50 protein-coding genes and 1 pseudogene are annotated in these 57,046 nt (G+C 71.8%); 36 read left to right on the top strand and 15 right to left on the bottom strand.

Annotation, left to right across the window (positions count from 1 at the left end; all coding sequences use genetic code 11):
* The first annotated feature begins 85 nt into the window (after positions 1-85).
* The 9 genes from ACLJQF_RS45740 (at position 86) to ACLJQF_RS45700 (ending at position 14,159) form a co-directional block, all read left to right on the top strand.
* On the top strand, positions 86-2,434 hold the full coding sequence (locus ACLJQF_RS45740) for a ricin-type beta-trefoil lectin domain protein (protein WP_410616685.1): 2,349 nt from the start codon (positions 86-88) through the stop codon (positions 2,432-2,434).
* 118 nt (positions 2,435-2,552) lie between these two features.
* Positions 2,553-4,028 carry an arabinofuranosidase catalytic domain-containing protein gene (locus ACLJQF_RS45735; protein ID WP_410616683.1) on the top strand — a complete coding sequence of 492 codons (1,476 nt, stop codon included), beginning with the start codon at positions 2,553-2,555 and terminating at the stop codon, positions 4,026-4,028.
* An 11-nt stretch (positions 4,029-4,039) separates the two neighbouring features.
* Positions 4,040-6,013 (top strand): alpha-L-fucosidase, encoded by a 1,974-nt coding sequence (locus ACLJQF_RS45730; RefSeq protein WP_410616682.1) that lies wholly within the window; start codon positions 4,040-4,042, stop codon positions 6,011-6,013.
* A 23-nt stretch (positions 6,014-6,036) separates the two neighbouring features.
* Positions 6,037-7,122, top strand: a complete 1,086-nt coding sequence (locus ACLJQF_RS45725; protein ID WP_410616681.1) for a ricin-type beta-trefoil lectin domain protein — start codon at positions 6,037-6,039, stop codon at positions 7,120-7,122.
* A 154-nt stretch (positions 7,123-7,276) separates the two neighbouring features.
* Complete coding sequence (locus ACLJQF_RS45720; RefSeq protein ID WP_410616679.1) at positions 7,277-8,026, top strand: GH12 family glycosyl hydrolase domain-containing protein; 750 nt, start codon at positions 7,277-7,279, stop codon at positions 8,024-8,026.
* A 159-nt stretch (positions 8,027-8,185) separates the two neighbouring features.
* Positions 8,186-9,193, top strand: coding sequence for a GDSL-type esterase/lipase family protein (locus tag ACLJQF_RS45715; protein ID WP_410616678.1), 1,008 nt, complete (start codon positions 8,186-8,188; stop codon positions 9,191-9,193).
* 37 nt (positions 9,194-9,230) lie between these two features.
* The gene (locus ACLJQF_RS45710) at positions 9,231-10,646 is read left to right on the top strand and encodes an endo-1,4-beta-xylanase (RefSeq protein WP_410616676.1); all 1,416 of its coding nucleotides are present in this window, start codon (positions 9,231-9,233) and stop codon (positions 10,644-10,646) included.
* 56 nt (positions 10,647-10,702) lie between these two features.
* Positions 10,703-12,034 carry a glycoside hydrolase family 43 protein gene (locus tag ACLJQF_RS45705; RefSeq protein WP_410616702.1) on the top strand — a complete coding sequence of 444 codons (1,332 nt, stop codon included), beginning with the start codon at positions 10,703-10,705 and terminating at the stop codon, positions 12,032-12,034.
* Between the two features lie 121 nt (positions 12,035-12,155).
* Positions 12,156-14,159, top strand: a complete 2,004-nt coding sequence (locus tag ACLJQF_RS45700; protein WP_410616675.1) for a family 43 glycosylhydrolase — start codon at positions 12,156-12,158, stop codon at positions 14,157-14,159.
* Here ACLJQF_RS45700 and ACLJQF_RS45695 read toward each other — a convergent pair.
* Positions 14,125-18,270 (bottom strand): amino acid adenylation domain-containing protein, encoded by a 4,146-nt coding sequence (locus tag ACLJQF_RS45695; RefSeq protein ID WP_410616674.1) that lies wholly within the window; start codon positions 18,268-18,270, stop codon positions 14,125-14,127. The two genes, ACLJQF_RS45700 and ACLJQF_RS45695, sit on opposite strands and share 35 nt — an antisense overlap.
* Before the next feature lie 2 nt (positions 18,271-18,272).
* On the bottom strand, positions 18,273-18,779 hold the full coding sequence (locus ACLJQF_RS45690) for an SET domain-containing protein-lysine N-methyltransferase (protein ID WP_410616672.1): 507 nt from the start codon (positions 18,777-18,779) through the stop codon (positions 18,273-18,275).
* Between the two features lie 189 nt (positions 18,780-18,968).
* Here ACLJQF_RS45690 and ACLJQF_RS45685 point away from each other — a divergent pair, with 189 nt between their 5' ends.
* Positions 18,969-19,859, top strand: a complete 891-nt coding sequence (locus ACLJQF_RS45685) for a S1 family peptidase (RefSeq protein ID WP_410616671.1) — start codon at positions 18,969-18,971, stop codon at positions 19,857-19,859.
* Between the two features lie 212 nt (positions 19,860-20,071).
* Here the strand turns inward: ACLJQF_RS45685 and ACLJQF_RS45680 are convergent, their stop codons facing one another.
* On the bottom strand, positions 20,072-20,896 hold the full coding sequence (locus tag ACLJQF_RS45680) for an alpha/beta hydrolase (RefSeq protein ID WP_410616669.1): 825 nt from the start codon (positions 20,894-20,896) through the stop codon (positions 20,072-20,074).
* Between the two features lie 513 nt (positions 20,897-21,409).
* Between ACLJQF_RS45680 and ACLJQF_RS45675 the strand changes: the two genes are divergently transcribed.
* The 4 genes from ACLJQF_RS45675 to ACLJQF_RS45660 are packed head-to-tail and all read left to right on the top strand — an operon-like array spanning position 21,410 to position 24,935.
* On the top strand, positions 21,410-22,069 hold the full coding sequence (locus ACLJQF_RS45675) for a response regulator (RefSeq protein WP_410616668.1): 660 nt from the start codon (positions 21,410-21,412) through the stop codon (positions 22,067-22,069).
* The gene (locus ACLJQF_RS45670) at positions 22,066-23,157 is read left to right on the top strand and encodes a sensor histidine kinase (RefSeq protein ID WP_410616666.1); all 1,092 of its coding nucleotides are present in this window, start codon (positions 22,066-22,068) and stop codon (positions 23,155-23,157) included. Before ACLJQF_RS45675 ends, ACLJQF_RS45670 begins: the two co-directional genes overlap by 4 nt.
* Before the next feature lie 48 nt (positions 23,158-23,205).
* Positions 23,206-24,498 (top strand): cation:proton antiporter, encoded by a 1,293-nt coding sequence (locus ACLJQF_RS45665; protein WP_410616665.1) that lies wholly within the window; start codon positions 23,206-23,208, stop codon positions 24,496-24,498.
* Positions 24,495-24,935, top strand: coding sequence for a hypothetical protein (locus tag ACLJQF_RS45660; protein WP_410616663.1), 441 nt, complete (start codon positions 24,495-24,497; stop codon positions 24,933-24,935). The genes ACLJQF_RS45665 and ACLJQF_RS45660 overlap by 4 nt, the downstream gene beginning before the upstream one ends.
* A 65-nt stretch (positions 24,936-25,000) precedes the next feature.
* On the opposite strand, the gene ACLJQF_RS45655 is transcribed toward ACLJQF_RS45660, so the two are convergent.
* Positions 25,001-25,621: a hypothetical protein gene (locus tag ACLJQF_RS45655; protein WP_410616662.1), complete on the bottom strand. Its 621-nt coding sequence runs from the start codon at positions 25,619-25,621 to the stop codon at positions 25,001-25,003.
* Positions 25,622-25,737: 116 nt separating this feature from the next.
* Here ACLJQF_RS45655 and ACLJQF_RS45650 point away from each other — a divergent pair, with 116 nt between their 5' ends.
* A complete protein-coding gene (locus ACLJQF_RS45650; protein ID WP_410616661.1) occupies positions 25,738-26,664 on the top strand; it encodes an anti-sigma factor RsbA family regulatory protein in 927 nt (308 codons plus the stop codon).
* Here ACLJQF_RS45650 and ACLJQF_RS45645 read toward each other — a convergent pair.
* On the bottom strand, positions 26,636-26,764 hold the full coding sequence (locus tag ACLJQF_RS45645) for a phosphatase PAP2 family protein (RefSeq protein WP_410616700.1): 129 nt from the start codon (positions 26,762-26,764) through the stop codon (positions 26,636-26,638). The genes ACLJQF_RS45650 and ACLJQF_RS45645 overlap by 29 nt on opposite strands.
* 226 nt (positions 26,765-26,990) lie before the next feature.
* Positions 26,991-27,671, bottom strand: a complete 681-nt coding sequence (locus ACLJQF_RS45640) for a TetR/AcrR family transcriptional regulator (RefSeq protein WP_410616660.1) — start codon at positions 27,669-27,671, stop codon at positions 26,991-26,993.
* A 132-nt stretch (positions 27,672-27,803) separates the two neighbouring features.
* Between ACLJQF_RS45640 and ACLJQF_RS45635 the strand changes: the two genes are divergently transcribed.
* Positions 27,804-28,736 carry an NAD-dependent epimerase/dehydratase family protein gene (locus ACLJQF_RS45635; RefSeq protein ID WP_410616658.1) on the top strand — a complete coding sequence of 311 codons (933 nt, stop codon included), beginning with the start codon at positions 27,804-27,806 and terminating at the stop codon, positions 28,734-28,736.
* 60 nt (positions 28,737-28,796) lie between these two features.
* Positions 28,797-30,363, top strand: a pseudogene (locus ACLJQF_RS45630) (IS1182 family transposase).
* 223 nt (positions 30,364-30,586) lie between these two features.
* Here the strand turns inward: ACLJQF_RS45630 and ACLJQF_RS45625 are convergent.
* Complete coding sequence (locus ACLJQF_RS45625; RefSeq protein ID WP_410616656.1) at positions 30,587-31,012, bottom strand: STAS domain-containing protein; 426 nt, start codon at positions 31,010-31,012, stop codon at positions 30,587-30,589.
* A gap of 304 nt (positions 31,013-31,316) precedes the next feature.
* Between ACLJQF_RS45625 and ACLJQF_RS45620 the strand changes: the two genes are divergently transcribed.
* From ACLJQF_RS45620 to ACLJQF_RS45580, 9 genes are all read left to right on the top strand, one after another.
* Positions 31,317-32,789: an aldehyde dehydrogenase family protein gene (locus ACLJQF_RS45620; RefSeq protein ID WP_410616654.1), complete on the top strand. Its 1,473-nt coding sequence runs from the start codon at positions 31,317-31,319 to the stop codon at positions 32,787-32,789.
* 92 nt (positions 32,790-32,881) lie between these two features.
* The gene (locus ACLJQF_RS45615) at positions 32,882-33,985 is read left to right on the top strand and encodes an NAD(P)-dependent alcohol dehydrogenase (protein ID WP_410616652.1); all 1,104 of its coding nucleotides are present in this window, start codon (positions 32,882-32,884) and stop codon (positions 33,983-33,985) included.
* Between the two features lie 11 nt (positions 33,986-33,996).
* Complete coding sequence (locus ACLJQF_RS45610) at positions 33,997-35,523, top strand: acyl-CoA synthetase (RefSeq protein ID WP_410616651.1); 1,527 nt, start codon at positions 33,997-33,999, stop codon at positions 35,521-35,523.
* Positions 35,520-36,296 (top strand): crotonase/enoyl-CoA hydratase family protein, encoded by a 777-nt coding sequence (locus ACLJQF_RS45605; protein WP_410616650.1) that lies wholly within the window; start codon positions 35,520-35,522, stop codon positions 36,294-36,296. Before ACLJQF_RS45610 ends, ACLJQF_RS45605 begins: the two co-directional genes overlap by 4 nt.
* A complete protein-coding gene (locus tag ACLJQF_RS45600) occupies positions 36,293-38,224 on the top strand; it encodes an acetoacetate--CoA ligase (protein ID WP_410616648.1) in 1,932 nt (643 codons plus the stop codon). The genes ACLJQF_RS45605 and ACLJQF_RS45600 overlap by 4 nt, the downstream gene beginning before the upstream one ends.
* Positions 38,221-39,207, top strand: coding sequence for a 3-hydroxyacyl-CoA dehydrogenase NAD-binding domain-containing protein (locus ACLJQF_RS45595; protein WP_410616646.1), 987 nt, complete (start codon positions 38,221-38,223; stop codon positions 39,205-39,207). The genes ACLJQF_RS45600 and ACLJQF_RS45595 overlap by 4 nt, the downstream gene beginning before the upstream one ends.
* 13 nt (positions 39,208-39,220) lie before the next feature.
* Positions 39,221-40,087, top strand: a complete 867-nt coding sequence (gene couO, locus ACLJQF_RS45590) for a 4-hydroxyphenyl-beta-ketoacyl-CoA hydrolase (protein ID WP_410616645.1) — start codon at positions 39,221-39,223, stop codon at positions 40,085-40,087.
* 75 nt (positions 40,088-40,162) lie between these two features.
* The gene (locus ACLJQF_RS45585; RefSeq protein WP_410616699.1) at positions 40,163-40,381 is read left to right on the top strand and encodes a DUF2188 domain-containing protein; all 219 of its coding nucleotides are present in this window, start codon (positions 40,163-40,165) and stop codon (positions 40,379-40,381) included.
* A gap of 90 nt (positions 40,382-40,471) precedes the next feature.
* Entirely contained in the window at positions 40,472-41,203 is a 732-nt protein-coding gene (locus ACLJQF_RS45580; RefSeq protein WP_410616643.1) for a hypothetical protein, read from the top strand.
* 138 nt (positions 41,204-41,341) lie between these two features.
* Here the strand turns inward: ACLJQF_RS45580 and ACLJQF_RS45575 are convergent, their stop codons facing one another.
* Positions 41,342-42,088 (bottom strand): ATP-binding protein, encoded by a 747-nt coding sequence (locus ACLJQF_RS45575; RefSeq protein ID WP_410616642.1) that lies wholly within the window; start codon positions 42,086-42,088, stop codon positions 41,342-41,344.
* A 197-nt stretch (positions 42,089-42,285) separates the two neighbouring features.
* Complete coding sequence (locus tag ACLJQF_RS45570) at positions 42,286-42,945, bottom strand: hypothetical protein (protein WP_410616641.1); 660 nt, start codon at positions 42,943-42,945, stop codon at positions 42,286-42,288.
* On the opposite strand from ACLJQF_RS45570, the gene ACLJQF_RS45565 reads away from it, so the two are divergent.
* On the top strand, positions 42,903-43,697 hold the full coding sequence (locus tag ACLJQF_RS45565) for an HAD family hydrolase (protein ID WP_410616640.1): 795 nt from the start codon (positions 42,903-42,905) through the stop codon (positions 43,695-43,697). The genes ACLJQF_RS45570 and ACLJQF_RS45565 overlap by 43 nt on opposite strands.
* Here ACLJQF_RS45565 and ACLJQF_RS45560 read toward each other — a convergent pair.
* Together ACLJQF_RS45560 and ACLJQF_RS45555 are read right to left on the bottom strand one after the other, a co-directional pair.
* Positions 43,690-44,307, bottom strand: a complete 618-nt coding sequence (locus ACLJQF_RS45560; RefSeq protein WP_410616639.1) for a class I SAM-dependent methyltransferase — start codon at positions 44,305-44,307, stop codon at positions 43,690-43,692. The two genes, ACLJQF_RS45565 and ACLJQF_RS45560, sit on opposite strands and share 8 nt — an antisense overlap.
* A 27-nt stretch (positions 44,308-44,334) precedes the next feature.
* Positions 44,335-44,808, bottom strand: a complete 474-nt coding sequence (locus ACLJQF_RS45555; RefSeq protein WP_410616638.1) for a carboxymuconolactone decarboxylase family protein — start codon at positions 44,806-44,808, stop codon at positions 44,335-44,337.
* A 157-nt stretch (positions 44,809-44,965) separates the two neighbouring features.
* Between ACLJQF_RS45555 and ACLJQF_RS45550 the strand changes: the two genes are divergently transcribed.
* The gene (locus tag ACLJQF_RS45550) at positions 44,966-45,844 is read left to right on the top strand and encodes an RNA polymerase sigma-70 factor (protein WP_410616637.1); all 879 of its coding nucleotides are present in this window, start codon (positions 44,966-44,968) and stop codon (positions 45,842-45,844) included.
* Between the two features lies 1 nt (position 45,845).
* Here ACLJQF_RS45550 and ACLJQF_RS45545 read toward each other — a convergent pair whose 3' ends face one another.
* Positions 45,846-46,550 (bottom strand): alpha/beta fold hydrolase, encoded by a 705-nt coding sequence (locus tag ACLJQF_RS45545; protein WP_410616636.1) that lies wholly within the window; start codon positions 46,548-46,550, stop codon positions 45,846-45,848.
* A 122-nt stretch (positions 46,551-46,672) separates the two neighbouring features.
* Between ACLJQF_RS45545 and ACLJQF_RS45540 the strand changes: the two genes are divergently transcribed.
* Both ACLJQF_RS45540 and ligD read left to right on the top strand, forming a co-directional pair.
* Positions 46,673-47,230 carry a TetR/AcrR family transcriptional regulator gene (locus tag ACLJQF_RS45540; RefSeq protein WP_410616635.1) on the top strand — a complete coding sequence of 186 codons (558 nt, stop codon included), beginning with the start codon at positions 46,673-46,675 and terminating at the stop codon, positions 47,228-47,230.
* Between the two features lie 203 nt (positions 47,231-47,433).
* Positions 47,434-49,437: a DNA ligase D gene (gene ligD / locus ACLJQF_RS45535; protein ID WP_410616633.1), complete on the top strand. Its 2,004-nt coding sequence runs from the start codon at positions 47,434-47,436 to the stop codon at positions 49,435-49,437.
* Between the two features lie 3 nt (positions 49,438-49,440).
* Here ligD and ACLJQF_RS45530 read toward each other — a convergent pair whose 3' ends face one another.
* Positions 49,441-49,602 carry a hypothetical protein gene (locus ACLJQF_RS45530; protein WP_410616632.1) on the bottom strand — a complete coding sequence of 54 codons (162 nt, stop codon included), beginning with the start codon at positions 49,600-49,602 and terminating at the stop codon, positions 49,441-49,443.
* 152 nt (positions 49,603-49,754) lie between these two features.
* On the opposite strand from ACLJQF_RS45530, the gene ACLJQF_RS45525 reads away from it, so the two are divergent.
* Positions 49,755-50,585 (top strand): polysaccharide deacetylase family protein, encoded by an 831-nt coding sequence (locus tag ACLJQF_RS45525; protein ID WP_410616630.1) that lies wholly within the window; start codon positions 49,755-49,757, stop codon positions 50,583-50,585.
* Here the strand turns inward: ACLJQF_RS45525 and ACLJQF_RS45520 are convergent.
* Positions 50,579-50,836 carry a hypothetical protein gene (locus tag ACLJQF_RS45520; protein WP_410616628.1) on the bottom strand — a complete coding sequence of 86 codons (258 nt, stop codon included), beginning with the start codon at positions 50,834-50,836 and terminating at the stop codon, positions 50,579-50,581. The two genes, ACLJQF_RS45525 and ACLJQF_RS45520, sit on opposite strands and share 7 nt — an antisense overlap.
* A 218-nt stretch (positions 50,837-51,054) precedes the next feature.
* On the opposite strand from ACLJQF_RS45520, the gene ACLJQF_RS45515 reads away from it, so the two are divergent.
* Complete coding sequence (locus ACLJQF_RS45515) at positions 51,055-51,852, top strand: DUF3152 domain-containing protein (protein ID WP_410616626.1); 798 nt, start codon at positions 51,055-51,057, stop codon at positions 51,850-51,852.
* Here the strand turns inward: ACLJQF_RS45515 and ACLJQF_RS45510 are convergent.
* Complete coding sequence (locus tag ACLJQF_RS45510; protein ID WP_410616625.1) at positions 51,821-52,702, bottom strand: LysR family transcriptional regulator; 882 nt, start codon at positions 52,700-52,702, stop codon at positions 51,821-51,823. The two genes, ACLJQF_RS45515 and ACLJQF_RS45510, sit on opposite strands and share 32 nt — an antisense overlap.
* 91 nt (positions 52,703-52,793) lie before the next feature.
* Here ACLJQF_RS45510 and ACLJQF_RS45505 point away from each other — a divergent pair, with 91 nt between their 5' ends.
* The 4 genes from ACLJQF_RS45505 (at position 52,794) to ACLJQF_RS45490 (ending at position 56,911) form a co-directional block, all read left to right on the top strand.
* Positions 52,794-53,180 carry a hypothetical protein gene (locus ACLJQF_RS45505; RefSeq protein WP_410616623.1) on the top strand — a complete coding sequence of 129 codons (387 nt, stop codon included), beginning with the start codon at positions 52,794-52,796 and terminating at the stop codon, positions 53,178-53,180.
* The gene (locus tag ACLJQF_RS45500; protein WP_410616622.1) at positions 53,173-54,717 is read left to right on the top strand and encodes a multicopper oxidase family protein; all 1,545 of its coding nucleotides are present in this window, start codon (positions 53,173-53,175) and stop codon (positions 54,715-54,717) included. The genes ACLJQF_RS45505 and ACLJQF_RS45500 overlap by 8 nt, the downstream gene beginning before the upstream one ends.
* Positions 54,718-54,942: 225 nt before the next feature.
* Complete coding sequence (locus ACLJQF_RS45495) at positions 54,943-55,794, top strand: geranyl diphosphate 2-C-methyltransferase (protein WP_410616621.1); 852 nt, start codon at positions 54,943-54,945, stop codon at positions 55,792-55,794.
* Positions 55,795-55,804: 10 nt separating this feature from the next.
* Positions 55,805-56,911, top strand: a complete 1,107-nt coding sequence (locus tag ACLJQF_RS45490) for a family 2 encapsulin nanocompartment cargo protein terpene cyclase (RefSeq protein ID WP_410616619.1) — start codon at positions 55,805-55,807, stop codon at positions 56,909-56,911.
* Positions 56,912-57,046: the final 135 nt, after the last annotated feature.

The raw sequence follows: 57,046 nt of genomic DNA, 5'->3' as shown, positions 1-57,046 counted from the left end.
TCCGGCCCCGCGCCCGCCCGGCCGGTCCCGTTTCCAGTACACAGTGGACGGTTGGCGCCACCCCGTCCCGGAGAGGTGCCCGCCAATGCCGCCGCGCATCGCAGCAGCGCTCGTCACCGCACTCGTGGTGACCGCGCTCGCCACCCCGCCCGCCCACGCCGCGACGGTCACCATCGCGGTCGCCCCGAACGGGGACGACGCGAATCCCGGCACGCCCGACCAGCCGGTCGCCACCCCGGCGAAGGCCCAGCAACTGGCCCGCGCGCAGTCCGCGGCCAACGACGTCGTCGTGCAGCTCGCCGGCGGCACCTACCGGCTCGCCGCCCCGTTGCGGCTCACCAGCGCCGACTCCGGGCAGAACGGCCACACCGTGACCTGGCAGGCCGCCGCCGGCCAGCGTCCGGTCCTCTCCGGCGGCACGCAGGTCACCGGCTGGTCGGTGCAGGACGCCGGCCAGAACATCTGGGTGGCTTCGGTGCCCCAGGGCGCGGATTCCCGGCAGCTGTTCGTCGACGGCGCGCTCGCCCCGCGCGCGGGGATCCCGATCTCCCGCAACGACGTGCAGTTCACCACGAGCGGGATGACCATCACGAACTCCGCGCTGAACTACCTGGCCACGCTGCCGCAGCAGAACCGGATCGAGGTGGAGAGCCAGAACTCCTTCACCGACCGGTACTCCCCCGTCGACCGGATCAGCGGGACGTCGATCGTCATGCAGCAACCCGCGTGGAACAACAACAACTGGGGCTACGACACCCTCGCCAAGCCGTTCGGCGGCGGCCAGCTGTTCCTCGAGAACTCCTACTCCTTCCTGAAGAACACCGGCCAGTGGTACCTCGATCCGCAGGCCGGGAAGCTCTTCTACAAGGCACCCGGCGGCTGGGTGCCCGGCAGCCACGACGTCGAGCTCCCGCGGCTGCAGTCGCTGCTGCAGATCGGCGGCACCTACGACAGCCCCGCGCGCGGAATCGCCTTCAAGGGCCTGAATTTCGAGCACACCACCTGGCTGACGCCCAGCACTTCGGTCGGGTACGCGAACCAGCAGACCGGCACGTTCCTCCCGGCCGCGGCCCCGATGCCGGGCGACTTCCTCACCTCCTGCCAGTCCGGCTGCCGCCAGTTCGAGGGCGCCCGCAACACCTGGGCGCAGGCCCCGGCCGCCGTCCAGGTCTCGGCCGCCACCGGGATCACCTTCAGCGGCAACACCTTCACCCACCTCGGCCAGGTGGCCCTGGGCATCGGCAACGACGCGAACGCGCACGCCTCCGGCGTCGGCCTGGGCGCGTCGTCGATCACCGTGGATCACAACACCTTCACCGAGAACTCCGGCGGCGGCATCATCGTCGGCGGCGTGCGCCCCGACGCCCACCACCCGTCGAACCCGGCGATGCTGACCAAGGACGTCACCCTCTCGTACAACACGGTGAGCCGGGTCGCCCTGGACTACCGCGAGATGGCCGGCATCCTCTCGACCTACGCGACGCACACCGTCATCACGCACAACGACGTCTCGAACCTGACCTACGACGGCATCGACGTCGGCTGGGGCTGGGGTGCCAACGACCAGGGCGGCAGCCAGGACTACCGCAACCGCGGGCTCTACGACTACCAGCCCGTCTACTCGACGCCGACCACGCTGCGGGACACCGTCGTCAGCTACAACCGGGTGCACGGCACGAAGAAGCTGATGCACGACGGCGGCAGCATCTACAACCTCTCCGCCAACCCGGGCAGCTCGATCGACCACAACCACATCTTCGACAACAACCGCACGGTCGGCCTGTACCTGGACGAAGGCTCCCGGTACGTGACGCTGTCGGCCAACGTGATCCAGGACTCCGGCGTCTGGGCCTTCACCAACGCCAACGGCAACAACAACACCAACGACAGCACGTTCAGCGGCAACTGGCTCAACGGCGGCGCGACCCAGGTGGCCACCGGACCGCCGCACAACAACGTCCTGAGCGGGAACGTCCAGGTCAGCGGCACGAACTGGCCGGCGGGCGCCCAGCAGGTCATCGCCGCCGCCGGGACCGGCGGGAGCAGCCCGGCCGCGGGCACGGTCCGCGCCCTCGGCAAGTGCCTGGACGTCAGCGGCGTCAGCACCACGCCCGGCGCCGCCGTCCAGATCTGGGACTGCAACGGCGGTACCAACCAGTCGTGGACCAGGACCGGCGCCGGTGAGCTGACCGTCTACACCGGCACGCGGTGCCTCGACGCCAGCGGCCAGGGAACCAGCCCCGGCACCAAGCTCGTCATCTGGACCTGCAACGGCCAGGCGAACCAGCAGTGGCAGGTCACCGCGAACGGCACCATCACCGGTGTCCAATCCGGACTGTGCGTCGAGGTGACCGGGTCCTCGACCGCGAACGGCACCGCGATCCAGCTCGCCACCTGCACCGGTGCGAACAACCAGAAGTGGACTCTCGGCTAGCGCCCCAATGTGGCCTTCGGTGCGTCTGACGCACCGAAGGCCGCCTTGGGTGCGTCAGACGCAACCAAGGCCGCCTTGGGGCGCTTCACCTCGCACCAGCGAACAGAGGAGTTCGGCCATGGTCTTCCGCAAGCGTCCGTTGCTCAGAACACTGCAGGCGGCCGCGGCGGCCATCCTCCTGGCCACCGGCGCGGTGGCCGCCACGGGCGCCGCGGCCCAGGCCGCCACGCAGGAAGCGTGCGACCTCTACGCCGCCGGCGGCACCCCGTGCGTCACGGCCCACAGCACCACCCGCGCCCTGTTCGGGGCGTACCACGGCCCGCTGTACCAGATCCAGCGGGCCTCGGACCAGAAGTTCCTCGACGTCGGCCTGCTGACCGCGGGCGGTTACGCGGATTCGGCGCCGCAGGTCTCGTTCTGCGCGGGCACCCGGTGCACGGTCACGAAGATCTACGACCAGACCGCCAACCACAACGACCTGCCGATCTCGTGGGGCGGGTTCTGGAAGGGCCCCGGTCCGAACGGGTCGGACATCGGCGCGGACGCGATGGCGCTGCCGGTCACGGTCGGCGGGCACCCGGTGTTCGGGATCAAGGTCACCCAGGGCGTCGGCTACCGGATCGACAACGCCAAGGGCGCGCCGGTCGGGGCCCAGCCGGAGGGGATCTACATGATCACCTCGTCGAACTACGTCAACCAGTGGTGCTGCTTCGACTACGGCAGTGGCGAGGTCTCCCACAACGACACCGGCAACGCCACCATGAACGCCATCTACTGGGGCACCGCCTGCTGGTTCAACGGCTGCACCGGAACCGGCCCGTGGGTCGAGGCCGACCTGGAGAACGGCATGTACCACACCGGCTCCGGGTCCAACAAGGACCCGAACAACCCAGGGGTACACCACCCGTTCGTCAGCGCGTGGCTGAAGAACAACGGCACCACCAACTTCACCCTCAAGTACGGCGACGCCACCAGCGGCAGCCTGACCACGCCGTACTCGGGCGGGCTGCCCCGGGGCTACTCGCCCATGAAGCTGGAGCCGTCGATCCTGCTGGGCACCGGCGGGGACAACAGCGTCTCCGGCGTCGGCGAGTTCTTCGAGGGGGCCGTGACCAGCGGTTTCCCGACGGACGCCACGGAGAACGCGGTGCAGGCGAGCGTCATCGCGGCCGGCTACGGCACCGGTGGCGGCCCGTCGAACACCGGTGCGGTGCACGCGGTGGGCGCGAACAAGTGCCTGGACGTCAACGGCGTCAGCACCACGCCCGGCGCCCAGGTGCAGATCTGGGACTGCAACGGCGGCACGAACCAGACGTGGACCCGCACCGGTACCGGTGAGCTGAACGTCTACAGCGGCGGCGACACCCGCTGCCTCGACGCCTCCGGCAAGAGCACCACTCCCGGCACCAAGGCCATCATCTGGAACTGCAACGGGCAGAACAACCAGCAGTGGACGTTCAACGCCAACGGAACCGTCACCGGTGTCCAATCCGGACTGTGCCTCGACGTCACCGGATCCGGGACCGCGAACGGCACCGCGATCCAGCTGGCCGCCTGCACCGGTGCGAACAACCAGAAGTGGTCCCTGAGCTGAAAGGTCCCGCCATGTCTTCGTTCGAGCTGTCGAGGCGCAAGCTGATCGTGGTGGCCGGCGCCGCCGCGGCCGCCGGGGTGTTCCGCGTCCGCACCGCGTGGGCCACCGAAGGTCCCAGCAGCTACACCCCGAGCTGGTCGTCGGTCGACCAGCACCCGCCCGCGCCGGGGTGGTTCCAGGACGCCAAGTTCGGCATCTACTACCACTGGGGCGTGTTCAGCGTCCCGGCGTTCGGCAACGAGTGGTACCCGCGGAACATGTACATCGGCGGGTCCAACGAGAACAACCACCACCAGCAGGTGTTCGGCGATCCGTCGGCGTGGCCGTACCAGAACTTCATCAACGGCGCCCGGGACAAGGCGGGCAACTGGGTGCAGTTCGCGCCGAAGCTCAAGTCCGCGGGCGGCAACTTCGACCCGGCGGAGTGGGCCCAGCTCTTCGCCGACGCCGGCGCGAAGTTCGCCGGCCCGGTCGCCGAGCACCACGACGGCTATTCGATGTGGAACAGCACCGCCAACGAGTGGAACTCGGTCAAGACCGGGCCCAAGCTGGACCTGCTGCGGCTGCACGCGGACGCGATCCGCGCGAAGGGCCTCAAGCTGCTCGCGGCGCTGCACCACGCATACCACTTCACCGGCTACTACGACCACGTGCCGAACCAGCCGACCGAGTCGTTGCGCCGGCTGTTCGGCCAGAACGGCCGGGCCGCGGAGAACCAGCTCTGGTACGACAAGCTCCGCGAGGTCGTCGACGGCTACCAGCCCGACCTCGTCTACCAGGACTTCAACCTGCCCCAGGTCGACGAGGCACAGCGGCTGAACTTCCTTTCGCGCTACTACAACCAGGCGGTCGCCTGGAACAAGGACGTCGTCGCCACCTACAAGGACGGCTTCAACAACCGCGGCGAGGTCTTCGACTTCGAACGCGGCGGGCCCGGCGACCTGCTGAGTCCGTACTGGATGACCGACGACAGCATCTCCAGCTCCAGCTGGTGCTACACCACCGGCATCGGCTATTACTCGATGAAGGCCATCCTGCACTCGCTGCTCGACCGGGTCAGCAAGAACGGCACGATGCTGCTGAACATCGCCCCGATGGCCGACGGCACCATCCCGGCCGGGCAGCGCACGATCCTGCTCGGCATCGGGAACTACCTCAAGCGGTTCGGCGAATCCGTCTACGGCACCCGCGCCTGGGCCGTCTACGGCGAGGGCCCGACGAAGATGGGCGGCGGCTCGTTCACCACCCCGGTGGAGGGGACCCGGACCGACGTCCGGTTCACCCGCAGCAAGGACAACACGGTGCTGTACGCGACCGTGTTGGGCTGGCCCGGGAGCACCTTCCCGATCACGACCCTGGGGTCGAGCCGGATCAACCTGAGCAACCTGGTCTCGGCCCAGCTGCTCGGCCCGGACGCCGGCGCCGCCACTACCCTGCCCCTGCCCGTCCAGGACGCTTCCGCGCTGCGCGTCCAGCTGCCTTCGGCGAACCCGCCGTTCGACGCACCGGCGTACGTGGTGAAACTAACGTTCTCCGGGCAGCTCCCCACGCCCGGCTCCGGTCCCCTGCCGACCGGCTGGGCCCGGATCGCCAACGTCACCACCGGGCTCGTGCTGGACGGCGGCGGCAGCGTCGCGGCCGGCTCCCCGCTCAAGCAGTGGAACTGGGACGGCAGCACCAACCTCCAATGGCAACTGACCGACGCAGGCGGCGGCTACGTCCGGATCGTCAACCGCACCAACGGGCTGGTCGCGGACAGCCGGGGCAACACCGCCAACGGCGCGATCTGCGCGCAGACGGCGTGGACCGGCGCCACCAGCCAGCAGTGGAAGCTGACCGGTCTCGGCAACGGCCGGTACCAGATCGTCAACCGGGGCACCGGAACGGCGCTCGACGGCATGGGCAACACCACCGCCGGCTCGAGCGTGGGCCTGTGGACCCCGAACAGCAGCACGAACAACCAGTGGACCGTCACCGCCGTGTGACGGCGGATCCTCGAGGAGACGAGATGCGCACACGGCTCGGGTGGCTCGCCGCCGCCGCGGCGGTCCTGGCCGCGACCTTCCTGCCGGGCACCGCCGCCGCCGAATCGAACGGCGGGGTCCGGGTCATGCCCCTGGGCGATTCCATCACCGAAGGGACGCAGGTCCCCGGCGGGTACCGGATCGGGCTGTGGCAGCGGGTCACCGCGGGTGGCTACCAGGTGGACTTCGTCGGGTCGCAGGCCAACGGTCCGGCGTCCCTCGGCGACCACGACCACGAGGGACACCCGGGCTGGCGCATCGACCAGATCGACGCGAACATCGTCTCCTGGCTGCGCACCAGCACCCCGCACACGGTCCTGCTGCACATCGGGACCAACGACGTCCTGCAGAACCACGACGTCGCGGGCGCCCCCGCCCGCCTGTCCGCCCTGGTCGACCACATCACCGCGACGGCACCGGACGCCGAGGTCTTCGTCGCGACGATCATCCCGATGGCCAACAGCGGCCAGGAAGCCGCCGGGCGCACCTTCAACGCCACGATTCCCGGCATGGTGCAGAGCAAGCAGAACGCCGGCAAGCACGTGCACCTGGTGGACATGCACGCCGCGCTGACCGCGGCCGACCTGATCGACGGCGTCCACCCCACCGCCGGGGGCTACGACAAGATGGCCGCCGTGTGGTACTCGGCGCTGCAGTCGGTCCCGGGCAGCATCGGCACCCCCGGCCAGTCCTCGGCCCGGCAGCTCGTCGGCGCGCAGTCCGGCCGGTGCGCGGACGTCCCGGGGTCCGCCGACGGCACCGCGGTGCAGTTGCAGGACTGCGCCGGGGCGACCTGGACGCCCAGCGGCAAGCAGCTGACGGCCTTCGGGTCGAAGTGCCTGGACGCGTCCGGGCAGGGCACCGCCGACGGCACCCCGGTGATCATCTGGGCCTGTTCCGGCCAGGCCAACCAGCAGTGGAACGTCAACGCCGACGGGACGATCACCGGCGTGCAGTCCGGCCGGTGCCTCGACGCGACCGGGCAGGGCACCACGAACGGCACCAAACTGATCCTGTGGACCTGCCACGGGCAGGTGAACCAGAAGTGGACCTTGCGAGCGGCCGCCTGACCGGCTCGTCCGCAATTGCGTTGCCGCCGGAAGAACGCATTCCGAAAATCGATCACCTCCATCCCCTTTGCTCCGGCCGCCCACTGTGGTTACATCAATGACAGTTCTGGCTGAGAGCGCTCCCAGAAACGCCACAACGACGTGGAGGAGACCTATGAAACTGAGGCACGCTTTGTCCGCGGCGCTCCTCGCCGCGGCCAGTGTCGCGGCGCCCGTCGCCATCGCGCCGGCCGCGCACGCGGACACGCTGATCTGCGACCAGTACGGCTCGACCACCATCGGCGGCCGGTACGTCGTGATGAACAACCGGTGGGGCAGCAGCGCCCAGCAGTGCATCAACGTCACCGGCAGCGGGTTCCGGATCCAGACCCAGCAGGGATCCACCAGTGGCGGGGCGCCGTTGTCCTACCCGGCCGTCTACCTCGGCTGCCACTACGCGAACTGCTCCCCCGGCAGTCCCCTGCCCCGGCAGCTCAGCCGGATCGGCAGCGTGCCGTCGTCGATCTCCTACACCTACGTCGGCAACTCGGTTTTCGATGCCTCCTACGATATCTGGCTGGACCCGACGCCGAAGACCAACGGGGTCAACCAGATGGAAATCATGATCTGGTTCAACCGCGTCGGCGGGGTCCAGCCGGTCGGCGGCCGGGTCGGCACCACCAGCATCGGCGGCCGCGGCTGGGAAGTGTGGCAGGGCAACAACGGCGGCAACGACGTGGTGTCCTACGTGGCCCAGTCCACCCTCTCGGGCTGGTCGTTCAACGTGCTGGACTTCGTCAACGACGTCGACAACCGCACCCGCGTCGACCGGTCCTGGTACCTCACCAGCATCCAGGCCGGCTTCGAGCCGTGGCGCGGCGGGGTCGGCCTCGCGGTCAACTCGTTCTCCGCGAGCGTGAACTAGAGATCGGCGGCCGGGCGTCACCAGGCGCCCGGCCATCGCCGGCTTATTGTTAGCGCTAACGTCATGGTCGGGCAATTCCGGAACCGGGGGCGCCGAAAGTTTCGGAAACCAGCTGAAATGTAATTTACCCCGGATCCGCGTCCCACGAAGGATTCACCGATGAAACTCGCCACTGTGTTCGCCGGTGTGCTGGCCGCCTGCGCCGCGTTGCTCGTCGTTCCCGGAAACGCCGAAAGCGCCGCCGCTCCGGTGCCGGTCATGCCGCTCGGGGATTCGATCACCCAGGGCGGCTCGATCGGCGGCTACCGCCTCGACCTCGGCACGAAACTGCGGGCCGACGGGCGCTCGATCGACTTCGTCGGCTCGCTGGCCGACGGACCGGCGAGCATGCCCGACCGCAACCACGAGGGCCACCCGGGCTGGACCATCGCCCAGGTCGACGCATCCGTCACCGGCTGGCTGAACACCTACCGCCCCCGCACGATCCTGCTGCACATCGGCACCAACGACATGTACGGCAGCGACCCGGGCGGCGCGCCGCGGCGGCTGTCGGCCCTGGTGGACCGGATCACGAACCTGGCCCCGAACGCCGACGTCTTCGTCGCCACCATCATCCCGATCCGGTTCGCCGATCCGACCGTGCGCACCTTCAACGCGGCGATCGCGCCGGACATCCGGGCCAAGGCCGCCGCCGGCAAGCGGGTGCACCTGGTCGACATGTACCCCGCGGTCGCCATCGCCGACCTGCCCGACGGCATCCACCCCAACGCCGCCGGCTACAGCAAGATGGCCACCACCTGGTACAACGCGCTCAAGGCCGTGCCGGGCAGCATCGGCGGGGACGATCCCCAGCCCCCGACAGGCGAGGGTTCGTGCACCGCGACCCCGCGGATCGCCGGCACCTGGAACGGCGGCTTCCAGGGCGAAGTGACCGTCGCCAACGGCGGCACCGCGGCCTTCGCCGGGTGGACCGCGAAGTTCACCCTGCCCAGTGGCCAGAGCGTCACCCAGATCTGGGGCGGCACGGCGACTGGCACCGGTTCGGTGACCGTGAAGAACGTCGCCTACAACGGCGCGGTCGGTGCCGGCGCCAGCACGACTTTCGGCTTCCTCGTGTCCGGACCCGGTGCGCCGAGCCTCGGCTCGGCCACGTGCACCAGCCCGTGACAACGAAGTCCCGCAGCCCACGAATGAAGGTGTGAACATGAAGATGACATCGCGGTCCTTCTCCCGCGCCGCACTGGCCTCGACGTTCCTGGCGACGTCGCTCGGGGTTTCGCTGGTGCTCGCCACGTCCGCCGACGGCGCGGCCACGACGCTCGGCGCGGCGGCGGCCCAGAGCGGCCGGTACTTCGGCGCCGCCGTCGCGGCCGGGAAGCTCGGCGACTCGACCTACGTGAACATCCTGAACCGGGAGTTCTCCATGGTCACCGCCGAGAACGAGATGAAGTGGGACGCCACCGAGCCCAACCGGGGCCAGTTCAACTACAGCGGCGGAGACCGGATCCTCAACCAGGCGGTGAGCAACGGCAAGCGGGTGCGCGGGCACGCGCTGCTGTGGTACCAGCAAGAACCGGGCTGGGCGCAGCGCATGGAAGGCTCCGACCTGCGCCAGGCCATGATGAACCACGTCACCCAGGTCGCCACCCACTACAAGGGCAAGGTGTACGCCTGGGACGTCGTCAACGAGGCGTTCGCCGACGGCGGCAGCGGCGGCCGGCGCGACTCCAACCTGCAGCGCACCGGCAACGACTGGATCGAAGCGGCCTTCCGCGCCGCGCGGGCCGCCGACCCCGGCGCGAAGCTCTGCTACAACGACTACAACACCGACGGCGTCAACGCCAAGAGCACCGGCATCTACAACATGGTCCGGGACTTCAAGTCCCGCGGTGTCCCGATCGACTGCGTCGGCTTCCAGTCGCACCTCTCCGGCAACCCGCCCGGTGACTACCAGGCCAACCTGCAGCGGTTCGCCGACCTCGGCGTCGAAGTCCAGATCACCGAGCTCGACATCGCCGGCGGCAACCAGGCCAACGCCTACGGCGCGGTCACCCGCGCCTGCGTGGCCGTCGCGCGCTGCGCGGGGATCACCACGTGGGGCATCCGCGACACCGACTCGTGGCGCACCGGGGAGAACCCGCTCCTCTTCGACGGCAACGGGAACAAGAAGGCCGCGTACAACAGCGTCCTCGACGCGCTGAACGCCGCCGGCCCGACGACGCCGACCACCCCGACTACACCGACCACGCCGACCACGCCGACGACGCCGACGACCCCGACCACGCCCACCACTCCGACCACTCCGACCACCCCGACGACGCCGAATCCCGGTGGCTGCAGCGCCTCGGTCTCGCTGAACTCGTGGAACGGCGGCTTCGTGGCCACCGTGAAGGTCACCGCGGGCTCGTCCGCCCTCAACGGCTGGCGAGTGACGACGGGACTGCCCGGCGGCGCGGCCGTGACCAACGGCTGGAGCGCCACCAACAGCGGGACCACCGGCAGCGTCACCTGGTCGAACGTGTCCTACAACGGCTCCGTCGCGGCCGGGCAGTCGACCGAGTTCGGCTTCCAGGGCACCGGCAGCGCCGACGGCCTCACGGCGACCTGCGCAGCGAGCTGATCCCTCCCGACGAACGGAGAACCACCGTGCCCCACCGAAGGCGCCTGCTCGCCTGGATGACCGCAGCCCTGTGCGCCACGGCGCTCCTGCCCGGCACCGCGCACGCCGACAACCCGATCGTCCAGCAGGTCTACACCGCCGACCCGGCCCCGCTGGTGCACAACGGCCGCGTCTACCTCTACACCGGACACGACGAGGACGGCTCGACCTACTTCACCATGAAGGACTGGCGGGTCTGGTCGTCGGCGGACATGGTCAACTGGACCGACCACGGCTCGCCGATGGGCCTGTCGACGTTCAGCTGGGCCAAGCAGGACGCGTGGGCCGGGCAGGCCGTCGAGCGCAACGGGAAGTTCTACTGGTACGTCCCGGTGGTCAACCGCTCGACCGGCCGGATGGCCATCGGGGTCGGCGTCGCGGACAGCCCCACCGGGCCGTTCCGCGACGCCATCGGCCGCCCGCTCGTCGAAAACGGCGAGATCGACCCGACCGTCTTCATCGACGACAACGGCCAGGCTTACCTGTATTGGGGCAACCCGAACCTGTCGTACGTGCGGCTCAACGCGGACATGACGTCGTACTCGGGCGGCATCAACCAGATCCCGCTCACCACGGCCGGGTTCGGCACTCGGCCCAACGGCGGCAACCGCCCGACGCTGTACGAGGAAGGCCCCTGGGTCTACAAGCGCAACGGCACGTACTACAACGTGTTCGCGGCCAAGTGCTGCTCGGAGTTCATCGCCTACTCCACCTCGCCCGGCCCGACCGGCCCGTGGACCTACCGCGGCACGGTGATGCCCACCCAGGGCGGCAGCTTCACCAACCACCCGGGGATCATCGACTACAAGGGCGGCTCGTACTTCTTCTACCACAACGGCGCTTTGCCGGGCGGGGGCGGCTACACCCGCTCGGTGGCCGTGGAGAAGTTCGCCTACAACGCCGACGGCAGCATCCCCACCATCACCATGACCACCGGCGGGCCGCTGCCGGCCGACACGCTCGACCCCTACACCCGGCAGGAAGCGGAAACCATCAACCGGGAATCGGGCATCGAAACCGAACCGGCCTCCGAAGGCGGCATGAACATCGGCTGGATCGAGAACGGCGACAACGTCAAGGTCCGCAACGTCGCCTTCGGCGCGGGCGCGAAGACGTTCACCGCCCGGGTCGCCTCCGGGACCTCCGGCGGCACGATCGAGGTCCGGCTGGGCAGCGCCACCGGCGCGGTGGTGGGCCGCTGCACCGTTTCCGGCACCGGCGGCTGGCAGACGTGGACGTCGGTGTCCTGCCCGGTCAGCGGTGTCACCGGCACCCAGGACCTGGTCCTGCGGTTCACCGGCGGCAGCGGCTACCTCTTCAACATGAACTGGTGGCAGTTCGCCGCCTGACCATACGAAGCCCGACTCCAAGCGCCCCAAGGCGGCCTTCGGTGCGTCTGACGCACCCAAGGCGGCCTTCGGTGCGTCAGACGCAACCAAGGCCACCTTGGGGCGCGGAAAGGATGTACAAGTGGTGTCACGCCGACGATCCCGGGCGGCCGCCTCGGCCCTGCTCGCCGCGACCGGCCTCGCCGGCGCCGTCCTGGTGGCGACCCCGGCCGCGCACGCCGCGGCCGGGTGCGCCGTCACCTACACGAAGACGTCCGAATGGCAGGGCGGCTTCGGCGCGTCCGTGTCGATCACCAACCTCGGTGACGCGATCGACGGGTGGACGCTGACCTGGTTGTTCACCTCCGGCCAGCAGGTGGGCCAGCACTGGAACGCGACCATCACCCAGGCCGGAGCCACCGTCAACGCGAAGAACGTCGCCTACAACGCGGCCATCCCGACCGGCGGCAAGGCGGAGTTCGGCTTCAACGGCTCGTTCACCTCGGCCAACCCGACCCCGTCGGAGTTCCGGCTCAACGGCACCCTCTGCACCGGCGGCGTCGAGCCAACGGCCCCGTCCACGCCGACGACCCCGACCACCCCCACCACACCGACGACGCCGACCACCACGACCACCCCGAACCAGCCGTCGACGTTCACGAACCCGGTGCTGTGGCAGGACTTCGCCGACGTCGACATCATCCGCGTCGGCAACGCCTACTACTACTCCGCCTCGACGATGCACTACTCCCCCGGCGCGCCGATCCTGCGGTCCTACGACCTGGTGAACTGGGAGTTCGCCGGCCACTCCGTGCCCAAACTGGACTTCGGCGCGAAGTACGACATGAGCGGCGGACGCGGGTACGTGCGCGGCATCTGGGCGTCGTTCTTCAACCACCGCGCCAGCAACGACACGTACTACTGGGGCGGCTGCATCGACTTCGCCAAGACCTACATCTACACCGCCACCGCCGTGGACGGCCAATGGTCGAAGCACACCACGATCGACAAGTGCTACTACGACGCGGGCATGCTCGTCGACGACGACGACACGATGTACGTCGCCTACGGCAACACCACCCTCAGCGTCGCCCAGCTGTCCAAGGACGGGAAGACCGAAGTCCGCTCGCAGCAGGTCTTCCAGACCCCCTCGAACATCGGCACGCTCGAAGGTTCCCGGTTCTACAAACGGGGCGGCAGCTACTACATCTTCGTGACCCGCCCGGCCAACGGCCAGTACATCCTCAAGGCCAGCAGCCCCTGGGGGCCCTACACCGTCCAGCAGGTGCTGCTGGACCTGCCGGGCCCGATCTCCGGCGGCGGTGTCCCGCACCAGGGCGGGCTGGTGCAGACGCAGAACGGCGACTGGTACTACCTGGCCTTCGTCGACGCCTACCCCGGCGGCCGCGTCCCCGCGCTCGCGCCGGTCACCTGGACGGCCGACGGCTGGCCGAAACTCCAGACGGTCAACGGCCGCTGGGGCACCACCTACCCGAAGCCGAACCTGCCACCGCCACCGCGGCAAGTCGAGCCGATGACCGGCACCGACACCTTCGGAGGCCCGGCGCTGAGCCCGCAGTGGGAGTGGAACCACAACCCCGACACGACCAAGTTCTCCGTCGGGAACGGGCTCACGTTGTCGACGGCGACGGTGACCAACGATCTGTACTCCGCCCGCAACACCGTGACCCGCCGGATCCAGGGACCGACCTCCACCGGCACCGCCACGCTCGACCTCACGTCGATGCGTGACGGCGACCGCACCGGGCTGGCGATGCTGCGCGACTCCTCGGCCTACATCGGCGTCAAACGCGATGGCGGCCGCAACCGGATCGTCATGGTCAACGGCCTGACCATGGACGGCAACTGGAACACCACCGGCACCGGGACGGAGGTGGCGAGCGCCGCCCTGTCCGGCAGCAAGATCTGGTTGCGCGTCAACGCCGACATCCGCCCCGGCAGCGGACGCCAGGCCCGGTTCTCCTACAGCACCGACGGGACGACGTTCACCCCGCTGGGCACGGCGTTCACGCTCAACAACGCCTGGCAGTTCTTCATGGGCTACCGGTTCGCCGTCTTCAACCACGCCACCCAGGCCCTCGGCGGCTCGGTCACCCTCCAGCGATTCGACCTGACGGCGCCATAGCGGGGGAACTTCGCCGGCCCGGCTGCTCGCCGGGCACGGCGAAGGTCCGGTCGACCTGCCAGAACGCCTGGGTCGGCGGCTCGGGCGCGGGCCGCCGACCCGACTGCCGCAGCGGCCGGGTCGGCAGCTCCGGGTTGGTCCGTGGCGACGGCGCTTTCTGTTCCGTGGTCGGGACGCCCGCGTAGCGCAGCCGTGGGAGCAGGTGTTCCTGTTTCATGATCACGCTGTGCGGGGCGACGTGGGCGTGTTCGCCGATTTCGGCCCCGTACAACGGAACTGTGCCGTGCGCGAGCGTCGAGTGGGCACCGACGTACACGTGGTCGATCTTGAGCACGCGGTCCTCGAACGTGTGGGCCTGGAACATCGCGCTGACCGTCGCTCCGTCGCCGAAGTGCAGCATGTCGGGGTCGACGACCTGGGCGAACCCTTCGCCGAGCACGACGCGCTTGCCGATGTCCATGCCGATGCGGCGCAGGTAGAGCGGCAGCATCAGGGTGCCTTCCAGTGCCGACAGCACCCCGCCGGCGATGAACCCCCAAGCGACGTAGAGAAAGTCCCAGCGGCTGCACCAGCACGACCACAGCGGGTGCACGCCGGGCTTGACCCGGCCGAGCAGCCCCCACTTGAGCGCGAACACGATCAGGCAGGGCAACGCCAGCGTGGCCAGGGTGACCAGCGCCGCGCCGGGGAAGACGAGCAGGGCGAGGGGAAGCACCTTGGCGGCGTAGGCGATTCCGGCGAACCACGCGGTCATGACGGCCAGCGGGACGACCGGGAGCGCGAAGCGCAGCCACTCCCAGAACACCCGGGTGACGACCCGCGCGAACGACGGGTCGTGGGTGAGGCTGCGGTCGGTCTCCACGATCTCGCGGCGCGGCAGCAGCATCGGCGGGTGGCCGAACCACGACGTGCCGGGCCGCATGATGCGGTCGTCGGCCACCGTGCAGACGCCGATCAGGATGTCCGGTGGCAGCCGTTGCCCGGCCGGGATGACGGCGTGGTTGCCGAGGAACGTGTCGTGCCCGAGCCGGACCTTCGCGAAGGTGACCGTGCCCTGCTGGATCCGGGGACCGCCGAGGTAGATGCCGTCGGCGAAGAACGTGTCCGGCCCGATCTCGACGAGCTCCGGGACGACGTCGATGATCGTGCTGATTTCGCAGCCACGGCCCACCTTCATCCCGGCCCAGCGCAGCCACACCGGCCAGAACAGCCCGCCGGAGAGCCAGTTCCCGGCCGTGGTGACCAGGCCGGTCTTGAGGCTCACCCGGATGTAGGCGGGACTCCATCGGCTGATGACGCCTTCCTCGACGCGGCCGAGCGCCCGGGCGCAGAACGCCTCGAGCCAGACCCCGATCAGCAGCGACAGGCAGCTCCCGACGGCGAAGACGAGCAGGAACACCGGATGCGCCCACGGCTGGGTGACCACGTCCAGCAGGGCCGGGTAGGTGACGTCGAAGGCGATCACCAGCGCGATCATGACGATCGAGAGCGGCAGCGCGAAGATCCAGGTGAACAGCGCACGGGCGGCGATGGTCGCGAGCCCGTGCGCGAACGGCGAGAGCATGCTGCCCGAGACGACCGGCACCGGCGCCTGCGGGGCGGGACCGGCGTCGTGGGCCGGGACGCCGTCCCAGCGCCGGCCGTCGGGCACGGCGGTCCCGGACGGCAGCGACGACAACGCGGCCAGCCAGGAGCCGCGGCCGAGGCGGGTGTTGGGGGACATCCCCGCGCGGACGTCCACGGTGGCGCCGCCGGCGACGGTGACCCGGCCGATCACCAGGTGTCCCTCGGTCAGCTGCACCAGGCCGAGCTGGGCGTCCTGGCCGATGGTGGCGTCGTCGCCGATGTCGAGGAGGTCCCAGCCGCCCTGGACGACGTCGACCCCGCGGTGGATGTGCACGCGCTTGCCGATCCGGGCGCCGAGCCTCCGCAGCGCCATGTTCTGGAACTCCGTGCCGGCGATGGTGCCCCACGGCACGAACCGCAGCAGGTGCCGCACGATCCACAGCCGCAGGTGGAACCCGCTCCACACCGGGACCCGCGTCGGCTCGAACTTGCCGATGAGCAGCCGTTTCGCGCGCACGGCGAAGAACACCGCGACCGGCGTCCAGCCGAACCCGATCGCCACCAGCGCGACCGGCAGCAGGACGATCAGCGCAACCAGGCCGATCCGCCCGGCCAGCCACGGCAACGCGACGAACGCGGCGAACCAGCCGATCGGCGCGGCGATCGCCAGCTCGGCGGTCAGCCACGCCGCCTGGGCCAGCGTGATGGTGACCGCGCTGCGGGCCGGGGCCGCGACCGCGTCGATCTCGTCGTGGGTCACCGGGGCGGCCAGCTTCGCCAGTCCGGACACCGTGCGGGCGCGGTAGACGTCCCGGACGGCGATGGCTTCGGTGAGCGGGTTGACGCGCAGTTTCGAGATGAGCATCGCCGCCTGCAGCGAACTGCCGCCGAGGTCGTCGAAGAAGTCGTCGCCGAGCCCGATGTCCGGCGTTTCCAGCACTTCGCGGAGGGCCGCCGCGATGAACTCCTCGGTTTCGTTCCCGGCCCCGGCGGGCTCGGCGGCGGCCGGCTTGGCCGCGTGCCGCCGTCCGGTGGCGAGCACCGGGAGGTCGGTGCGGCGGAGCTTGCCCCCGGCGCTGCGCGGCAGGGTTTCGATCTCCCCGAAGACCGCCGGGATCATGTAGACCGGCAGCACTTTCCGCAGGTGCTCCTTGAGCGCCCCGGAATCCGGCATGGCTCCGTCCGGCACCAGGTGCGCGGCGATCACCTGGCCGGCGCCCTCGCCCTGGACCCGGCAGGCCGCCTCGCGCACGCCGGGGAACCGGGCCAGTGACGCCTCGATGGCTTCCAGCTCGATCCGGTAGCCGCGCAGCTTGACCTGGGAGTCGATGCGGCCGTGGTAGAAGAGCGTCCCGTCCGCCTCGGCGTGCACGAGGTCGCCGGTGCGGTAGAGCCGCCCGAGCCGCGGGTGCTGCGGGAACTTCTCGGCGGTGAGCTCCGGCTTGCCGTGGTAGCCCAGCGCCAGCCCGGCGCCGCTCATGCACAGCTCGCCCTTCTCCCCCGGCTTGACCGGTTCGAGCCGCTCGTCGAGAACCCAGGCCCGCATGCCCGGCACCGGCTTGCCGACGGCGACCGGCTTTCCGGGTTCGACGTCGGCGCGCAGGCAGGTCACCGTGCACTCGGTCGGCCCGTAGCCGTTGACCATCCGGCGGCCCGGGGCCCAGCGCTCGGCGACGTCGTCGGGCAGCGCTTCCCCGCCGACGTAGAGCAGGCGCAGGTCGGGCAGCTCCCGCCGCGGGTCTTCGCACGCGGTCGCGCGCAGCAGGGTCGGCGGCGGGCAGAGCACGGTGATCCGTTCCCGCCGCAGCCACGGCACGAGGTCGGGGCCCAGCCGCGCGGTCTCGTCGTCCATCACCACGACGGTGGCGCCGCACGCCCACGCCATCCACGACTCCTCGACCGACGAGTCGTACGCGGGCGAAGAGCCCTGGGCCACCCGGTCCCCCGGTCCGAGCCCGAATTCGGCGACGTCCGACCGGATCAGGTTGACCACGCCCTGGTGCCCGACGAGCACGCCCTTCGGCTTGCCGGTGGTCCCGGAGGTGTAGATGACGTAGGCGAGTCCCGGCGGTGCCGCGGGTGCGATGACCGGTTGCGCTGCGGGCTCGGCCGGACCGTCGACGCGCTGTACCGCGCCGGTGTAGCCGGCCCGGACGGCCCGGTCGTGCCCGGCCCGGTCGGTGACCAGCAGCGCGGGCGCGGCGTCGCCGAGGATGTGGCCCAGCTGCTCGTCGGGGAACGACGGGTCGAGGCAGACGTAGGCCGAACCGGCCCGCAGCACGCCGAGCTGCGCCAGGTAGAGGTCCTCGGTGGTGCGGGACAGCAGGATCGCGACGATCCCCGGCCGCCGGACGGCGTGCTGCACCGACCGGGCGACCGCGGCGGACCGGCGGTACAGGTCGCGGTAGGTGACGGTCCGCCGCGGCCGCCCGCCGGACGGCGGGAGGTCGACGGCGATCGCGTCCGGCCACCGGCGGGCCGACTGCTCGAAGAAGACGTGCAGGCGGGCGGGTGCGAGGTCGGACGGCTGGGGCGCCTGGCTCACCGTCACGCCCCGACGGGTTCGGCGAGGCGGCCGTCGAGGACGGCCAGCAGGTACGGCGAGAGCAGCGGGCGCAGGGCCTCGCGCCGCCCCGCCGTCAGGTACCGGAAGCCCTGGATGTCGCCGTCGCAGCGCTCGCCGCCACAGCGGCACGGGAACGGCTCGGCCATGTCGTACTCGGTGCTGGCGTAGTGGAAGGTGATCTCCGACCAGGCGGGGATCGGGCGCAGGCTGAGCACCGACCGGTCGCGGATCACCGCGGCCGGTTCGCAGGCGTGGTTCATGAAGCGCCAGTAGTAGCGGTCGAGCACCTCTTCCAGCGAGCAGCCGGCGGGCAGGTCGACGTGCTGCTGCTCGTCGAGTTGGACGGTGTAGCGCGTCGGCGTCGCCGTGAGCTCGCCGTCGAGGGTGAACAGCAGGGTGCCGGCGGGCACCGCCTGGTTGGTGACCAGCCGGTACTCGCCTTCGCTGCGGACGACGGCCGCCCGCCGCGTCTCCATGATCTCGGTCATCCGTGGCCTCCTGGGAGTGTTCGTCTGCCAGGCCCACGCACGCGCGTTCCGGGGAGTTCACGATCACGGCCGCGGCGCTCTCAGTGTTCTCTCAACGACCGGTTGCTACCGATCCGGCTGAACCGGCCGCCCGGCCGGGCCGTGGACCACTACAGGAAGTGGATCAACGGTTACGGAGGTCACCCCGCCATGCGCTCCCGACACAGGAAGATCAGCCGCGGCAAGATCCTGGCCGCAGCCGCCGCCGTCCTGGCCGCCGGCACCGCGGCCATCGCCCTCCCCCAGGCGAACGCCGCCGGCAACGCCGGCACCGACACCGCGGCACAGGCGACGACGCAGGCAACGGCCATCACCGGCACGGCCTGGGCGGTCGACGCGCGGACCGGCGAAACGGTCGTCACCGCCGACAGCACGGTGCAGGGCGCCCAGTGGGACAGCCTGCTCGCGGCCACCCGCGGCAAGGCGGTCCGCGTCGAGCGGACGCCCGGGGTGCTCAGCCTGTTCGCCGAAGGCGGCGACGCGATCTTCGCCGGCGGGGCCCGCTGCTCGCTCGGGTTCAACGTGACGACGAACAGCGGTCCCGGCATCCTCACGGCCGGCCACTGCGCCGCCGCCGGCCGCGCGTGGTCGCTGACCCAGGGCGGGCGGGCGGTGGCCACGCTCAAGCAGTCGACGTTCCCCGGCACCGGCGACTTCGCCCTGCTGACCTACGACAACGCCGCGACCAGCGCCCCCAGCGTCGTCGACACCGGCGGCGGCCGGACGGTGGCCATCACCCGCGCGGCCGCGGCCCAGGTCGGCAGGCAGGTGTCCCGGATGGGCAGCACCACGGGGCTGCACAGCGGCCGGGTCACGGCCCTCGACGCCACGGTCAACTACCCCGAAGGCCGGGTCACGGGCCTGATCCAGACGACGGTGTGCGCGGAGCCGGGCGACAGCGGCGGTTCGCTGTTCACCGACGACGGCAGCGCGATCGGCGTCACCTCGGGTGGCAGTGGCAACTGCCGCACGGGCGGCGTGACGTTCTTCCAGCCGGTGACCACGGCATTGGCGGCAGTCGGCGCCCGCATCGGAAACTGACCCACACCCCGACGGCAAGGAACAGCCAACTCACCGCCCGGAACGGCCAACTCACGCACCGGAACGGCCAACTCGCCGGCGGTGTGGGTGAGTTGGCCGTTCCGGTTGGTGAGTTGGCCGTTCCCGCGGGTGAGTTGGCCGCCGGGGTGGTGTTGCTGCCGGGGCTGGGGTGTTCTCGGCCGGCGCAGACGCCCCCGCACGGCCGCGGCAGGCTACCCGCGTGGGTGCTCGAACACCTCGGCCGCGAAGGCGAGCAGGTGCGGAAGCGTCGCCCGGGCCGTGCGCCAGGTGTGGCCGAAGCCGTCCTCGGTGTGCACCGTCGCCTGCTGACCCCGCGAGCGGAACGCCTCCCCGATCCGGCGCGCGTCGGCAACGTCACCGGGCGCTCCCGTTCCCGCCGCGAGGAAGGCCGCGACCGGCCGCGGGAACGGCATCGTGCGCAGGTACTCCCGTGGCGTGTTGGCGTCCGCCGACGCGCCGAGGGCCGTCCGGTTCTCCGGCGTGTCGTAGGGCATGCTCAGCAGCAGCGCGCCGAATTCGGCGGTGTGGTGCAAGCCGATGTTCAACGCCGCGAAGGCGCCCCCGGACATGCCGCCGAGGGCGCGGTGCTCCCGGTCGGCCAGCGTCCGGTACCGGCGGTCGACCGCGGTCACCACGCTGCGTGCCAGGTACGTCTCCAGCCGCGGGCCGCCCGGTACGTCGAGGCCTTCCCGGTTGCGTCCCGGCTTGCCCGCGCTGAGGTCGACGCTGACCACGATCATCGGCGGGAGCGCCCGGCTCCGGTAGAACAGCCGCAGCGTTCCCGGGGCGTCGCCCGCCGCGAGCCAGTCCTCGGGGCCGCCGGGGCTCCCGTGGACCAGGTAGACCACCGGGTACCGCCGGTTCGCGTTCGCGGCGTCGGTGTACCCGGGTGGGAGGAGCAGGAAGTTCCGGCCGGACAGCACGGCGTTGGCCGGGTCGGCGATGACCATCCGCTCCACCGGCGGGGCGTCCGGGTCGGCCGGGTCGGCGAGCCGGATCCGCTGGGTCCCGGGCATCGAGCGTCGTCCTCGAACAGCCGCCCGATCCCGTGGAACGGGCCGCCGCCGCGCTGCAGCAGCAGAACCAGGTCCGGTCCCGAGCGCAGGTAGCCGACGTGGGCGTTGACCGCGGCGGTCGTGGCCAGCAGGACGCACACCGCGGTCACGGCGATCCCGCACCGGCGCGCGCCGGGGTGGCGGCGCACGAGGACGGTGACCGCCACGCAGACGCCGGCCGCCAGCGCGCAGCCGAGCCAGATCCACGGCGACTCGAGCGGCCCCGCTTCCCGGGCGTGGCGGATCACCTCGGCCGGCACCGACGCGCTCATCGAGGGGCCGGTTCGCCGTCTTGGCTGTCCACTGGGGACTCCTTCCGTCGGGCTCCATCGTGGCCGCCCGCCACCGGCCGCCGGCACCGGCGACCCGGCCCGAACTTTCCGCCGACCGGCTGGTGCGCTTCAGCCGGTCGGCGGTCCGCGGCCGCCGGGCTCCGGGTGGCGGGCCCGGGCCGCTCCCGGCGAAACTGGGCGCATGGTTCGAGTGGTCGTCGTCGACGACGAGGAGCTGGTGCGTTCGGGTTTCCGCCTCATCCTGCAGGCGGCGGGCGACATCGAGGTGGTGGCGACCGTCACCGGCGCGCAGGCGGTCAAGGAGGTGGGCCTGCAGCGCCCCGACGTCGTGCTGCTCGACATCCGGATGCCCGACGTCGACGGCCTGACCATCCTGCGGCAGCTGCGCGGCCTGGCGGACCCGCCGGTCGTCGCGATGCTCACCACGTTCGACTCCGACGAGTACATCGCCACCGCCCTGCGGTCCGGCGCGGCCGGGTTCATCCTCAAGGACACCGCGCCCGAGCAGCTGGCCCAGCTCGTCCGCACGCTGGCCGCCGGGGGCGTCGTCCTGTCGCCGAAGGTCACCCGGACGGTGGTCGACGGCTACCTCGACTCGGGCGCCGGTTCCGCCGCGGCCACGCAGGTCGGCCGGCTCTCCGACCGCGAGCGCGCGGTGCTCGTCCTCATCGCCGACGGACTGTCCAACACGGACATCTCGCGCCGGATCCACGTCAGTGTCGGCACCGTGAAGGACCACGTGTCCGCGATCCTGACCAAGCTCGGCGTCGGCAGCCGCGTGCAGGCCGCGCTCGTGGCCCAGCGCGCGGGCCTGCTCGCCGACGGCGAACCCGCGTCGTGAACCGGGCGCAGACCGTCCTCGCCGACGCCGGGCTGATCGCCCTCGCCGCCCTCGACGCGGTGTTCAACCAGCCCTCCGATCCGCTGACGATCGCCGCCGCCGCCGTGGCCGTCGGCGCGCTGCTCGTCCGGCGGCGGTGGCCCGTCCCCGCCTTCGTGGTCACCCTGCCCGCTCTGGTCCTGCTGGGGTCGGTGATCGCGACGCTCGTCGCGCTCTACGTGGTCGCCGTGCGGTATTCGAACCGGGTCCTGCTCACCACCTGCGGCCTGCTCGCCGCGGCCGGCTACTTCGTGCCCGGCCTCGAATTCGCGTACCAGCGCACCGACCTCGCGCTCACCCTCATCTACGCGACGATGACCGCGGCGGCGCCGATCTTCTTCGGCAGGCTCGTCCACGCGCGGCAGGAACTGGCGCTGCGGCTGGAGGACATCCGCCAGGCGCGCGAGCACGAGCGGGAGCTGGACGCCCAGGCGATCCTGGCCGCCGAACGCAACCAGCTCGCCCGCGAGATGCACGACGTCGTCTCCCACCAGGTCAGCCTGATCGCCGTCCAGGCGGGCGCGATGGGGGTCTCCACCTCGGACCCGGATCTGAAGGCGGCGGCCGAGAACGTTCGCCGGCTGTCGGTGGACACGCTCGACGAGCTCCGGCATATGGTCAACCTCCTGCGCGCCTCCGGCAGTTCGGCCACCGAACTGGCCCCGCAGCCCACGCTGTCCGATCTGGACCGCCTGATCGCCGGCAGCGGCATCGAGTGCCGCCTCGAGGGCACCGCACCGGGCGGGATCGACACGGCCGTCCAGCGCACCATCTACCGGACCGTCCAGGAAGCTCTCACCAACGTCCGCAAGCACGCCCCGGGCAGCACCGCGACCATCGAGTTCACCCAGGAGGACACCGACCTGACCGTGACCGTCGGCAACACCGCCCCCACCCGGCCGACCCTGCCGCTGCCCAGCGCCCGGCACGGGCTCGTCGGCCTCCAGGAACGCGCAGCGCTGCTCGGCGGCACGGTCCGGGCGGGTCCCCGCGCCGACGGCGGCTACCGGCTGCAGCTGCGCCTGCCGCTACCGACCCGGCACCGCTAGTCCTCTGTAGACAGATCCTTCGTCCGCCGCCCGAAAACCCGAGGTCCCATGAACACCCTGTATCTCGCGATCGCCGCCGCCCTGGTGGTCCGGTCCCTGCTGGCCTCGCGCCTGGACCGCTGGTACCTCGGCGCGCCCCTGGTCATGGTGCTGGCGGGGGTCGCGGCCGGCCTCTTCATCGAGGACTCGATCAGCGCCGTCCTCAACACCCAGGCCGTGCAGCAGGTCGCGGAGATCATCCTCGCCGTGCTGCTGTTCACCGATGCCACCGAGGTGCGCGGCGGACGGCTCTGGGGCAGCTCGCCGGGCTCGGTGGCCCGGCTCCTCCTGATCGCGCTCCCGCTGAGCCTCGGCCTGGCGATGGTGCTCGGCTGGGCGCTGTTCCCCGGGCTGTCCTGGCCGGTCCTGCTGCTGATCGCCGGGGTCGTCATGCCGATCGACTTCGCCCCGGCCGAGCGCCTGGTCCGTGACCGGGCCGTCCCGGCGCGCGTGCGCAGCGTGGTCAACGTCGAGAGCGGGTACAACGACGGGATCGTCTCCCCGCTGTTCCTCTTCGCGCTCATCCTGGCGGGCGACCACGACCAGCACCGGACCCCGCTGGCGGCGCTGGGAACCGTGGTGCCCTTCGCGCTGAAAGCCGTCGTCGCGGGGGTGGTGATCGGCGCGCTGCTGGCGTGGCTGATGGACCGGGCCCAGCGGCGGAACTGGATGACCGGGCAGTCGTCCCGCGTCGCCGTCCTGCTCGCCCCGCTGCTGACCTACACGGTGACCGTCGGCATCGACGGCAACGGCTTCGTGGCTTCGTTCGTCTGCGGCATCGCGTTCCGCTACGTCCACCGGCAGGCCCAGGCGCACTTCCTCCGCAGCGCACCGGCCGAGCGGCGCACGGGCGGGCTGGTCCTCGGCCCGGACCTGCGGCTGCTGGAGGACGTCACCGCGCTGCTGACCACGGTCATGTGGTTCATGGTCGGGGTGTCGGCGGTGCTCATCGTCTCGCTGGGGGTGTCGTGGCAGGTGCTGCTGTTCTGCGCGCTGGCCCTGACACTCGCCCGCGTGCTGCCGGTCCTCCTGTCCCTGGCCGGCTCGGAGTTTTCGCCACGGGAGCGGCTCCTGGTGGGGGTGCTCGGCCCCCGCGGGACGACGTCGATCGTGTTCGGGCTGCTGGCGTTCAACCGCCTGCCGGAGGGCGGGACCGCGGACACCATCCTGGCCATCACGGTCACGTGCGTCCTCGGCAGCGTGCTGCTGCACGGAGCCGGCGCCGAACCGGCGAAACGCTTCCTGCGCGAACCGGGTACGGCGGTCAGCGAACGCGGGCTCCGGCCGGCGGAAGCGCCATGACCGGCTCGCGGCTGCTGGAGGTCCTCCAGCAGCTCCGGGCGACGCGCACGGCCGAGGACACCTGGCAGCTGAGCGGATCCACCTGGCAGGCGACGGTGCTGGTCAACCCGGGCCACTGGCTCGGCGTGGAGTTCGAGGCCCGCGACCCGGTGACGGGCCGGCGAACCACGTACGACATCGACACCGATCTGTACGACATTTCGCAGGAGTCGCAGCGCGAATTCGCCGGGGAGATCGAACGCGACATCATCGAGTTCCTTCAGAATCTGAGGCGGGGAGCGGTTCTGCGCGGGAACGACGGGGCGAAGTTCGTGCTGGTGTTCCCGTTGGACGGTGCGTACGTCCGGGTGGTCCAAGGGCGCTTCCTGACGAAGGCTTCGACGCACGCCGACCTCCAGGCGGCCCAGAACGGCGGCGACTACGTTCCGCTGGACTGACCAGCGGGATACACCGCGGCCGTGGGCTTTCTGCGGTGTCGCGTTGAACTTGACCTGACGCCGCGCTAAACCAGCAGGATCTGCTCCAGCAGATCCGGCCCCGAAACCAGCAGGAACCCCGCCAACGCCATCGGCACCGTCCACCCCGCCACCCGCACGGCCTGCGGGCGCGACCGGATTCCCCGGGCCAGCACGAGCCCGAGCGCCAGCAGCGTCGCGACCGCGAACACGATCCCGTCGGTGCGGTCGGACCGGCGGACCACCTCGCCGATCACCAACCCCGCCGCGAGCGCCGTGCTCACCGTGCCGCGCACGTCTTCGCGGCCGATCGGGCCGAACACGAGCCCCGCCGCCGTGCCCGCGACCGCCGCCAGCACGCACCAGAGCACGATCTGCTCGGTGCTGATCAGGTACGGCATTCCCGGGTACTTGACGCCGTACATGACGTCCTTGCCGTAGTAGAACGCGAGCACGGCCGCCACCAGGGCGACGATCGCGCGGGCGATCGCCCGGCCGTCGCGGGCGCCGGGGACCACCGCCGCCAGCAGGGCTATCCACAGCGTGAACGCGTGCGCGAGCGGCCGCAGCGTCGGGCTGTAGTACGCGTACGCCCCGAACGCCCCCGATACGAGGCCGCCCAGCAGCGCCGCGCCGTCGGACATCGTGATGCGGCGCGTCTCCAGCACACTGACCCCCAGGTCGAAGCGAAGATCGCCACTGTAGCGCCGAGTGACCGGGGGTCGCCCGATCCGGGGGTGGGTTCGCGCATACTGGTGACGTCACCCGTGGAAGGAGAGGCGGCTTGAGCGCAACCGCGAAGACGGGCGCATTCGGGCACCCCGCGTTGTTCTACCGGGGAGCCGCCGAATACCTGGCCGGCACCGTGCCGTTCGTCTGGGGCGGCCTCGCCGCGGACGAGCCGGTGGCGGTCGCGGTACCCGGGGACAACCTCGCACTGCTGCGGCGGGAACTCGGCACCGACGCCGCCCGGGTGCGGCTGCTGGACATGACCGAGGCCGGGCGCAACCCCGCCTGGATCATCCCCGGCGTGCTGCGCGCCTTCGCCGACAGCCATCAAGGCCGGCCGGTGCGGATCATCGGCGAGCCGATCTGGGCGGCACGCTCCGCCGTCGAGTACCCCGCCTGCGCCCAGCACGAAGCCCTCATCAACCTCGCCTTCACCGGCCGGGACGGGACCATCCTGTGTCCCTACGACGCCGACACGCTCGCCCCGGACGTCCTCGCCGACGCCGAGGTCACGCACCCGGTCCTGGTCGACGGCGCCGGGCGCCGCCCCAGCCCCGGTTACGATCCACTCGGCCTCGTCACCCGGTACAACCAGCCGCTGCCCGTGCCGGACGGGGCCTTCGAGCTGGCCGGCACCACCGACCTCGCCGCGGCCCGTGCGCTGACCCACGTCCGCGCGGCCGCCTGCGGGCTGGGCGACGCCCAGGTCGCCGACGTCGAGGTGGTCGTCACCGAGCTGCTGTCCAACAGCATCGAACACGGCAGCGGGTCCGGCACCGTCCGGTTCTGGGGCGGCGACGGCGAGTTCGTCTGCGAGGTCCACGACCACGGCCGGCTCACCGACCCCCTGGCCGGGCGCCACCCCGCGAGCCCCTACCAGCCGCGCGGCCGCGGGCTGCTGCTCGTCAACCAGCTCGCCGACCTCGTCCGCCTGCACACCGGCGACGACGGCACTACCTTCCGGGCGTACTTCCGCGCCTGAGCCGGCGGTGCACGAGCCCACCCGCGACGGCGCCGATCGCGACGCCGCCGTACACGTCGGTCGGCCAGTGCGCCCGCGTCCGGAGCCTGCTGTAACACACGGCGGCCACCGTCGTCGCGTGCGTGGACGGGAACGCCGGGCGGCCAGGCCCCACCGGTGATCAGCACCGGTCCGCGGTTCGTGAAGGCCACCTTGAGGAAGTTGTACTTCGTGAAGGTGGCCTTCACGAACTTTGCTGCTGCGCGGGTGAGGCGCGGGACGTGGAGAGCGTGGCCGCGGACCGCGAGCTGGGGTCAGCGTCGGCTCCGCCACCCGGACCGCAAATGTCACGGCAGGCCGGCGACGTCCGCCATCAGGCTCAGGTGGTGCTCGAAGTACTCGGTGCGCGCCTGGATCATGTCGTCGAGCCGGTGGAAGACCTCGAAGTTGAGCTGGCCGAACAGGTGCGTCCAGGCGAGCAGGGCCCGGTCCAGGCGTTCCTCCGGCAGTTCGGTGGCCTGCTCGTCGATCAGGCGCCGCAGGTCGGTGCGGACGAGCCCGGGCAGCGGCCCGCCGGGCGGGCTCGTCTTCGCGGGGAGGTCGCCGACGACGGCGGCGAGCAGGAGGATCACCTTCGACGCGGGGGCCACGGTTTCCGGCGGGGCCGCGTAGCCGGGCACCGGGTTTCCGTACAAGAGACCGTATTCGGCCGGGTGCGCGAGCGCCCAGGATCGCACCGCGTGGCACACCGCCAGCCACCGGCCGCGCAGGTCCTCGCGCGGCAGCGCCGCTTCGGCGTCCTCGGCCGCCGTCCCCAGCCCTTCGTAGGCGTCGATGATCAACGCGGTCAGCAGGGCGTCGCGGCTCGGGAAGTACCGGTACAGCGCGGACGGGACGATGTCCATGTCCCTGGCCACGGCGCGCAGCGACAGGTTCGCCCCCTCCACGGCGAGGCGGCGGCGGGCCGTTTCCTTGATCTCCTGGTGCATCTCCGAGCGGACCCGGGCGCGCAGCGACGAGGCGGACATGCCCCCAGTGTCGCACAGACCGAGAACACCCGAACTAGCCGAGAACAGTGTTCTTGACGGCAGCGCGGCCATCCCAGTACGGTGTTCTTATCCGAGAACAGTGTTCTCCTCCTGGGTGGAAAAGAGATCCTCATGTCCTTGCACGTCGTCGTCGGAGCCGGCCCGGTCGGCACGGCCACCGCTCGGCTTCTCGCGTCCCGTGACGAAGAAGTCCGCCTGCTCAGCCGCAGCGGCAGTGGCCCGGAGATCGAAGGCGTCCGGCGGGTCGCCGCCGACGCCACCGACGCCGCCACCCTCGCTCGGCACGCCGACGGCGCGGTCGCGCTGTACAGCTGCGGCGGCCCCGCCTACCACCAGTGGGCCACCGGCTGGCCTCCGCTCGGCGCGGCTCTCCTGCGCGCGGCCGAGGCGAGCGGCGCCGTGCTCGTCACGACCGGCAACCTGTACGCCTACGGCGCCGTCGACGGCCCGATCACGGAGCAGCTGCCGATGCGGCCCAACTCGGTGAAGGGCGAAGTGCGGGCCAAGCTGTGGGCGGACGCGCTGGCCGCGCACGAGGCCGGCCGGATCCGCACGGCCGACGTGCGCGGGTCCGACTACCTCGGTGCGGGCGCGCTTTCGCTGTTCACCGCGATGGTGCTGCCGAAGGTGCTGGCCGGCAAACGAGCCTCGGTACCGGCCGACCTGGACGCCCCGCACAGCTGGACCCACGTCGGCGACGTCGCCCGCACCCTGGTCGCGGTCGCGGCCGACGAGCGGGCCTGGGGCCGGCCGTGGCACGTGCCGACCGCACCGGCGATGTCCCTGCGCCGACTCGCCGGGCGCGCCGCGGAACTGGCGGGCGCACCGGCGGCCCGCGTCGCCACGATGTCCCCCTTCGTACTGCGCCTCGGCGGGCTCTTCAACCCGATCGCGCGGGAGACGGTGGAGATGCAGTACCAGCTGCGGCGCTCGTTCGTCCTCGACTCTTCGGCCGCGACGGCGGCGTTCGGCATCGAGCCGACCCCGACCGACGAGGCGCTGCGCGAGACGATCGACGGGTTGCGTGCACCCGCCCGCGCCTAGGAGTGTGCTGAATAACCCGCGAGTCTCCCGGGCCGGTAGCCGGGCTGGGAGGATCGTGGGGTGCAAGGTGCTGGCGGTGCTGATCCTGATCTGATGGATGCTGCTGCGCTGGTCGGGCATCTGGTTCCGGCGGGCAGTGTGTACGCGTTCTTGGCTGAGCACCGGCAGGTGGTGTTCCCGGCGGAGTTGTTCGAGGATCTGTTTCCCAGTTCGACCGGGCGGCCGAGCCTGCGGTGTGAGGTGGCGGCGTCGGTGCTGGTGTTGCAGACCTTGCAGGATCTGTCCGACCGGGAGGCCGTGGCCGCGGTGCGGTGCGATATCCGGTGGAAGGTCGCCTGCGGGCTGCCGCTGGATCACGAGGGATTCCACCCCTCGACGTTGACCTACTGGCGGCGTCGGCTGGCCCGCTCGGACTGCCCGAACCGGATCTTCGACGCGGTCCGCGCAGTGATCGCGGAAACGGGTGTGCTGCAGGGAAAGACCCGGCGTGCGCTGGACTCGGTGGTGCTCGATGACGCGGTGGCCACCCAGGACACGATCACCCAGCTGATCGCCGCGATCCGCCGCGTGGGCCGCGAGGTCCCCGGCGCCGCGGAGATCATCGCTATCGAATGCGGTGCGCACGACTACACCGATCCAGGAAAACCGGACATCGCGTGGGATGACAAGCAGGCCCGTGAGGCACTGGTGTCCGCGCTGGTCGGCGACGCGATGACGGTGGTCGCCGCGTTCGCCGGGACTGACCTGAAGGACAAGGCCGAGCAGGCGGTGGCGTTGCTGGCGCTGGTCGCCGGGCAGGACGTCGAACCCGCGGAGGGCTCCGATGGCACCGACGGGCGGTGGCGCATCGCGCGGAAAGTTGCCGAGGACCGGGTGATCTCGACCGTGGACCCGCAGGCCCGGCACGTCCACAAATCCGTGCACCACCGCCAGGACGGCTATAAAGGCCACGTCGCGATCGAGCCGGACACCGGCCTGTTCACCGACGGGCAAACTCGCCAAGGCCTCCGGCGCCGACAACCACGAAGCCGTGATCGGGCCGGACCTGCTCGACGGGGAACAGACCGGCGGCGGGCTGGAGGTGCTCGGTGACTCTGCCTACGGCACCGGCGAGGCCCGCGCCGCCTGGGGCGAGCGCGGGCATACCGCGATCATCAAACCGGGCCCGCTGTGCCCCGCGGTGCCTGGTGGCTTCACCACCGATGACTTTGCTGTTGATGACGCCTCCGGCACGGTGACCTGCCCCAACGGTGTCACCCGGCGGATCACCCGGTCCCGGGCGGTGGTGTTCGGCACCGCCTGCCGGGACTGCCCGTTGCGTGCACGGTGCACCACCGCCAAGACCGGCCGGACCCTGAAACTGCACCCCCACGACACGCTGCTGCGCCAGGCTCGCCGCGACTGGCGCACCGACGAGGCCCTGCGGGCGACCTACCGGCAGCACCGCCCCATGGTGGAACGGTCGATCGCCTGGCTGATCGGACCGAAGGGCCGCTGCCGCAAACTCCGCTACCGCGGGGTCGACGCCAACGACCTGTGGCTGCACCTGCGGATGGCTGGGTTGAACCTGCGCCGCTTGCTCAACCTCGGCCTCACCCGCCACCACGGAACCTGGGCGACGGTCTGACGATCTTGGCCCAAGGGTCGAGGACCTCAGAGACCCGCTTGCACCGCCCGTCACGCGCCATCAGACTGGTCACTGGCGGGAAGAACGACCACGTAGTCGACCCTCCGGGGCCTGACCTAACGCCGCACAGACGGCCTTGTCGGCGTTCTTCCCGCCCCAATCACCCCTTATTCAGCACACTCCTAGCGGCGAACCCGGAGATCACCTGGGTGCCGAGAAGCAGTCAGCTCTGGCTGTGGATCTCCGTCGCGCGTTCCCACCCGGACGGCAGCCGGCTGACGTTCAGCGCGTGGTCGAGCCCGCTCGCCGACAACGCGCGGCGCACCACCCGGTTGTCACCGGTGACGATGCGCAGGGTCGCGTTCTCGCGGACCACCCGCGCCTGGATGCCGCCCAGGGCCGCAAGACCCGCTCCGTCGAGGAAGTCGACTTCGGAGAGGTCCAGCACGAGGACCGGGAACCTGCGGTGGGCCCAGGTGCTGAGCGCCGAGCGCACCTGGGGCGCACTGTCCACGTCGAGCGCACCTCGGATGCGGACCATGACCGCGCCGAAGTACGGGCGGATGACCTGGATGTCGGACGCTGTGCGCTGTGCGCGCTTCGACGGCGCTACGGGGATCGCCGTCGCGGGGGGCTGGACGACTAACATTTCCACGCCTCATTCACAGATGACGTGACGAGCGGGTCTTCGGCCAACCCGCTCGGTCGCTGGCAAGTCGGGGGACGGATGCTGCTGAACCGCACTTCGCAGCGTAGTCCTTGATCCGAACGGCGCAACCCCGCCAACGGCCGAACCGCCTACCCCCGCACGCGGCCTGTACACGCGCAACTCAAACCGCCTATCCGAGTGAATCGCCGTCGCCGCGAACCCTTGACAGGGACCGGCTCCCCGCCGCATCCTGATGCATCTCAGGGTTCCTGATATACATCCCGCTCAGTGAGGAGTCGGACCGATGACCGCAGTGCAGGAGCGGCCGGGCATCCGGCCCCGCCCGGACGTCGAACCGGGCAGGCTGTTCATCGGCGGCCGGTGGACGGAAACCGAAGACCGCTTCGACGCCGTCGACCCGGCCACCGGGAAGATCCTCACCTCCCTCGCCCGCGCGTCGGCCGCCGACGTCGACGCCGCGGTGGCCGCGGCCCGGCAGGCGGCCGGAGCCTGGGCCGCGACGCCGGGCCGGGAGCGGGCCCGCGTGCTGCACCGGGTCGCGGACCTGGTGCGAGCCCGCGCGGACGAGATCGCCGCCGTCGAGAGCGCCGACGTCGGCAAGCCGATCTCGCTGTGCCGGGCGGTCGACGTCGAGACCGTCGCCGAGCAGTACGAGTACTACTCGGCCCTGGCGCAGGGCGTGGACGGCGCGACGCGCCAGATCCCGATCCCTTCGCACGCCTACACCCGCCGCGAACCGCTCGGGGTGGTCGCCGCGATCACCCCGTTCAACTTCCCGCTGATCCTGTCCACCTCGAAGATCGCGCCCGCGCTGGCCGCCGGGAACGCCGTGGTGCACAAGCCCGCCGAAGACACTTCGCTCAGCGCGCTGCTGATGGCCGGGATCCTCGCCGAGGCCGGCGTGCCGGACGGCGTGCTCAACGTGGTCACCGGCTTCGGCTCGGAAATCGGGGAAGCCCTGGTGAGCCACCCCGGCATCGACAAGATCGCGTTCACCGGCTCCACCGCGGTCGGCCGGCACGCGGCGAGCGTCGCCGGGCAGCACCTGAAGCCGGTCACCCTCGAGCTGGGCGGCAACGCCGCGCACATCGTGTTCGAGGACGCCGACGTCGAGCAGGCGATCGCCGCGGCGATCAAGGCGTTCGTCTTCAACACCGGCCAGTTCTGCATGGGCGGGCCCCGGCTGCTCGTCGCCGACGCGCTCTACGACACGGTGCTGGGGGCACTCGCCGAAGCCGTGCCGCACGTGCCGGTCGGCGACCCGTTCGACCCCGCGACGGTGGTCGGCCCGATGGCGGGCGAGCGGCACCGGGCGAAGGTGGAACAGTACGTCGAGCAGGCCCGCGCCGACGGCGGCCGGATCGTGGCCGGCGGCGGGCGGCCCGACATCGAGGGCGGCTGCTACTTCCAGCCGACGGTGATCGCGGACCTGCCGGAGGATTCCCGCGTGATCCAGGAGGAGATCTTCGGTCCGGTGCTGACCGTGCAGCGCTTCACCACCGAGGACGAAGCGATCGCCATGGCCAACAGCACGCCCTACGGCCTCGCCGCCGGGCTGCAGACGACGAACCTCGCCCGCGCGCACCGCGTCGCCGCGCGGCTGCAGGCCGGGATCGTCTGGGTCAACGACTGGGCGATGCTCGACCCCGCGATCCCCTTCGGCGGCGTCAAGGACTCCGGCTTCGGCCGCGAATACGGCCCCGAATCCCTCGACGCGTACACGCGCACGAAGTCCGTCGTCATCTCCCTCGCCTGACCTGCCGCGGCCGTCGTGAGTGGTAATTCGGGTTAGAACCCTAATTACCACTCACGACAAGGTGACCACCCTCGTTCAGGAGGAGACCCCCCATGCCCACCACCACCGCGGCCGTCGTGGAGTCCGCCGGCTCCGGGTTCACCCTCGGCGAAGTGGCCCTCGGCGAGCTGCGCCCGGACGAGGTCCGGGTCCGGATCGTCGCCACCGGCGTCTGCCACACCGATCTCGGCGTCGCCGCCGGCGCCCTGCCGTTCCCGCTGCCCGGCGTGCTCGGCCACGAAGGCGCCGGGATCGTCGAAGAGACCGGCGCGGCGGTGACGCGGGTGCAGCCCGGCGACCGGGTCCTGCTCAGCTACACCTCCTGCGGCCGCTGCGCGAACTGCCGTGACGGCCACCCCGCCTACTGCGAGACCTGGCTGCCGGCCAACCTGCTCGGCGGCCGGCGCCCGGACGGCACGACCCCGATCTCCCGCGACGGCACCCCGCTCGGCGGGCACTTCTTCGGCCAGTCCAGCTTCGCCGGGCACGCCGTCGCCGACGAACGCAGCGTCGTCAAGGTCGCCGCCGACGCGCCGCTGGACCTGCTGGCCCCGCTCGGCTGCGGCATCATGACCGGCGCCGGCGCCGTGTGGAACGTCCTCGCCCCGCGACCGGGCGCCACGCTGCTGGTCACCGGCGCGGGCGCGGTCGGCCTCTCGGCGGTGATGGCCGCCCACCTGACGCCGGCGACCCGGATCGTCGCCGTCGACCGGGTGGCGGCCCGGCTCGCGCTGGCCCGGGAGCTCGGCGCCACCGACACGATCGACACCGGCGCCGAGGACCTCGCCGAGACGGTCGGCAAGCTGACCGGCGGCCGCGGGGTCGACGGCGTCGTCGAAACCACCGGCAACGCCGGGGTCCTGGGCACGGCGATCAGCACGCTGGCCGCGCGCGGCACCGCGGTCGTCGTCGGCGCCCCCGCGTTCGGCACGACGGTGCCCGTGGACGTCAACTTCCTGCTCCCCGGACGGCACGTCGTCGGCCTGACCATGGGTGACGCGGACACCCAGGCGCTGGTGCCGACACTGGCCGAGCTCGTCGCCGCGGGCCGGTTCCCCCTCGAAAAGCTGGTCACGCACTACGAGTTCGGGCAGATTCAGCAGGCAGTGGACGACATGCTGAGCGGCACCACGATCAAACCGGTGCTCCGCTGGTGAAGGAGGGAACCGTGAACCGGCCCGATTTCGGCTTGGGGAGCTGGCCCGCGCGGCGGGCGCGGATCAACCCGGACCGCACCGCGCTGGTGGAGGCCGGCCGGTCGCTCACCTACGCCGGGCTCGCCGAGCGGGTGCAAAGACTCGCCGGCGCGCTCACCCGGCGCGGCGTGCGGCCGGGCGACCGCGTGGCCTACCTCGGCGTCAACGCCATCACCGTGTTCGAGACGCTGTTCGCCACCGCCCGCTGCGGCGCGATCTTCGTCCCGCTCAACTACCGGCTCTCCCCCACCGAGATCCGGTACATGCTCGACGACAGTGGCGCGTCGGTCCTCGTGCACAGCGCGGACACCGCCGGCCTCGTCGCGTCGGCGGGTGCGCTTCCGGACGGCGCCGTCCTCGCGACCGAGGGGGACTTCGAGGCGGAAATCGCCGAGGGCGGGCCGGCGGCGGACACCGTGGTCCGGCTGGAAGACCCGTGCCTGCTGCTCTACACCTCCGGCACCACCGGACGGCCGAAGGCGGCGATCCTCACCCACGGCAACCTCACCTGGAACACCGTCAACCAGCTCGCGCACCTCGACGTCCTGGGCACCGACAAGGCGTTGTGCATCGCGCCGCTGTTCCACTGCGTCGGGCTGGGCCAGATCACCCTGCCGACGCTGTTCAAGGGCGGCAGCGTCGAGCCCGTGGCCAAGTTCGATCCGGGCACCATCCTCGCCCGGATCGGCGAGGCCGGGATCACCAGCTTCTCCGCGGTCCCCACGATGCTGGAGATGATGTGCCGCCACGAGGACTGGGACCGCACCGACCTGAGCTCGCTGACCTGCGTGCTCTACGGCGGGTCGCCGGTGGCCGAGCGCGTCGCCCGCGCGTGGCTCGACCGCGGCGTGAAACTGCTGCAGGGTTACGGCATGACCGAGGCCGCCCCAGGCGTCTCGATGGCCACCCACGAAGGCACCCTCGACCACCCGGTCGCCGCCGGGGTGCCGCACTTCTTCACCGACGTGGCCGCGCTCGGCGCCGATTTCACGCCGCAGCCGCTCGACGGGACCCCGGCCGAGCTGCTCGTGCGCGGCCCGCACGTCTTCGGCGGCTACTGGAACCGGCCCGCCGAATCGGCAGCGAGCTTCGTGGCCGGGGACTGGTTCCGGACGGGCGACGTCGTCCGCGTCGACGACGACGGCTGGGCCCACGTCGTCGACCGGGTCAAGGACCTGATCATCTCCGGCGGGGAAAACGTATACCCGGCCGAGATCGAAGCGGTCGCCGCCCGGCTCGACGCGGTCGACGCCTGCGCCGTGGTCGGGGTGCCCGACGAGCGCTGGGGCGAGGCCGGCGCGGCCTTCGTCGTGGTGCGGCCCGGGGCGCAGCTGGACGAACCGCAGTTCCGTGCCCACCTCGAACGGCACCTGGCGCGCTACAAGGTTCCCAAGCACGTGCAGTTCACCGACACCCTGCCCCGCAACGCCACCGGCAAGATCCGCCGGGTCGAACTGCGCACCCTGGCCGCCGAAACCTTCACGAACGGACCCGCATGACCAGCCCTCTCCTGCCCCCTTCGCTGCGCCTGGAGCTGCGGGACGACATCGCCGTGCTGCGGCTGGCCCGTCCCGAGAAGCGCAACGCCCTCGACGACGCGACCGTCCTCGGCATCGAGTCGTTCTTCGGCGCCCCGCCGCCGGGGGTCAAGGCCGTCGTGCTCGACGCCGTGGGCGACCACTTCTCCGCCGGGCTGGACCTTTCCGAGCTGACCGAGCGCGACGCGTTCGAGGGCCTGGAGCACTCGATGATGTGGCACCGCGCCTTCGAGCGGCTCGAACGCGGGCGGGTCCCGGTGGTCGCCGTGCTCAAGGGTGCGGTCGTCGGCGGCGGCCTGGAACTGGCGGCCGCCGCGCACATCCGCGTCGCCGAGTCTTCGGCGTTCTACGCCCTGCCGGAGGGGCAGCGCGGGCTGTTCGTCGGCGGCGGCGCGTCGGTGCGGGTGCCGCGGCTGATCGGCGCGCACCGGATGGCCGACATGATGCTCACCGGCCGCGTGCTCGACGCCGACGAGGGCCACGCCGCCGGGTTGTCGCACTACCGCGTCGAAAACGGCCTGGAGCACGCGCTCGGCCTGGCTCGCAAGATCGCGTCGAACTCGCCGATCACCAACTTCGCCGTCCTGCAGGCCCTCCCCCGCATCGCCGAGGCCAACCCGGCCGAGGGCTACCTGATGGAGGCGCTGATGGCCGCCGTCGCCAGTGGCAGCGCCGAGGCGAAGGAAAAGATGCAGGCCTTCCTCGAAAAGCGCGCCGGAAAGGTCGGCCGATGATCCTGCGCCCGGTCGCGCCCGACGTCCGCGAAACCACCGAGATCGGCCGGTACCTGCGGTGGCTGGCGGACCGTGGGCACTCGTTCGACGACTACGCGGAACTGCACCGCTGGTCGGTGACCGACCTCGACGGCTTCTGGTCCTCGATCACGGACTTCTTCGGCGTCCGCTTCCACACCCCGGCCACCGCGGTGGTGCCCGACCGCCGGATGCCGGGCACCGAGTGGTTCCCCGGCGCCACCCTCAACTACGCCGAACACACCCTCGGCCACGGCCCGGACGACGAGGCCGCGGTCATCGCCTACTCCCAGACGCGAGAGCGCACCGAGCTCACCTGGGCGCAGCTGCGCGACCAGGTCGCCCGCGCCCGTGCGGGGCTGGCCCGGCTCGGCGTCGGGCGCGGCGACCGCGTCGTGGCGTACCTGCCGAACATCCCGGAAGCCGTGGTCGCCTACCTCGCCGTCGCCAGCCTCGGTGCGATCTGGGCCTCCTGCGCCCCCGAGTTCGGCGCCCGCTCGGTCGTCGACCGGTTCGGCCAGATCGAGCCGCGGGTGCTGCTGACGATCTCCGGCTACCGCTACGGCGCCAAGGACGTCGACCGCCGCGCCGAGGTCGCCGAGATCCGCGCGGGCCTGCCCACGGCAGAGCACGTCGTGCACGTCCCCTACGGCGGCCACGACCTGCCCGGCACGCTCGCCTGGGCCGACCTGCTCACCGAAAGGGCGCCCGGGTTCGAGCCGGTCGGTTTCGCACACCCTCTGTGCGTGCTGTTCTCCTCCGGCACCACCGGCAAGCCCAAGGCGATCGTGCACGGCCACGGCGGCATCCTGCTGGAGCACCTCAAGAACCACGGCCTCAGCTGGGACCTGCGTCCGGGCGACCGGATGCTCTGGTTCTCCACCACCGCTTGGATGATGTGGAACGCCCTGGTGTCGGGGCTGCTCACCGGCGCGTCGATCGTGCTGGTCGACGGCAACCCGCTGCACCCGGACCTGGCCTGGCAGTGGCGCCTGGCCGAGGAGACCCGCGCGACGCTGATGGGCGCGAGCCCGGGATTCCTGATGGCGTGCCGGAAGGCGGGCCTCGACCCGGCCGCCGAGTACGACCTGTCCGCGCTGCGGCAGCTCGGCGCGGCAGGCAGCCCGCTGCCCGCCGAGGGCTTCCACTGGGTGCACGAGCGGTTTCCGGGCGTCCTGCTCAACGTCGGCAGCGGTGGCACCGACGTGTGCAGCGGCATCGTCCAGGGCAGCCCGCTGCAGCCGGTCCGGGCGGGCGAGATCTCCGGCCCCTGCCTCGGCGTCGACGCCCAGGCGTTCGACGAGCACGGTGCGCCGGTGGTCGGGGAACTGGGCGAGCTGGTGATCACCGCCCCGATGCCGTCCATGCCGGTGGGGTTCTGGGGCGACGACTCCGGTGAGCGCTACCGCGAGACGTACTTCTCGACCTATCCCGGGATCTGGCGGCACGGCGACTGGATCCGGTTCTCCCCCGAAGGAAGCTGCGTCATCGCCGGCCGCTCGGACGCGACCCTCAACCGGGGCGGGGTCCGGCTGGGCACCGCCGAGTTCTACGCCGTCGTCGAGGAACTGCCGGAGATCGAGGACTCCCTCGTCGTACACCTCGAAGACCCCGCGGGCGGCAACGGCGACCTCCGGCTGTTCGTGGCGCTGCGGTCCGGCACCGAACTCGACGACGCCCTGCGCGCCAGGATCGCGTCGACGTTGCGGACGGCGCTGTCGCCACGGCACGTGCCGGACGCGATCACCGCCGTGCCGTCGATCCCCCGCAACCGCACCGGGAAGAAACTGGAGCTGCCGGTGAAGAAACTGCTCCGCGGGGCGCGGCCGGACGACGTCGCCGCGCGCGACGTCCTGGCCGATCCGGCGTCGCTGGACCCGTTCGTCGCGCTCGCCGGAGGACCGGCATGACCGTCCGGATCACCTCCTCCCCCGGCGGCCGCGCGCCGAAGCCCGGCCCGGTCGCCACCGTCGCGGTCGTCGGGACCGGGGTGATCGGGGCCGGCTGGGCCGCGCACTTCCTGGGCCGCGGCTTCGACGTCGTCGCCACCGATCCGGCGCCCGGCGCCGAAGACCGGCTGCGCGCCGACGTCGCCGCGCACTGGCCCACCCTGATCCGGCTCGGTCTCGCCGAAGGCGCTTCACAGGACCGGCTGAGCTTCGCCACCGACGCCGGCACCGCCGTGTCGGAGGCGGATTTCGTGCAGGAGAACGGACCCGAGCGCGAAGACGTCAAGCACCGCCTGTTCGGCGTGCTCGACGAGGCCGCGCGGCCGGAGGTGATCCTGGCGAGCAGCTCGTCCGGGCTGCTGCCGAGCGTCATCGCGCAGGGCTGCCCGAAGCACCCCGAGCGGGTGGTCGTCGGGCACCCGTTCAACCCGCCGCACGTGATCCCGCTCGTGGAGGTCGTCCCGGGCCGGGAAACCGCGCCCGAGGTCGTCGACCGCGCCGTCGAGTTCTACACCGCGGCCGGCAAGCGGCCGATCCGGCTGACGCGCGAGGTGCCCGGCCACGTCGCGAACCGGCTGCAGGCCGCGCTGTGGCAGGAGGCGTACTCCCTGGTCCAGCGCGGCGTCGCGACGGTCGCCGACATCGACGCCGCCATCGCCCACGGGCCCGGCCTGCGCTGGGCCGTGCTCGGCCCGTTCGCCAACCAGCACCTCTCCGGCGGCGCGGGCGGGCTCGCGCACGTCCTGCGCCACCTCGGCCCGCCCACCGAAGAGTGGTGGCGCGACCTCGGCCGCGTCCACCTGACGCCGGAGCTGGCCGAGTCCCTGGTCGCCGGGGTCGACGCCGAGCTGGCCGGCACCGACCACGACCGGCTCGTCGCCGCCCGCGACGCCGTCCTCGACCGTCTGCTGGCCGCCAAGGCCGCGCAGCCCGACCTGCCCTGACCTGGAGCTACTCGTGGATCTTTCCTCCCTGACCGCCATCGACGTCCATACCCACGTCGAACAGGACGGCCACGGCTGCTTCGCCCTCGACCAGGAACTGCTGGACGCGTCGGAGAAGTACTTCCGCGCCGGCCAGGACCGCACGCCGACGGTGACCGCGATCGCCGAGCACTACCGGGCCCGGAAGATGGCCGCCGTCGTCTTCACGGTCGAGGCGCCGGCCGCGACCGGGCACCCGGCGCTGTCGAGCGAGGAGATCGCCGACGCCGCCGCCGAGCACGCCGACGTGCTCATCCCGTTCGGCTCGGTCGACCCGCACGCCGGCAAGGCGGCCGTGCTGCGCGCGCGGCGGCTGGTGAGCGAGCACGGGGTGCGCGGGTTCAAGTTCCACCCGAGCCTGCAGGCGTTCGAGCCGAACGACGTCCGGTACTACCCGCTCTACGAAGCGATCGCGGAGCTGGGCGTACCCGCCCTGTTCCACACCGGGCAGACCGGCATCGGCGCGGGCCTGCCGGGTGGGCACGGCATCAAGCTGCGCTACTCGAACCCGATGCTGCTCGACGACGTCGCCGCCGACTTCCCGGAGCTGACGATCATCCTGGCGCACCCGTCGGTGCCATGGCAGGACGAAGCGATCTCGGTGGCGACGCACAAGGCGAACGTCTACATCGACCTGTCGGGCTGGTCGCCGAAGTACTTCCCGCCGCAGCTGGTGCGCGCGGCCAACACGCTGCTGAAGCGGAAAGTCCTGTTCGGATCCGACTTCCCGGTGATCACCCCGGACCGCTGGCTCGCCGACTTCGCCGGACTGGATCTCAAGGACGAGGTGCGGCCGCTGATCCTCAAGGACAACGCCATCAAGGTACTCGGGCTGGTCTGAAGCGCCGGAGCACGTTTGTCCGCTACGTCCCCGGGCACCCGCAGCCTTCCAGGTCTCACGATGGGAGGCGGCGTCGTGGCGGAGGGTGACGTGCACACCTACTACGAAGACGGACTGTGGAAGAACCGCGTCGAAGGCGGCCGCCGGGCGTCCAACACCTCTCCCCGCCGCGTCGACGCCGTGCTGGCGGGGCGGCAGATCGCGCGGAAGCGCGGGGTCGGGCACTTCGTCCACACGCCGGAGGGCGAGGTCGAAACCGAACGCGATTTCCGCCCCCGCCGCCAGGTGCGCTGACCTTCGTCACGGCGGCTGTAACGGATCACCCGTTCGGACGATAGCCCGTTCGTGTCCGGGGACGCCCCGGCCTTCACGAACGGACTACCCATGCCTCGCCTCCGCCTGGCCGCGCTCCTCGCGGCCGGATCCCTCGCCATCGCCGGCTGCAACGCCGCTCCGGCCACCCCCGCCCCAGCCGCGGCCGGCACGCCGACGTCCGCGACGTCCACGGCCCCGGCGGCCCCGGCCCTCGACGCCACCAAGGTGGGCGCGGCCATCTCCGACGCCGCGAAGCAGGCTTCGGCCGTGCACGTCAAGGGCACGATGGCCCAGGACGGCAGCACGATCAACCTGGACCTGCAGCTCAACCCGGACAGCGCGAGCGGCACGGTGGTGAAGGACGGCCTCGAGATCCCGGTGCTGCGGATCGGCGACAAGTACTACTTCAAGTTCACCGAGTCGCTGGTGAAGCAGTCCGGCGCCCCCGCCGCGGCCGCCAAGCAGATCACCGGTAAGTGGGTGTCGTCGACGGCCAAGATCGGCGAGAGCATCGCCGGCGCGTTCAAGGTGTTCCTCGACTACAAGTCGTTCACCCAGGGCACGCTGGGCGAACTGGAGAAGTCGACGTTCAAGGGGGGCGAGCCGACAACCCTCGCGGGAGCGCCGGCCCTGAGCTTCACGAGCTCGGACGGAACGGCCACGGTGGCGGCGACCGAGCCGCACTACCTGCTGCGCATGTCGGACCCGAAGAACGGCGCGATGGAGTTCAGCGACTGGAACAAGCCGACGACGGTCTCCGACCCGCCGGCCGCGGAGATCTACTCCGGTCCGGGTGCCTGACCGCCTTTGATCGGGAAGGCCGTCGCCGGGGCAGCGAACGCCCTGGTGGCGGCCTTTCGGCGTTCGGAGGCCGGGGTTCCGCGGCGCCTCGACGGCGAGGCCGGGCGGCCGCACCGTCGTCCGGCACCCCGGCGTTCCCTAACGAGCCAGCAGGGCCCACACCGTCTTCCCCCCGGACCGCGACCGGCTGCTCCCCCACCGTCTCGCGACCTTCGTGATCATCCGCAGGCCCATGCCCACGTCGGCCAGGTCCAGCCCCTCCCGCAGCACCGCCGGCCGCCGGCTTTCGTCCGACACCTCCACCGACAGCGACCGCCGGCGCAGCTCCAGCCGCAGTCGCGGCGCGGAATCCGTGTGGCGCAGCGTGTTCTCGACCAGTTCCGTCGCGATCAGCTCCGCGTCCTCGGCCAGCTCCGGCACCATCCACTCCGCGCAGACCCCGCGGACGAACCCGCGGGCGCGCGCCGACGTGCGCGGCGAGCGGTCCAGCAACCGGCCCATCCGGCGCCGGGCCGGGCGGGTCAGTGCCGCCTCGGCCGCGTCCGCGTCCGGGTACACCGGCACCCCGCTCTCCGCGAGCACCGTCCGCTGTTCCGGGCGCCCGGTCACCAGGGCGAACGGGATGGCCGGCCAGTCGCCGACGCGCAGGGCGATCAGGGCGAACACCCTGATCAGCGCCCGGTCGCGCAGTTCGAGGCGCTCGATGTCGATCAGCACGCCGTCCTCGGAGTCCGCCGCGAATTCGAGCAACCGGTCGCGCAGCTGCGGGTACGTCGTCCGGTCCAGCACGCCGACGACCGAGGCCATGGCCAGGGCACCGAGCCGGGGCACCAGCCAGACCGAATTGTGCCGGGCGAGCACGGTGACCACCTCCTCCACGATCACCCGATCGGATAGCCCGTCCGGAATCCGTCAAACACGGCGATTCCCCCGGCGCCCGCTCCCGCGGTGTCTTGAATGAGTCATTCAGGGCTTCGGAGGTCCTGAATGACTCATTCAAGACGTTGGCTGAGCTGCGCTGCCGGGTGAGCGAGCCACCGCGACTTTGCCGGGGCCCTGCCGGGGAGGCCATGAGGGTGCCCTCATGGCTTTGCCGCAACCCGTACCCGCCCGGCCCGGCTCCCCGCGTAGGCCCGCTCCCGCAGGCGCACCAGCCAGTCCGGCGCGAACTCCAGCCCGGGCGGGCGGTTCAGCATCGGATCGAACGCCGGTGCGTCCCCGCCGGTTCCGGTCAGCGTGAGCAGGGCGCTGTCGCACCAGCGCCCGTCTTCGCGGCCGGTCCGGATCACGAATTCCCACTTCCCTGCCGCGCGGGCCGCGTCGAGTGACGCTTCGATCCGCGGTGCCGAGGCGGCCGCCCACGCCCCCAGCCAGACGAGCCGGTCGGCCCGGCGGTACGGCGCGAGACTGCTGTAGGCACCGCGCGTCCAGGCGGCCGCCGGGCGGGGCAGCATCCGCCCGAGGTGGCCGCTGCCCGCCGTCGTCAGCAGGATGTCCCACGGCCCGCCGTCGCGGCCCGCACCGGGGATCCGCACCGCCAGGCCGAGCGCGTCCGGCAGCCGCCCGGGCGTGCCGGCGCCCTTGGACAGCCGCGCGACGACGGGAACCGGCGCGGCTGGCCAGGGCAGGTCGTCCGCGATCGCCCGGAGTTCACCGCGCAGGACGACGCCGACGGGGTGGAAGGCCGGGGCGCGCCGCAGTGCCGCCAGCCCGCGGAAGCCCGCCGAGACGAAGCCGGTCATGTGTACGTCCTTCCGGGACGGGGTATTCGGAGCACCCCCTCCCGATACCCGCGCGGAACACGGGGAAACCGCACCGACCCGAGGAGCCTGCCATCGCCACCGCGGTCCTGTTCGACGTCGACGGCACGCTCGTCGACTCCAACTACCTCCACGTCCACGCCTGGCGCCGGGCGTTCCACGCGCTGGACCGGGACGTCGACTCCTGGCGCGTGCACCGCGCGATCGGCAAGGGGTCCGGCAAGCTGCTGAGCACCCTGCTGGGCGACGACGACGCCGGCCGCATCGGCGACCGGGCCAAGGACCTGCACAGCCGCTTCTACCTGGAGGCGGCCGACCTGCTGCGGCCGTTCGACCGCGCCACCGAGCTCGTCCGTGAGCTGGCCGGGCGCGGGGTGCGCGTGGTGCTGGCCACGTCGGCGGGTCCGGACGAGCTCGAGGCCCTGCGCAAGGTCCTCGATGTCGACGACGTGGTGGCCGGCATCGTCTCCGGTGCCGACGTCGAAGCGACCAAGCCCGACCCGGAGCCGGTGTTCGCCGCGCTCGACAAGGCCGGAGCCTCGCCGGAGGAGACGGTCTTCGTCGGCGACGCGGTCTGGGACGTCCACGCCGCCACCAAGGCCGGCGTGCGCACGGTCTCGGTGCTCTCCGGTGGCGTCGGCGCGGCGGAGCTGACCGAGGCCGGCGCCGTCGCGATCTACGACGACGCCGCGGCACTGCTGGCCGGGCTGGAGGAGAGCGTCCTGCTCAGCTGACCTTGCGGGCGACCAGCCGTTCCACCACCCCGAGCTTGAAGCGCTCCCGCTGCTCCACCGGCAGTCCGAGTGCCTCGACGAGCTTCCGCGGCCGCCGCCGGAAGTGCTCGCCGGCCAGGGGAACGCTCGCCAGCTCGACCAGCCACTGCAGACCCCGCACGATCCGCGACGACGACGCCACGTGGTCGACCAGGATCAGCCGCCCGCCCGGGCGCAGCACCCGCACCATCTCCCCGACCGCGGCCGCGGGATCGGGGATGGCGCAGAGCCCGAACGTGCACAGCACAGTGTCGAACGAGGCCTCGGCGAACGGCAGCCGGTGGGCGTCGCCCTCGCGCAGGGTCACCGGGCGGCCGAGCCCGCGGGCGCGGTCACGGGCGATGGCGAGCATCCCCTCGCTGAGGTCGAGACCGGTGAGCGTCACCTCCGCGGGGTAGTGCGGGAAGTTGAGCCCGGTCCCGGCGGCGACCTCCAGCACCTCGCCCGTGGCCCGGCCGCACGCCCACTCCCGCGAGTCGCCGAAGAGCCGGCGGTCCCAGACGCCCATCTCCGCGTCGTACTTCGGGGACTTGCGGTCCCAGTACCGACGCCACCGCTCCGCCTTCGTCATGCCCCCCAGCGAAGCACAAACCGGCCGTCAGCCGAACATGCCCGGCTCGTACGCGCCGCCCTTGTGGTGGACGATCACCGCGAGCCGGTTGGCCGAGTTCATCTGCGCGACCAGGGCGATCAGGGCGGCGATCCGGTCGTCGTCGTAGTGCTTGCGGACCCGGGCCCAGGTGTCGTCGGAAACGCCGGGGGCGGCGTCGGCGATCCGGGTGCCCTCCTCGGCCAGCGCGAGGGCCGCCTGCTCGGCTTCGGTGAACACGGTGGCCTCGCGCCAGGCCGCGACCAGGTTGATCCGCACGCCCGCCTCCCCGGCGGCCGCCAGTTCCTTGGTGTGGACGTCGACGCACCAGCCGCAGCCGTTGATCTGGCTGACGCGCAGCGACACCAGCTCCTGCGTGACCTTTTCCAGCGGTGACTGGATGATCGCCAGGCTCGCGGTGCCGAACCGCTTGGCGAACTTGGCGCCGATTTCGTTGTCGGTCAAGGTGAAACGGGGTTCCATGGCTTCGTCCTCGCTCGTGGTGTGCCTGCGAACGACCACGAGATGCCGGCGGCCCCGCGCCCCGTGACACCCTGGGCAGGTGACGACGATCACTGTCACACCGCGACGGCGGCCGGCATCCGGTGGGCAAACCCGCGAACGAAGGAGGAGCCACCCCATGGCCGACCCCGCCACCGAGGCTTTCGTCGCCTGCCGCAACCTGCTGTTCACCGTCGCCTACCAGCTGCTCGGCTCGGCCGCCGACGCCGAGGACGTCCTGCAGGAGACGTGGCTGCGGTGGGCCGGCGTCGATCTCGCCGTGGTGCGCGACCAGCGTGCGTACCTGGTCCGGATCACCACCCGCCAGGCCCTGATGCGGTTGCGGGCGCTCGGCAGGCGCAAGGAGTCCTACATCGGCCCGTGGCTGCCCGAGCCGCTGCTGACCACGCCCGACGTCGCCGAGGACGTCGAGCTGGCCGACAGCGTGTCGATGGCGATGCTGCTGGTGCTGGAGACACTCGGGCCGGCCGAGCGGGCGGTGTTCGTGCTGCGCGAGGTGTTCGACCTGGGCTACGACGAGATCGCCGAGGCCGTCGGCAAGAGCCCGGCCGCCGTGCGGCAGATCGCGCACCGGGCCCGCTCCCACGTCGCCGCCCGCCGGCCCCGCGGTGCCGTCTCGGCGGCGGCGACCCGGGACGCCCTCGAAGCGTTCCGGCGCGCCGGCGAAACGGGCGACCTGCAGGGCCTGCTCGACGTCCTGGCCCCGGACGTCGTGTTCCTCGGCGACGGCGGCGGGATCGTCCAGGCCACGCTGTCGCCCGTCACCGGGGCCGCGGACGTCGCCCGCCTGCTGGCCGCCGGCCTGGGCAACCTCGCCGTGGGCACGCTCGAGGCGGCCCAGGTCAACGGCTACCCGGCGCTGATCCTCCGCCGCGGCGGCGAAGCCGACACGGTCCTCGCGGCCCGCATCGACGACGGCCTCGTGACGGGGATCTACGCCGTGCGCAACCCGGAGAAGCTGTCCCGCCTCGACGAGGCGACGACGCTGTGCCGCTGACTCACTCGACGTGCGCCGCCGCGGCCACGATGACCTCGGCGACGACCTCGGGCTGGGACACCGCGACCGCGTGCGAGGCGTCGATCCGGCGGACCGTCGACGACGCGCGCTCGGCCATGAACTCCTGCGCCGCGGCCGGGATCGCGTTGTCCTGGTTCGCGACCAGCGTCCACGACGGCAGCTTCGACCACGCCGCGGTGCCCTCGAACGGCGCGGCCAGCGCCTGCTGCGTGACCGGCCGCTGGGTCACGGCCATGATCGCGGCGGTGGCCGCGGGGACGTCGGCGGCGAAGACCTCGGCGAAGTCCCCGGGCTTGATCGACAGCTCGGGCTCCCCGTCGTGCACCAGGACGTTCGTGGTCTCCGGGCCGAGCTTCGCACCCGGGTAGCGACCGGACAGCTCGAACACGCTCTCGCCCGCGTCGGGCTGGAACGCGGCGATGTAGACCAGGGCGCGGACGTTCGGCGTCTCGGTGGCGGCGCGGGTGAGCACGGCGCCACCGTAGGAGTGACCGGCCAGGACCACCGGGCCGGGCACGCTGTCGACGACGTCCTTCACGTAGGCCGCGTCGGACTCGATACCGCGCAGCGGGTTCGCCACCGCCAGGACCGGATAGCCCTGCTCCCGCAGCTTCGCGACGACCCCGGTCCAGCTGGACGAGTCGGCGAACGCGCCGTGGACCAGGACGATGGTGGGCTTGCTCATGGCTGGCTCCTTTAGGGAGAACGATCGGTCTTTCTGCTAGCTACTCTGGCCCCGCCGCACCGTGGTGGCAATGTGACGAAGCCAATCTGGCAGAACGATCGGTCTTTCTCTATGGTGTCGGGATGACGACCGTCGAGCCGCACCCGAAGGACCGGCTGCTCGCGACCGCCGCCCGGCTCTTCTACGCCGAAGGCATCCACGCCGTCGGGGTGGAGCGCCTGGTCTCCGAGGCGGCAGTGACCCGGGCGACCTTCTACCGCCACTACCCCACGAAGGACGACCTGGTCGCGGCCTACCTCGCCGAGACCAGCCGTCAGATCCGCGCGGCCGTCGACGCGGCGCGGGCGGGCAAGCCACCGCGCGAAGGGCTGGCCGAAACCATGGCGGTGGTCGGCGACGCGACGTGCGGGGACGACTTCCGCGGCTGCCAGTTCCTCAACGCCGCCGCCGAGTACCCCGATCCGGACAACCGGGTCCGCCGGGTCATCGACGACCACCGGCAGTGGTTCTTCGGTGTCTTGCGCGAACAGGCGGCGGACCTCGGTCACCCGGAACCGGACCACGCGGCGCGCGTGCTCGTCCTGCTGCGCGACGGCGCCCTGCACGGCGGCGAACTCGACGACGCCGGGAAGGTGCGCGCGACCCTGCGCCGGGCCGTCGACGACTTCCTGCCCGCGTGAGTACCGCACCGAACAGGCGTTCACGCCGTCTGTCACCTGCACAAATCCAGCTAACCTAGGCCGAACGGGTTACTGTGTCGATCGGCACTGATCCGGCCACAGCCACGGCCGAATGACTTCGTAGCAACGGTTACGTGCCGCGGAGGGGCGGCCTGCTTTTGGCCGAATCAGCACCTTGGGCGCAGAAGGTGACGGAGGTCGACATGGCGGCAGACGAGGGGGCGCACGTCCCGGCCTGGCTGGAGCCGATGCTCGCCAAGGCCGACGGCGGCCGGCTGCGCAGCGGCCCGGAGTGGGCCTACGAGTACAAACTGGACGGCTACCGGGCGGCCATGCGGATCGCCCCGGACGGCACGACCGTGCTCACCAGCCGCAACAACATCGACTTCACCGCGGAATTCGCCGACCTCGCCGGCGTGCTCACCCCCGCGCTGGACGGCCGCGCCGCCTACCTCGACGGCGAGGTCGTCGTCTACGGCGAAGACGGCCGCATCGACTTCGAGCGGATGCAGGAGCGCCGCGGCCGCTACGTCCGGCACCAGAGCGGGCCGAAGGGGCTGGAGTTCCAGGACGTCCCGGTCCGGTTCCTGGCGTTCGACCTGCTCCGGCTCGGAGACCGGAGCCTGCTGTCGACGCCGTACGACGAGCGCCGCAGCCTGCTCGACGAGCTGCCGATGCCCGATCCGTACCGCGTTTCGGTGGTCCGCGCGGTCACCTTCGACGAGCTCGCCGCCGACCGCCGCACGCCCGCCGACTTCCTCGCCCACGCCGCGTCCGCCGGGTACGAAGGGGTCGTCGCGAAACTGCGGTCATCGGCTTACTTCCCCGGGCAGCGGCCGGATTCGTGGCTCAAGCACCCGCTGGTCCGGACGCAGGAGGTGATCGTCTGCGGCTGGCGGCCCGGCCAGCACAGCTTCACCGGGACCCTCGGCGGGCTGCTGCTCGGCGCGCACGACCCCGCCACCGGCGACCTGGTCTACATCGGCGACGTCGGCACCGGGTTCAGCCAGGCCTCCCGCGCCGACCTGCGGGCGCAGCTGGAGGCCATGGAGCGGCGCACCCACCCCTTCGCCACCACGCCGCCGCGGGAGGACACCGCCCGCGCCCGCTGGGTCGAGCCGCGCCTGGTGGGCGAGATCGTCTACCGCCAGTTCACCCGCGGGGGCCGCGTCCGCCACACCGCCTGGCGAGGCCTGCGCCACGACAAGGACCCGGCCGAAGTCCTGGCGCCGCGCGCGGTCCCGCACGACCCCGCCGCGGTTGCCCCGCCCCCACCTTCTTCGCCGCCGGCCGCGCCGTCGCCTTCGCCCGAGCCGGCGGGGCAGCGGCTCACCGTCCAGGCCGGCAACCGGCGGCTCACCCTGTCCAATCTGGACAAGGTGCTGTACCCGGCGGACGGGTTCACCAAGGGCGAGGTGATCAACTACTACTCCCGCGTCGCGGCGGTGCTGCTGCCGCACATCGCCGGCCGCCCGGTCACGTTCATCCGCTACCCCAACGGCGTCGACGGCCAGAAGTGGTTCGAGAAGAACGTCCCGAAGGGCGCCCCGGACTGGCTGCGCACGGTGCGCCTGGCCGGCACGGGCGGCACCATCGACTACCCGTTGCTGGACGACCTCCCGGGCCTGGTGTGGGCCGCGAACATGGCGGCGCTCGAGCTGCACGTTCCGCAGTGGACGGTGGAGTCGGGCACCCGGCAGCCCCCGGACCGGCTGGTCTTCGACCTCGACCCGGGTCCGGGCACGACGATCGTCGACTGCTGCCGGGTGGCGGAGCGCCTCCACGACGTCCTGGCGGCCGACGGGCTCACCGCGTACGCGAAGACGTCGGGCTCCAAGGGAATGCAGCTCTACTGCGGGATCCGCACGGACGACCCGGCGGCTCCGTCGGCGTACGCGAAGCGGCTCGCCCAGCGCCTGGCGAAGGAGACACCGGAGTCGGTGACGGCGGTGATGGCGAAGGCCCAGCGCACCGGCCGGGTGTTCATCGACTGGAGCCAGAACAACCCGGCGAAGACCACGGTGGCCCCGTATTCCCTGCGCGGCCGCGACCACCCGACGGCGTCGACCCCGGTGACGTGGGACGAGGTCCGCGCCTGCCGCCACGTCACGCAGCTGACGTTCACCGGGGACGAGGTGCTGGACCGCATCGAAGAGCACGGGGACCTGCTCGCCGGGGTGGCCAAGGACAGCGCGCCACTGGGGTGACGGTCAGCTGCGCCGCAGGAGCCGGTTGACCCTGCCGAGCAGACCGTGCCCGACGACCTTTCGCTCCGGTGGCGGCGAAACGGCCTCGGGCGGCGACTCGGGTTCCGGCTCGCGCGCCTGCGGCTCGACGTCAGGGAACGGCTCGGTCTCCGGTTCCGGACGCACCTGCGGAACTTCGGCCGTGTCCGACGGTGGTTCGACAACCTCGGCCGGTCGAAGAGCGTGCCGCGGCTGAATTCGTGCCCCGAAGGAAGTCCGTCGCTGCGAGCCCGGAACCTCCGCCGGCTGCGACGGTCCCTGCCGACGAGCTCGGCCGGGTGCCGGTCCTGATGTACCACCGCATCGTCGCGCAGCCGAAGTCGGTCTACGAGCGCACGCCCGCCGACTTCACGGCGGAGCTCGAGCGGCTCGCGGCCGAGGACTACGTCCCGATCACGACGGCGGAACTGGTGTCCCGCCGGCTCGACCTCCCGGCCGGCGCGCACCCGGTGGTCCTGACGTTCGACGACGGCGACCCCACGGCGTTCCGCCTGACGCCCCAGGGCCGGCCGGAACCGGGAACGGCGATCCGGATCCTCCTCGACGTCGCCGCGGCACACCCGCGGTTCCGCCCGGTGGCGAGCTTGTACGTCAACGAGCACCCGTTCGGCGGCGACCCCGACGGGCGCGCGCTGCGCTGGCTGGCCGACCACGGCTTCGAGATCGGCAACCACACGCGCCGGCACACGAACCTGCGCAAGGCAACGGAAAGCGAAGCCACGGCGGCCATCGCCGAGGAGGACGCACTGATCCGCCAGGCGATCCCGGGCTACCAGCCGAAGACGCTTGCCCTGCCGTACGGAAGCCGGCCGCGCCGGGCGGGCCTGGCGATGCAGGGCCCGGGCTATTCCCACGGCGGCGCACTGCTGGTGGGGGCGGGCCCGGCACCGGCACCGTGTTCGGCCGGGTTCGAGCCCGCGTCGATCCCCCGCATCCGTTCGCAGTCGGCGGGTGCGGAGGCGGAGTACGGATCGGCCCACTGGCTCGACGAGCTGGGCGCGGCGTCCGGCCACCGCTACACGTCGGACGGCGACCCGTCGACGGTGTCGTACCCGCGGTCCGAGGGCGCGGTGGCGCCGGAGTGTGCGAGCGTGGTCCTTGCCTACTGAACAGCACCCGCGGGCCCGTGTGGATTGGCTGCCCCAGCCGCGACGCCGGCCGGCGGGGTCGCCTGGGGCAGCGGCGCCGAGGGTGCCGCACATCCCGGCGCCGGCGGCTCGAACGGCACCGGGGGCTCCCACCGCTCCGGCAGGTCCGGCCACACCGGCGGCACCAGCCGCACCGGCCGCACCAGCGGCTCCAGCGGCTCCAGCCGCCCCGGCGGCACCAGCAGCACCGACGGCCCGGCCCCACACCGCACCGGAGCCACGCACCTCGACCGAAGAACCGACTCCGGCCCAACCCGGACCAACCCACTCGTCCCGGCGACCCCGCACGATCTCCGTCGCCCCCGCGATCTCGGTCGGCCCACCGGCCCCCCGGGTTCCCCGCACCCCCACCGCCACCCCCGAGCCATCCGCCCCGCCCCCACCGGCCCCAGCCCGCGAACCCGCGCACGCCGACTGGTGGCCGCCGGCCGTGCTCGTGTTCGCCGTTGCGCTCGCCGTTGCCCTGCTCCTCATCCCGGAGGCCGCCCAGCCACGCCGCATCTCCGGTGTCGCGTCCGCCCCGCCCAGCACGAGAACCGCTGCCCCGAAGCCGGCCCCCGAACCCGCCCCCGAATCCGCCACCCTGCCCGAAGGAGTGCCGGTCACCGAAGCCGGCGACGGGACCTGGCGCGTCGTCCCCGGCCCGGGACACGACATCGGCACCGGCAAAGAACTCCTCTCCTACACCGTCGAAATCGAAAACGGTGTCGACGTCGCCTCCTTCGGGCACGACGTCGACACGATCCTCGCCGACCCGCGCGGCTGGACCGGGCTCGGCGCCGTCACCTTCCGCCGGCTCGACGGTCCCGCTGCCCGCCCCGACATCCGGATCAGCCTGACCAGCCCGGGTACCGCCCGGCGGCCGGACCTCTGCGGCTTCGGCATCCCCTTCGACTCCTCGTGCCGCCTCTCACGCGACCACCGGATCGTCGTCAACCTCGCCCGCTGGCTCCGCGGCGCGCACTCCTACGACGGCGACCTGCCCGGCTACCGCGCCTACGCCATCAACCACGAAATGGGCCACGCCCTCGGCCTCGGCCACGTCGGCTGCCCCGCCTCCGGTGCGCCGGCGCCGGTGATGATGCAGCAGACCTTCGGGCTCGCCAACACCTATCTCGCGAACCTCAACCGAGCCGAACCCGGTGCCGCCGCCGAAGTCCGTCCCGACGGTGCCGTCTGCCGCCCCAACCCCTGGGTCACGGCGGAGGGTCCCACTCCCACCCGGTGAGCGTGGTGCGCATCAGCCGGGCCGCGGCGGGCAGGCGGTCGCCCGCGGCCCAGAACAGGGTGATCGTGCGCCGGCAATCCGGGCTGTCCACCGGGATCCAGACGACCGGCACCTGCGCGGCGACGCGGCGGGCCATCGCCGGGTTGAGCCCGATGCCGAGCCCGGCGCTGATGAGTTCCTGGATGGCACCGGGTTCGTCGCCCTCGAAGACGATCTTCGGGCTCAGGTCCCGGGCGGCGAAGAGCCGGTCGAGCAGCCGCCGGTGCCAGTGGCCGGGCCGGGCCGTCACGAACGGCTCGCCGGCGAGGTCTTCGACGCCGACCGACGCGCGATCCGCCAGCCGGTGCCCGAGCGGCGTCGCCACCAGCACCGGCTCGTCGAGCAGCTGCACCCCGGCCAAGCCCTCCTCGGGAATCGGTTGCGACGCAACGCAAAGGTCGATCTCCCGGGCCCGCAAGGCCCGCGCCATCGCGTCGGCGGGCAGCTGGTGCAACTCGACCTCGACGTCCGGGTGAGCCCGCTTGAACGCGGCGAGGGGCCGGGTGAGGGTGAGGAAGGTTTCCGACGCCAGCCGCACGGTGCCGAAGCCCTCGCCCGTCGCGTCGGCGACCGCGCGGCGGCCCGCGTCGAGTTCGCCGAGGGCACGTTCGACATAGCCGCGGAAGAGGCGCCCGGCGTCGTTGAGCCGGAGCCGGCCGGCCCGGTCGAACAACGGCGTGCCGAGCTCGTTCTCCAGCCGCGCGATGGTGCGGCTCAGCGACGGCTGGGCGACGCGCAGCTCTTCGGCCGCGCGGCTGAGGTGCTCCAGCCGGGCCACCACGAGGAACTGCCGCAGTGTCCCCAGGTCCACGTCATGCCTCCCCCGTCATAACGGCATAGCGATATTGATCTTAGACACGATGTCCTCACGGTCATAGCTTCACGGTGTGGAAAGACTCAGCGTGGAAAGAACCGGGAAAACGAGCTGGGTGCTGTTGCGGGTCGTGGCGAGCGCGCACCTGGTGGCGATCGCCGGCCAGCCGGTGTTCGCCGGGGTGTACCTCAGCGGCGACTACGACGGCTTGCGCCTGCACGCGGCCGGGGCCGACGTCGTCACGTCCCTCGGCTACGTGCAGCTGATCGTCGCGATCGTGATCTGGGTCCGGCTGCGGCGGGCGTGGCCGTTCCTCGCCACGACGGCGGTGACGGCCGCGGAGACGGTCCAGTACTTCGCCGGGCTGGACGGGGCTTTGTGGCTGCACCTCCCCCTGGGCGTGCTGACCGTCGCGGGGCTCGTCGCGCTGGTCGTCGCGCTGTGGCGCCGCCCGCTGGAGGCCGTCGATGCGTGAGACGACCCGGCGCCAGGCGCTGCGCCTCGGCGGCGCCTTCGGCCTGCTGGCCGCCGCCGGGCTGTCCACGGCGGCCGCACTGTCGCGGCGTCCCGCGCTCACCGGCGCCGAACTCCGCAGCGCCGTGCCGCTGCCGCCGGCGTTCCAGGTGCCGCTGCCGCTGCCGCGGGTTCTGCAACCGGTGGGTCCCGGCCGCTACGAGATCACCCAGCGCGTCGCGGAAATCGAGATCCTGCCCGGGTTCCGGACGCCGATGTGGACCTACGGCGGCACGTTCCCGGGGCCGACGATCGAGTCGCGCCGCGGCGCACCGATCACCGTGACCCATCGCAACGAGCTGCCCGTGCCGACCGTGGTGCACCTGCACGGCGGACGGACACCGGCGGACTCCGACGGCTACCCGACCGATCTCGTGCTGCCCGCGGGCTGGACGGCGGACCACCACGCCATGCCCGACCCGCGGGCCGTGCGGACGCACCTCACCCGCAGCTACACCTTCCCACTCGACCAGCGGCCGACGCTGCTGTGGTACCACGACCACCGGATGGACTTCACGGCTCCGGCGCTCTGGCGTGGCCTCGCCGGCCTGCACATCGTGCGCGACGACGCCGAAGAAGCACTCGGCCTTCCCTCGGGGGCGAGGGAACTGCCCCTGCTGATCACCGACCGCGCGTTCGCCGCGGACGGCAGCCTCGACTACCCGTCGGTGGACGGCACGCTGCGGGACCGGCAGGGGGTGCGGGAGAGCTTCCTCGGCGGGGTGCTCGGCGACGTCATCCTGGTCAACGGCGCGCCGTGGCCGGTGCACGAGGTCGACGCGGCCCGATACCGGCTGCGGCTGCTCAACGCGTCGAACGCACGGCACTACGAACTCGAGGCGGTCGCCGACGACGGGCGGCGGCTCCCGCTCATCCAGGTCGGCGCCGACCAGGGGCTGCTCGCCGCACCGGTGACCCACACCGCGCTGCCGGTCGGGCCGGCCGAGCGCCACGACGTCGTCGTCGACTTCGCGGACGTCCCGATCGGCGGCCGCGTCCGGATCCTCAACCGGCTCGGGACCGGGCGCACCGCCGAAGTGCTGGCCTTCCGGGTCGCGCGCCGCGCCCGGGACGACAGCCGCGTTCCCGCGGTGCTTTCGACTGATCTGCCGTCGTGGGACCGGCCGGTCCGGATCCGCGACTTCTCGTTCCGCACCGGGCAACTGGACCACGGGCGCGGCTGGCTGATCGACGGACGGCCGTTCGACCCGGCCCGCACGGACGTCACCGTGCCCCTCGGCGACGTCGAGGTGTGGCGGCTCGTCGCCGACGTCCACCACCCGGTTCACCTGCACCTGGCCGGGTTCCGCGTGCTCTCCCGCGGCGGGCGGCCGCCACTGCCGCACGACGCCGGGCTGAAGGACACCGTTTCGCTGCGTCCGGGCGAAGCGGCGGAGATCATCACCCGCTTCGACGGTTACCGCGGCCGGTTCCTCTTCCACTGCCACAATGCCGAACACGAGGACATGGGCATGATGGCGAACCTCGAAATCACCTGACACGGGCTGTCGCACTTCGTCACCCGGTCGTGGTGGTACCGATCTCGAACGAGGGTCGGCGGCCCGGCCCCGGCCACCTGCGGCGCGGGCCCCACTGGGCCGGACGGGCACCGACCGCGGAACCGGGGTGAAGCGCCTTGTCCCTGTGAAACTCCCGCCACTAGCGTCTTGACCAAGGGAAACGATTCCCTTTGCCGGCAAGGAAACAACCGAGGAGTTCAATCGATGACCGCTCTCGAGAAGCCCGTGACCCGGACCGCGTACCAGCAGTCGGTCGCCGACTACTGGAACGCGGAGAAGGATCCGGTGAACCTCCGGCTGGGCGACGTCGACGGTCTCTACCACCACCACTACGGCCTCGGTGACTACGACCCGGCCGTGCTCGAAACCCCGGCCGCCACGCGCGACGAGGCGATCATCGCGGAGATGCACCGGCTCGAGACCGCGCAGGCGGACGTCCTGCTCGACCACCTGGGTCCGATCGCGCCGGAGGACCGGCTGCTCGACGCCGGCTGCGGCCGCGGCGGCACGAGCGTGATGGCCCACCTGCGGTTCGGCTGCCAGGTCGACGGCATCTCCATTTCGGAGCAGCAGGTCGGGTTCGCCAACGCGCACGTGCGGCAGCGCGGGATCGACGGCTCGGTGCGCTACCACCTGCGCAACATGCTCGGCACCGGGTTCGAATCCGGGGTGTTCCAGGGCATCTGGAACAACGAGAGCACGATGTACGTGGACCTGAACGACCTGTTCGCCGAACACGCGCGGCAGCTCAAGCCCGGCGGCCGGTACGTGACGATCACCGGGTGCTACAACGACGTCACGGGCGGCCGGTCGCGCGCGGTGAGCCAGATCGACCAGCACTACATCTGCAACATCCACGCCCGCGGCGACTACTTCAAGGCCCTGTCCGCCAACGGGTTCGTGCCGATCAACGTCGTCGACCTGACCGCGGCGACGATCCCCTACTGGGAGCTGCGGGAGAAGTCGTCGGTCGCCACCGGCGTCGAAAAGCCGTTCCTGACCGCCTACCGCGAGGGCAGTTTCCACTACCTGCTGATCGCCGCCGACCGCGTCTGAGGCGGGCGGGGTGACCGGGGAGAGCACCACTTGTCCACAATGGACCGTCGGCGGGCTGCCGGCGGCGCCGTTCGGCCTCGGGACGTCGGCCGCGCGGATCGCGACCCAGTTCGCACCGGCGCCCGGGCAGGACCCGGCGTACGCGTACCTGCCGTGGGGTGACGGCAGCGCGTCGCCGCTGTACTGCCCGGTCACGGGCCGGGTCGACGACGGCCTGGCCGCGGAGGTCGACCGGCGCCTGGTCGCCTGGGCGGCGGACTGCGGGTTCACCGGCAAGGGCCTCGAGCAGATCGCCGGGGCCGGGTTCGGCCGGCTGGCGATGCTCGCCCACGCCGACTGCGACGACCCGGACCGGCTGCTCGTCGCGGCGCAGCTCAACGCGGTCTGGTGGGCGGCCGACGACTACTACGCCGACGACAGCACGCTCGGCGCGGCGCCCACCGAGCTCCCGCCGCGGCTGGCGCTGGTCATGGCGGCCATGGACCCGGTCGCCCCGGCCGGGGCGTTCACGGCCCCGCTGGACGAGGCGTTGCGCAGCGACCCGATCCTCGTCGGGCTGCACTCGGCGATCGGCCACCTGGGCCGGCACGGTTCCCCGGTGCTCGTGCAGCGGGTCTGCTACGCGACGTTCTCGATGTTCGTCAGCTGGGACGCCTACGCGGCGTGGCGCCACACCGGGCGCTACCCACCCGCGTGGGAGTACCTGGCGGCCCGCCAGCACGACAGCTTCTACACGTCGATGACCCTCGTCGACGCCGTCGGCGGCTACGAGCTGGCCGCCCCGTTCTACTACGACCCCCGGGTGCGCGAGGCGATGATGCGGGCCGGAACGGCGTCAGTGCTGGTCAACGACCTGCACTCGGTGGCCAAGGACGCCGCCGACGAAAAGCCGGTCTGCAACATGGTGCTGCAGATCGCCGCCGACCGGGGCTGCCCGGTCGAGGAGGCGGTGGCGGCCACCGTCGAGCTGCACAACAAGATCGTCCACGAGTTCGAGGACGGCCACCGGGAGCTGCTGGCCGTGCCGTCGCCCGAGCTGCAGCGCTTCCTCGTGGGTGTCCGTTCCTGGATGGGCGGCGGCTTCTCCTGGCACGCCACCAATCCCCGCTACCAGTGATCGAGGTTTCGTTGTGACTGTCACCGACCCGGTGGAATCCGAGCAGGCACCGTCAAGCCTGGGACGAGCGGCGGCCCGCACCCTGGCCACCACCACCAAATCCGTCCCCCAGATGCAAGGCATCTCCTCCCGCTG

The sequence above is a fragment of the Amycolatopsis sp. lyj-109 genome (genome assembly GCF_046548995.1).
In the GTDB taxonomy this organism is placed as follows: Bacteria; Actinomycetota; Actinomycetes; order Mycobacteriales; family Pseudonocardiaceae; genus Amycolatopsis.
Note: the sequence above shows the minus strand (reverse complement) of the source record. Positions and strands in the feature narration are given on the sequence as shown.

Bases quoted from the DNA above. Each gene is read 5' to 3' on its own strand.
- ACLJQF_RS45660 (WP_410616663.1), top strand. From the start codon at position 24,495: ATGACCGGCTCGCGGCTGCTGGAGGTCCTCCAGCAGCTCCGGGCGACG.
- ACLJQF_RS45580 (WP_410616643.1), top strand. From the start codon at position 40,472: ATGCCTCGCCTCCGCCTGGCCGCGCTCCTCGCGGCCGGATCCCTCGCC.
- ACLJQF_RS45500 (WP_410616622.1), top strand. From the start codon at position 53,173: ATGCGTGAGACGACCCGGCGCCAGGCGCTGCGCCTCGGCGGCGCCTTC.
- ACLJQF_RS45540 (WP_410616635.1), top strand. From the start codon at position 46,673: ATGACGACCGTCGAGCCGCACCCGAAGGACCGGCTGCTCGCGACCGCC.
- ACLJQF_RS45715 (WP_410616678.1), top strand. From the start codon at position 8,186: ATGAAACTCGCCACTGTGTTCGCCGGTGTGCTGGCCGCCTGCGCCGCG.
- ACLJQF_RS45675 (WP_410616668.1), top strand. From the start codon at position 21,410: ATGGTTCGAGTGGTCGTCGTCGACGACGAGGAGCTGGTGCGTTCGGGT.
- ligD (WP_410616633.1), top strand. From the start codon at position 47,434: ATGGCGGCAGACGAGGGGGCGCACGTCCCGGCCTGGCTGGAGCCGATG.
- ACLJQF_RS45605 (WP_410616650.1), top strand. From the start codon at position 35,520: ATGACCAGCCCTCTCCTGCCCCCTTCGCTGCGCCTGGAGCTGCGGGAC.
- ACLJQF_RS45710 (WP_410616676.1), top strand. From the start codon at position 9,231: ATGAAGATGACATCGCGGTCCTTCTCCCGCGCCGCACTGGCCTCGACG.
- ACLJQF_RS45680 (WP_410616669.1), bottom strand. From the start codon at position 20,896: ATGCCCGGGACCCAGCGGATCCGGCTCGCCGACCCGGCCGACCCGGAC.
- ACLJQF_RS45730 (WP_410616682.1), top strand. From the start codon at position 4,040: ATGTCTTCGTTCGAGCTGTCGAGGCGCAAGCTGATCGTGGTGGCCGGC.
- ACLJQF_RS45720 (WP_410616679.1), top strand. From the start codon at position 7,277: ATGAAACTGAGGCACGCTTTGTCCGCGGCGCTCCTCGCCGCGGCCAGT.
- ACLJQF_RS45705 (WP_410616702.1), top strand. From the start codon at position 10,703: ATGACCGCAGCCCTGTGCGCCACGGCGCTCCTGCCCGGCACCGCGCAC.
- ACLJQF_RS45550 (WP_410616637.1), top strand. From the start codon at position 44,966: ATGGCCGACCCCGCCACCGAGGCTTTCGTCGCCTGCCGCAACCTGCTG.
- ACLJQF_RS45545 (WP_410616636.1), bottom strand. From the start codon at position 46,550: ATGAGCAAGCCCACCATCGTCCTGGTCCACGGCGCGTTCGCCGACTCG.
- ACLJQF_RS45600 (WP_410616648.1), top strand. From the start codon at position 36,293: ATGATCCTGCGCCCGGTCGCGCCCGACGTCCGCGAAACCACCGAGATC.
- ACLJQF_RS45640 (WP_410616660.1), bottom strand. From the start codon at position 27,671: ATGTCCGCCTCGTCGCTGCGCGCCCGGGTCCGCTCGGAGATGCACCAG.
- ACLJQF_RS45665 (WP_410616665.1), top strand. From the start codon at position 23,206: ATGAACACCCTGTATCTCGCGATCGCCGCCGCCCTGGTGGTCCGGTCC.
- ACLJQF_RS45740 (WP_410616685.1), top strand. From the start codon at position 86: ATGCCGCCGCGCATCGCAGCAGCGCTCGTCACCGCACTCGTGGTGACC.
- ACLJQF_RS45735 (WP_410616683.1), top strand. From the start codon at position 2,553: ATGGTCTTCCGCAAGCGTCCGTTGCTCAGAACACTGCAGGCGGCCGCG.
- ACLJQF_RS45570 (WP_410616641.1), bottom strand. From the start codon at position 42,945: ATGACCGGCTTCGTCTCGGCGGGCTTCCGCGGGCTGGCGGCACTGCGG.
- ACLJQF_RS45555 (WP_410616638.1), bottom strand. From the start codon at position 44,808: ATGGAACCCCGTTTCACCTTGACCGACAACGAAATCGGCGCCAAGTTC.
- ACLJQF_RS45615 (WP_410616652.1), top strand. From the start codon at position 32,882: ATGCCCACCACCACCGCGGCCGTCGTGGAGTCCGCCGGCTCCGGGTTC.
- ACLJQF_RS45685 (WP_410616671.1), top strand. From the start codon at position 18,969: ATGCGCTCCCGACACAGGAAGATCAGCCGCGGCAAGATCCTGGCCGCA.
- ACLJQF_RS45560 (WP_410616639.1), bottom strand. From the start codon at position 44,307: ATGACGAAGGCGGAGCGGTGGCGTCGGTACTGGGACCGCAAGTCCCCG.
- ACLJQF_RS45620 (WP_410616654.1), top strand. From the start codon at position 31,317: ATGACCGCAGTGCAGGAGCGGCCGGGCATCCGGCCCCGCCCGGACGTC.
- ACLJQF_RS45595 (WP_410616646.1), top strand. From the start codon at position 38,221: ATGACCGTCCGGATCACCTCCTCCCCCGGCGGCCGCGCGCCGAAGCCC.
- ACLJQF_RS45635 (WP_410616658.1), top strand. From the start codon at position 27,804: ATGTCCTTGCACGTCGTCGTCGGAGCCGGCCCGGTCGGCACGGCCACC.
- ACLJQF_RS45725 (WP_410616681.1), top strand. From the start codon at position 6,037: ATGCGCACACGGCTCGGGTGGCTCGCCGCCGCCGCGGCGGTCCTGGCC.
- ACLJQF_RS45495 (WP_410616621.1), top strand. From the start codon at position 54,943: ATGACCGCTCTCGAGAAGCCCGTGACCCGGACCGCGTACCAGCAGTCG.
- ACLJQF_RS45625 (WP_410616656.1), bottom strand. From the start codon at position 31,012: ATGTTAGTCGTCCAGCCCCCCGCGACGGCGATCCCCGTAGCGCCGTCG.
- ACLJQF_RS45690 (WP_410616672.1), bottom strand. From the start codon at position 18,779: ATGACCGAGATCATGGAGACGCGGCGGGCGGCCGTCGTCCGCAGCGAA.